Annotated in this window: 52 protein-coding genes and 1 pseudogene (2 of these 53 running past the window's edge); 30 read left to right on the top strand and 23 right to left on the bottom strand. The window is 47.7% G+C overall.

The features are described from left to right. The 9 genes from ACKKE8_RS27695 to ACKKE8_RS27655 form a co-directional block, all read left to right on the top strand. A protein-coding gene (locus ACKKE8_RS27695; protein WP_409175834.1) for a baseplate J/gp47 family protein crosses the window boundary here: on the top strand, window positions 1–794 show its 3' portion. It extends 22 nt beyond the left edge of the window; only the last 794 of its 816 coding nucleotides appear in the window; the start codon falls outside the window, past its left edge; the stop codon is at window positions 792–794. After that, window positions 791–1,363 (top strand): hypothetical protein, encoded by a 573-nt coding sequence (locus ACKKE8_RS27690; protein WP_409175833.1) that lies wholly within the window; start codon window positions 791–793, stop codon window positions 1,361–1,363. The genes ACKKE8_RS27695 and ACKKE8_RS27690 overlap by 4 nt, the downstream gene beginning before the upstream one ends. After that, window positions 1,360–1,677, top strand: coding sequence for a hypothetical protein (locus tag ACKKE8_RS27685; RefSeq protein WP_409175832.1), 318 nt, complete (start codon window positions 1,360–1,362; stop codon window positions 1,675–1,677). The genes ACKKE8_RS27690 and ACKKE8_RS27685 overlap by 4 nt, the downstream gene beginning before the upstream one ends. Beyond that, a complete protein-coding gene (locus ACKKE8_RS27680) occupies window positions 1,678–1,950 on the top strand; it encodes a hypothetical protein (protein WP_409175831.1) in 273 nt (90 codons plus the stop codon). Window positions 1,951–2,009: 59 nt separating this feature from the next. Then, complete coding sequence (locus ACKKE8_RS27675; RefSeq protein ID WP_409175830.1) at window positions 2,010–6,416, top strand: DNRLRE domain-containing protein; 4,407 nt, start codon at window positions 2,010–2,012, stop codon at window positions 6,414–6,416. After that, window positions 6,413–6,610 (top strand): XkdW family protein, encoded by a 198-nt coding sequence (locus ACKKE8_RS27670; protein ID WP_409175829.1) that lies wholly within the window; start codon window positions 6,413–6,415, stop codon window positions 6,608–6,610. The genes ACKKE8_RS27675 and ACKKE8_RS27670 overlap by 4 nt, the downstream gene beginning before the upstream one ends. Beyond that, entirely contained in the window at window positions 6,610–6,747 is a 138-nt protein-coding gene (locus tag ACKKE8_RS27665; RefSeq protein WP_409179214.1) for an XkdX family protein, read from the top strand. The genes ACKKE8_RS27670 and ACKKE8_RS27665 overlap by 1 nt, the downstream gene beginning before the upstream one ends. 93 nt (window positions 6,748–6,840) lie before the next feature. Further along, window positions 6,841–7,296 (top strand): holin family protein, encoded by a 456-nt coding sequence (locus tag ACKKE8_RS27660; RefSeq protein ID WP_409175828.1) that lies wholly within the window; start codon window positions 6,841–6,843, stop codon window positions 7,294–7,296. Window positions 7,297–7,302: 6 nt separating this feature from the next. Continuing rightward, window positions 7,303–8,139 (top strand): N-acetylmuramoyl-L-alanine amidase, encoded by an 837-nt coding sequence (locus ACKKE8_RS27655; RefSeq protein ID WP_409175827.1) that lies wholly within the window; start codon window positions 7,303–7,305, stop codon window positions 8,137–8,139. Between the two features lie 46 nt (window positions 8,140–8,185). Here ACKKE8_RS27655 and ACKKE8_RS27650 read toward each other — a convergent pair whose 3' ends face one another. From ACKKE8_RS27650 to ACKKE8_RS27640, 3 genes are all read right to left on the bottom strand, one after another. Further along, entirely contained in the window at window positions 8,186–8,689 is a 504-nt protein-coding gene (locus tag ACKKE8_RS27650; protein WP_409175826.1) for a S4 domain-containing protein, read from the bottom strand. 312 nt (window positions 8,690–9,001) lie between these two features. Further along, on the bottom strand, window positions 9,002–9,886 hold the full coding sequence (locus ACKKE8_RS27645) for a glycosyltransferase family 2 protein (protein ID WP_409175825.1): 885 nt from the start codon (window positions 9,884–9,886) through the stop codon (window positions 9,002–9,004). After that, window positions 9,883–10,986, bottom strand: coding sequence for a glycosyltransferase (locus tag ACKKE8_RS27640; RefSeq protein ID WP_409175824.1), 1,104 nt, complete (start codon window positions 10,984–10,986; stop codon window positions 9,883–9,885). The genes ACKKE8_RS27645 and ACKKE8_RS27640 overlap by 4 nt, the downstream gene beginning before the upstream one ends. Window positions 10,987–11,136: 150 nt before the next feature. On the opposite strand from ACKKE8_RS27640, the gene ACKKE8_RS27635 reads away from it, so the two are divergent. The 3 genes from ACKKE8_RS27635 (at window position 11,137) to ACKKE8_RS27625 (ending at window position 17,626) form a co-directional block, all read left to right on the top strand. Next, the gene (locus ACKKE8_RS27635) at window positions 11,137–12,225 is read left to right on the top strand and encodes a glycosyltransferase (RefSeq protein ID WP_409175823.1); all 1,089 of its coding nucleotides are present in this window, start codon (window positions 11,137–11,139) and stop codon (window positions 12,223–12,225) included. A 443-nt stretch (window positions 12,226–12,668) separates the two neighbouring features. Next, window positions 12,669–16,337 (top strand): BclA C-terminal domain-containing protein, encoded by a 3,669-nt coding sequence (locus tag ACKKE8_RS27630; RefSeq protein ID WP_409175822.1) that lies wholly within the window; start codon window positions 12,669–12,671, stop codon window positions 16,335–16,337. A 146-nt stretch (window positions 16,338–16,483) separates the two neighbouring features. Next, window positions 16,484–17,626: a histidine kinase N-terminal domain-containing protein gene (locus tag ACKKE8_RS27625; RefSeq protein WP_409175821.1), complete on the top strand. Its 1,143-nt coding sequence runs from the start codon at window positions 16,484–16,486 to the stop codon at window positions 17,624–17,626. A 92-nt stretch (window positions 17,627–17,718) separates the two neighbouring features. Here the strand turns inward: ACKKE8_RS27625 and ACKKE8_RS27620 are convergent, their stop codons facing one another. The 7 genes from ACKKE8_RS27620 to ACKKE8_RS27590 form a co-directional block, all read right to left on the bottom strand. Then, complete coding sequence (locus ACKKE8_RS27620; RefSeq protein ID WP_409175820.1) at window positions 17,719–18,759, bottom strand: acyltransferase family protein; 1,041 nt, start codon at window positions 18,757–18,759, stop codon at window positions 17,719–17,721. Between the two features lie 190 nt (window positions 18,760–18,949). After that, window positions 18,950–19,258: a hypothetical protein gene (locus tag ACKKE8_RS27615; protein ID WP_016741286.1), complete on the bottom strand. Its 309-nt coding sequence runs from the start codon at window positions 19,256–19,258 to the stop codon at window positions 18,950–18,952. An 84-nt stretch (window positions 19,259–19,342) separates the two neighbouring features. Continuing rightward, window positions 19,343–19,549 carry a cold-shock protein gene (locus ACKKE8_RS27610; RefSeq protein WP_016741285.1) on the bottom strand — a complete coding sequence of 69 codons (207 nt, stop codon included), beginning with the start codon at window positions 19,547–19,549 and terminating at the stop codon, window positions 19,343–19,345. Between the two features lie 151 nt (window positions 19,550–19,700). After that, entirely contained in the window at window positions 19,701–22,589 is a 2,889-nt protein-coding gene (locus tag ACKKE8_RS27605; RefSeq protein WP_409175819.1) for an ATP-binding protein, read from the bottom strand. Next, window positions 22,586–22,948: a response regulator transcription factor gene (locus ACKKE8_RS27600; RefSeq protein ID WP_409175818.1), complete on the bottom strand. Its 363-nt coding sequence runs from the start codon at window positions 22,946–22,948 to the stop codon at window positions 22,586–22,588. Before ACKKE8_RS27600 ends, ACKKE8_RS27605 begins: the two co-directional genes overlap by 4 nt. Before the next feature lie 12 nt (window positions 22,949–22,960). Further along, window positions 22,961–24,583: a response regulator gene (locus tag ACKKE8_RS27595; RefSeq protein WP_409175817.1), complete on the bottom strand. Its 1,623-nt coding sequence runs from the start codon at window positions 24,581–24,583 to the stop codon at window positions 22,961–22,963. A gap of 110 nt (window positions 24,584–24,693) precedes the next feature. Beyond that, window positions 24,694–25,179 (bottom strand): hypothetical protein, encoded by a 486-nt coding sequence (locus ACKKE8_RS27590; RefSeq protein ID WP_106834988.1) that lies wholly within the window; start codon window positions 25,177–25,179, stop codon window positions 24,694–24,696. A 78-nt stretch (window positions 25,180–25,257) separates the two neighbouring features. On the opposite strand from ACKKE8_RS27590, the gene ACKKE8_RS27585 reads away from it, so the two are divergent. Then, window positions 25,258–25,461 carry a YwbE family protein gene (locus ACKKE8_RS27585; RefSeq protein ID WP_409175816.1) on the top strand — a complete coding sequence of 68 codons (204 nt, stop codon included), beginning with the start codon at window positions 25,258–25,260 and terminating at the stop codon, window positions 25,459–25,461. A gap of 54 nt (window positions 25,462–25,515) precedes the next feature. On the opposite strand, the gene ACKKE8_RS27580 is transcribed toward ACKKE8_RS27585, so the two are convergent. From ACKKE8_RS27580 to ACKKE8_RS27555, 6 genes and pseudogenes are all read right to left on the bottom strand, one after another. Further along, window positions 25,516–25,935, bottom strand: a complete 420-nt coding sequence (locus ACKKE8_RS27580; RefSeq protein WP_409175815.1) for an NUDIX domain-containing protein — start codon at window positions 25,933–25,935, stop codon at window positions 25,516–25,518. Between the two features lie 128 nt (window positions 25,936–26,063). Next, window positions 26,064–26,183, bottom strand: a pseudogene (locus tag ACKKE8_RS27575) (IS3 family transposase); the annotation flags it as partial. Window positions 26,184–26,353: 170 nt separating this feature from the next. Next, complete coding sequence (locus ACKKE8_RS27570; RefSeq protein WP_409175814.1) at window positions 26,354–27,829, bottom strand: S8 family peptidase; 1,476 nt, start codon at window positions 27,827–27,829, stop codon at window positions 26,354–26,356. 68 nt (window positions 27,830–27,897) lie between these two features. After that, window positions 27,898–28,848 (bottom strand): hypothetical protein, encoded by a 951-nt coding sequence (locus tag ACKKE8_RS27565; protein ID WP_409175813.1) that lies wholly within the window; start codon window positions 28,846–28,848, stop codon window positions 27,898–27,900. A 346-nt stretch (window positions 28,849–29,194) separates the two neighbouring features. Beyond that, window positions 29,195–29,752 (bottom strand): cysteine hydrolase family protein, encoded by a 558-nt coding sequence (locus tag ACKKE8_RS27560; RefSeq protein ID WP_409175812.1) that lies wholly within the window; start codon window positions 29,750–29,752, stop codon window positions 29,195–29,197. A gap of 216 nt (window positions 29,753–29,968) precedes the next feature. Next, the gene (locus ACKKE8_RS27555; RefSeq protein WP_409175811.1) at window positions 29,969–30,517 is read right to left on the bottom strand and encodes a GbsR/MarR family transcriptional regulator; all 549 of its coding nucleotides are present in this window, start codon (window positions 30,515–30,517) and stop codon (window positions 29,969–29,971) included. Window positions 30,518–30,777: 260 nt separating this feature from the next. Between ACKKE8_RS27555 and ACKKE8_RS27550 the strand changes: the two genes are divergently transcribed. Genes ACKKE8_RS27550 through ACKKE8_RS27540 form a run of 3 tightly spaced genes read left to right on the top strand, consistent with a single transcriptional unit; the run spans window position 30,778 to window position 33,790 of the window. Next, the gene (locus tag ACKKE8_RS27550; RefSeq protein ID WP_409175810.1) at window positions 30,778–32,004 is read left to right on the top strand and encodes a glycine betaine/L-proline ABC transporter ATP-binding protein; all 1,227 of its coding nucleotides are present in this window, start codon (window positions 30,778–30,780) and stop codon (window positions 32,002–32,004) included. Beyond that, complete coding sequence (locus ACKKE8_RS27545) at window positions 32,001–32,846, top strand: proline/glycine betaine ABC transporter permease (RefSeq protein WP_106657352.1); 846 nt, start codon at window positions 32,001–32,003, stop codon at window positions 32,844–32,846. Before ACKKE8_RS27550 ends, ACKKE8_RS27545 begins: the two co-directional genes overlap by 4 nt. Before the next feature lie 17 nt (window positions 32,847–32,863). Then, a complete protein-coding gene (locus tag ACKKE8_RS27540; RefSeq protein WP_409179213.1) occupies window positions 32,864–33,790 on the top strand; it encodes a glycine betaine ABC transporter substrate-binding protein in 927 nt (308 codons plus the stop codon). A 54-nt stretch (window positions 33,791–33,844) separates the two neighbouring features. Here ACKKE8_RS27540 and ACKKE8_RS27535 read toward each other — a convergent pair whose 3' ends face one another. The 3 genes from ACKKE8_RS27535 to ACKKE8_RS27525 all read right to left on the bottom strand — a co-directional run bounded on the left by ACKKE8_RS27535 (window position 33,845) and on the right by ACKKE8_RS27525 (window position 37,774). After that, window positions 33,845–35,266 (bottom strand): DUF1254 domain-containing protein, encoded by a 1,422-nt coding sequence (locus ACKKE8_RS27535; RefSeq protein WP_409175809.1) that lies wholly within the window; start codon window positions 35,264–35,266, stop codon window positions 33,845–33,847. Between the two features lie 94 nt (window positions 35,267–35,360). After that, on the bottom strand, window positions 35,361–36,845 hold the full coding sequence (locus tag ACKKE8_RS27530) for an amidase (protein WP_409175808.1): 1,485 nt from the start codon (window positions 36,843–36,845) through the stop codon (window positions 35,361–35,363). A gap of 80 nt (window positions 36,846–36,925) precedes the next feature. Beyond that, on the bottom strand, window positions 36,926–37,774 hold the full coding sequence (locus ACKKE8_RS27525; protein ID WP_409175807.1) for a helix-turn-helix domain-containing protein: 849 nt from the start codon (window positions 37,772–37,774) through the stop codon (window positions 36,926–36,928). A 132-nt stretch (window positions 37,775–37,906) separates the two neighbouring features. Here ACKKE8_RS27525 and ACKKE8_RS27520 point away from each other — a divergent pair, with 132 nt between their 5' ends. Beyond that, window positions 37,907–38,518, top strand: a complete 612-nt coding sequence (locus ACKKE8_RS27520; protein WP_409175806.1) for a DedA family protein — start codon at window positions 37,907–37,909, stop codon at window positions 38,516–38,518. 9 nt (window positions 38,519–38,527) lie between these two features. Here the strand turns inward: ACKKE8_RS27520 and ACKKE8_RS27515 are convergent, their stop codons facing one another. Together ACKKE8_RS27515 and ACKKE8_RS27510 are read right to left on the bottom strand one after the other, a co-directional pair. Further along, window positions 38,528–40,075 (bottom strand): vWA domain-containing protein, encoded by a 1,548-nt coding sequence (locus ACKKE8_RS27515; RefSeq protein WP_409175805.1) that lies wholly within the window; start codon window positions 40,073–40,075, stop codon window positions 38,528–38,530. Between the two features lie 160 nt (window positions 40,076–40,235). Next, complete coding sequence (locus ACKKE8_RS27510; RefSeq protein WP_409175804.1) at window positions 40,236–41,198, bottom strand: hypothetical protein; 963 nt, start codon at window positions 41,196–41,198, stop codon at window positions 40,236–40,238. 247 nt (window positions 41,199–41,445) lie between these two features. Between ACKKE8_RS27510 and ACKKE8_RS27505 the strand changes: the two genes are divergently transcribed. From ACKKE8_RS27505 to ACKKE8_RS27480, 6 genes are all read left to right on the top strand, one after another. Beyond that, a complete protein-coding gene (locus ACKKE8_RS27505) occupies window positions 41,446–42,510 on the top strand; it encodes an AAA family ATPase (RefSeq protein WP_409175803.1) in 1,065 nt (354 codons plus the stop codon). A 3-nt stretch (window positions 42,511–42,513) separates the two neighbouring features. Beyond that, complete coding sequence (locus ACKKE8_RS27500) at window positions 42,514–44,313, top strand: DUF2201 family putative metallopeptidase (RefSeq protein WP_409175802.1); 1,800 nt, start codon at window positions 42,514–42,516, stop codon at window positions 44,311–44,313. A 121-nt stretch (window positions 44,314–44,434) separates the two neighbouring features. Then, window positions 44,435–45,640 (top strand): chromate transporter, encoded by a 1,206-nt coding sequence (locus ACKKE8_RS27495; protein ID WP_409175801.1) that lies wholly within the window; start codon window positions 44,435–44,437, stop codon window positions 45,638–45,640. A 196-nt stretch (window positions 45,641–45,836) separates the two neighbouring features. After that, window positions 45,837–46,436: a TetR/AcrR family transcriptional regulator gene (locus tag ACKKE8_RS27490; protein ID WP_409175800.1), complete on the top strand. Its 600-nt coding sequence runs from the start codon at window positions 45,837–45,839 to the stop codon at window positions 46,434–46,436. A gap of 65 nt (window positions 46,437–46,501) precedes the next feature. Continuing rightward, window positions 46,502–47,731: an MFS transporter gene (locus ACKKE8_RS27485; RefSeq protein ID WP_409175799.1), complete on the top strand. Its 1,230-nt coding sequence runs from the start codon at window positions 46,502–46,504 to the stop codon at window positions 47,729–47,731. Between the two features lie 192 nt (window positions 47,732–47,923). Then, entirely contained in the window at window positions 47,924–48,997 is a 1,074-nt protein-coding gene (locus tag ACKKE8_RS27480) for a glycerophosphodiester phosphodiesterase (RefSeq protein ID WP_409175798.1), read from the top strand. Window positions 48,998–49,036: 39 nt separating this feature from the next. Here the strand turns inward: ACKKE8_RS27480 and ACKKE8_RS27475 are convergent, their stop codons facing one another. Next, window positions 49,037–50,215, bottom strand: a complete 1,179-nt coding sequence (locus ACKKE8_RS27475; RefSeq protein ID WP_409175797.1) for an oxalate decarboxylase family bicupin — start codon at window positions 50,213–50,215, stop codon at window positions 49,037–49,039. Window positions 50,216–50,396: 181 nt separating this feature from the next. Between ACKKE8_RS27475 and ACKKE8_RS27470 the strand changes: the two genes are divergently transcribed. Next, window positions 50,397–51,158: a DUF4241 domain-containing protein gene (locus ACKKE8_RS27470; RefSeq protein WP_409175796.1), complete on the top strand. Its 762-nt coding sequence runs from the start codon at window positions 50,397–50,399 to the stop codon at window positions 51,156–51,158. Between the two features lie 51 nt (window positions 51,159–51,209). On the opposite strand, the gene ACKKE8_RS27465 is transcribed toward ACKKE8_RS27470, so the two are convergent. Then, window positions 51,210–51,773 (bottom strand): hypothetical protein, encoded by a 564-nt coding sequence (locus tag ACKKE8_RS27465; RefSeq protein WP_409175795.1) that lies wholly within the window; start codon window positions 51,771–51,773, stop codon window positions 51,210–51,212. Between the two features lie 155 nt (window positions 51,774–51,928). Between ACKKE8_RS27465 and ACKKE8_RS27460 the strand changes: the two genes are divergently transcribed. The 6 genes from ACKKE8_RS27460 to ACKKE8_RS27435 form a co-directional block, all read left to right on the top strand. Beyond that, entirely contained in the window at window positions 51,929–52,516 is a 588-nt protein-coding gene (locus tag ACKKE8_RS27460; RefSeq protein WP_409175794.1) for a TetR/AcrR family transcriptional regulator, read from the top strand. Between the two features lie 121 nt (window positions 52,517–52,637). Continuing rightward, window positions 52,638–52,781, top strand: coding sequence for an NAD(P)-dependent oxidoreductase (locus ACKKE8_RS27455; RefSeq protein ID WP_409175793.1), 144 nt, complete (start codon window positions 52,638–52,640; stop codon window positions 52,779–52,781). A 526-nt stretch (window positions 52,782–53,307) separates the two neighbouring features. Beyond that, complete coding sequence (locus ACKKE8_RS27450) at window positions 53,308–55,590, top strand: DEAD/DEAH box helicase (RefSeq protein ID WP_409175792.1); 2,283 nt, start codon at window positions 53,308–53,310, stop codon at window positions 55,588–55,590. After that, on the top strand, window positions 55,580–56,965 hold the full coding sequence (locus ACKKE8_RS27445; protein ID WP_409175791.1) for a ribonuclease H-like domain-containing protein: 1,386 nt from the start codon (window positions 55,580–55,582) through the stop codon (window positions 56,963–56,965). Before ACKKE8_RS27450 ends, ACKKE8_RS27445 begins: the two co-directional genes overlap by 11 nt. Window positions 56,966–57,119: 154 nt before the next feature. Continuing rightward, a complete protein-coding gene (locus ACKKE8_RS27440) occupies window positions 57,120–57,473 on the top strand; it encodes a hypothetical protein (RefSeq protein ID WP_409175790.1) in 354 nt (117 codons plus the stop codon). Between the two features lie 19 nt (window positions 57,474–57,492). Then, on the top strand, window positions 57,493–57,671 hold the start of the coding sequence (locus tag ACKKE8_RS27435; RefSeq protein ID WP_409175789.1) for a hypothetical protein. It continues 211 nt past the right edge of the window; the window shows 179 of its 390 coding nt (coding positions 1–179); it begins with the start codon at window positions 57,493–57,495; its stop codon lies off the right edge, out of view.

Genomic DNA, 57,671 nt, shown 5'->3' with positions numbered 1-57,671 from the left:
AAATGCCGATTCTCAGGGAAACCCCGGATCAGATTTATCAGCGGATGGCGAATCGGATGGCATTGATAGCACAAAAGCGTGGAGAGACGCCACCAGCGACGGAAGAGGGAGAAATCTTTTATGACCTCGGTTATCCGATCGCAGAGGAAATCAGTGATCAGCAGCAGTTATTTGAGTACGGTTTTCTCCAGCGGTTTCTACCCTGGGCAGACGGGGAATTTCTGGATGCCACAGGCCTATTCTTCGGTTTATCTCGCAATGAGGCGGAGACAGACGACGCATATCGGCAGCGCTTAATTGATCGAGCTCGGACAGAAGAGGGAGACGGCAGACGCCAAGACTACGAGCGGTGGGCACGAAATGTAGGTGGGGTAGGCGGAGCAGTTGCTATCGAGAAGGCGCGACATGACCTATCTATCGACGTGTATATCACTGACCTGTCAGGAAACCCAGCGGGGCAGGAATTAGCTACGGTTGTACGAACGAAGCTGGAAGACAAACGAAGGGCCTTGCACGATTTGCAGGTACTGCCAGCGAACGTTTATCCGGTGACTATCGCTGTAAAACTTGCTTTGCGACCAGATGCGGAATTCGAGAAGGTCAAAGACCAAATTACTACTCAAATCAAAACCTACCTAAAAGGGCGTTCTCAGATCGTGTACCAGCAGATCGGAGCGCTCTTTTTCGTGGATGGGGTATTAGATTTCACAGGCTACACCTTAAACGGCGCTGAATTGAATTTGTCGGTGCCTGCTGACTCTGTATCGACACTAACCATGGCGGTGACAACATGATTCCAGAACGCTATCGGCAGATGCTGCCGCCGCAATGGTACGAGAATGAAGTGGCGGAATATCACTTTGAAGGTGCAGGGACAGTTGTAGATGCTTTCGATTTGCAGCGTGAGGACATCCTACAGCAGTTTAGCCCATGGTCAGCTACCTGGGGGCTGGATGTCTGGGATTGGATTTATTTTGGGAGAAAGCAATTGCTGAGTGTTGAGGAACGGCGAAAGAATATCCAGCAAAAGCACTGGTCATATCTTGGATTTACCCCAAGCGTGCTGCGTGCAATTGGTTTGAGTTCCTCGTCATTCAAGCATGTTCAGATGGTCGAGGATTACGGCAAAAAGGTGATTCGGTACGTCTACCCGATTGAGGACCGATTCGATACAAAGAATGCTGTTCAAGCTGTTGAGAGAATCAGGCCAGTTCATTGTAATGGAGTGGCTTTTGAACCTGTTGTGTCGGAGAAGATCGTGCTGCGAGATGTCTTAGTGGTTGGGATTAAGGAGTACCACAAGGTCAGTGAATTTCGTGTAGGAATGACACCAATCAAGCGTTACGAGGAGGTCGTGAAATGATCCTGCCAAGTTATCTTCAAACCGTCCGGAATGACCTGCTGGCTAGGGTGTCGGGCGGCGACATTTTGATAAACGGCTCAGTTTCAGTGCCTGTACAGGCTGTGGAGATTGCTTCGCATCCGATTGCTGGCATACAAGACGGGATAGCACTACAGGTATCTGCTCAGCATGTAGCCAGCGTGCCAGTCATCACAAATGTGAAGTTACGGACCAGAACCGGAGCTGTAGTCGCTGAGAAGATAGGATTCATTGAAATGAACGGGGCGCAGTTTGTAAATTTGACCTTCGTTATCGAAGCGAGAGGAGGGGTGTAGGTGTCTTACAACGCCAAGACCGACTGGAAACACGATGATCCGGTTACCGAACACGATATAAACCGTTGGGAACATGGGATTGCTGATGCTCACGCAGAGCTCGCTGTGCTCAAAGTAGATGTCTCGAACTTGAAAGTGCGGGTGAATACGATCGAATCCACCTTGCCCGACGGATTTGTACACAACAATTTTAACGATGACCTTTCCACTATCAGCTCAATCAAGGTAATTCGCGGTTACTATAACGAGGCTCAAAGTCGGTTGGAGGTTTAGATGGTAGAAACAGGAATGAGTCGCAATAACGGCCATTTGCGGATGGAAGGGGGAGGAACATGGCGCAAACGATAATTTCCGGGTTTGATGATATATGGGTATCACCAAGCAACTACAATACAAACAAGTACTCTGCCAATGAATCTAGTTATCGTGTAGTCCAGTTCGTAATTAAGCGCGTATCTGATGGGAAGTTATTTTTCGGTTACAAAGTGGAGTCCCTAGAAGCAAATACTTTTAGTGTAGGGATATACGATAAAGCTGGTGGAGTTTACCCAAGCATTGAAGCGAAAAATAAAAGTGGAATTGTTATCGGTGACGCTACAGGTCACGATAGGACATTATCAAAGTGGAGCAATAATGATACAGGAAACAACGCGATATTGGTCTATGCACTAGACAACTACAATGGAATAGAAAAAGTGCGATACTACGGTAAAGATAGTGCATGGGGTAATGACCTAGAAGCCAATAACATCTTTGTTGACATTAGTTTTACAAATGGTGGAAATTTCGCTGGATCGTTTGAAATTACAGGTACAGTTATTTCTTCGTATTTGAATATTGCACCAACCTTGTCCCTCACCTCACCTGCCAATAACCAGACAATTAAACAAGGAACAGACATTAACTTCCAATGGTCTGGCAGCGATCCTGACGGTGACGCACTCACATATACTTTGCAAGTTGGGACATCGGCAGGAGCATCCAATATCTACAATGCCAGCGTAGGCAGTGCTACGTCAAAGAAGGAAATCAGTACATCTTGGGCTGTTGGTTTGTACTATTGGAGGGTCGTTGCAAATGACGGAAAAGGCGGGGTTACAACATCTGTTGAGGGCACGTTTGGGATAGCTCTAGGAAATCTTGTTACTTTGGATAAATCCAATACAGTTATAACAGATACTTTTGTTTCCCAATCTTCACCAGCAGCATCTTTCGGAACAATTCAAAGCATCCAGTGGGGAAACGGAAGTTCTGGGGCTAATGACCAGATCAGGGCGCTACTCAAGTTTGATCTCGGTCCAATTCCAAACAATGCAATCATCAATAGTGCAACACTAAAACTATATAACTACAGTAATTCCGTAACAAGGCAAACGAATGTTCATCTAGTCACTTCTGTATGGGACAATTTTGCAACTTGGAATACACAGCCAAGCTATGACCCGTCAATCAAGAGTAGCTTCTCTAATTACCCAACAGGTCAGTACGTTTCGATTGACATAAAAACACTCGTACAAGATTGGGTGAATGGAACTCAGAACTTAGGGTTGTTATTGAAGGATTTTGATGAATCTGGGGCAGGAACCGTTCGAATTGCTTATTCCTCGGAGGGAACTTATAAGCCACAACTCACTATCGACTACTCCATCCCTGCAACAAGTAAAAAACAAGTTGAGTATGTGGGGAGTAATGGGAGTCAAATGTCCAACTCTTCGTCACTTCCTACAGGTCTGCCAAGTGGCTGGAAACAGGGAGATTTATTGATCGCCCACGTCCTGTCAAGTGATTCAGGAACATTGAACACACCTGCGGGCTGGACTCTTTTGAACACAGACACGAACGCACTAAGGCAAAGTCTGTATTATAAATTTGCGGGTGCCTCTGAGACTGCTCCTACTTTTACTTGTTCCACTGCTGTTAACTGGGTTAGTTATATTTCTGCATTTAGGAACGTTAAAGCGATTGATGTTACGAATGTTGGTAAGTCAAGCTCAGCTACGAGTGTTAGTCCACCAAGCACGTCTACAACAAAAGCTAATACACTGTTTGTTTTATTCAATTCAATAATGGGTAACAACACACAAGATCAACCCTTGGGTTACAATGAAATGTACGACTATACGCCTGCCAGCGGTGCATTTAACATTGAAGCATCAATGCACTATATGCATCTAGATTTAGACCAAACTTCTGCGGAAATGCAAACGAGAACTACCACGACTTCTAGTGGTATATTTATTTCAAGAGTAGTTGCACTCGAACCAATCACCAACAATCCGCCTACACTGACGCTCACGTCTCCTGCCAACAATCAAACATTGGCGGAAGGCAGCACCTACAAGCTGGAGGGCACAGTATCCGATGTTGAGGCAGGGAGTGCACTAGTCGTTAAATACTCCATAGCTGGCGGAACAACGCAGAGTATACCTGTAGGCACGTCTGACGGTAAAAATCCGAAGTCATTTAGCAAGACACTGACGTACTCACAAGGTCGTTTTTGGGACGGTCAGACGGACGTTTCAGGACTTCTACTAGCAGAGGTGTCATCCATCCAAGTGTGGGCGTATGACGGCACAGATGGTTCTACCAAGCAGATGCGTAATTTCACTGTAGTGCAAGAGAGCGGCAAGCTCTACGTGCCTGTCAACGTGGTATCGTCTGCTTATCTTGTGTCCAAGATGGCTCCGCCTGTGAGGGTGAGCAATGGGTGGATTATTGGAGCAGTTATGACAGGCAGTAACACAAGTCTGTATGTATCAAAAGACAACGGAAAGTTTTGGTCATTATTAAGAACGACAAGCTACAACCTGTCATCCATTTCCTTAGCTGCTAAAGGAAACAACGTATTCATAATCGGGGCTTTTAACAATACCAACATCCATATGTATAGAGTGGACGTGACAACTTCAAACGGAGAGGCAATTCCTCCGTTCTCTGTTTCCTTAGACTCTGGTCAAACGGCGTTGGGCGGTGTTACGACCGCAATCACCCTCGACGGCACCAAACTCTGGTGGGCAGCCAGCACGAAAAACAGCGCGTATCCGAACAGCTTCAACATCCGCACTGGTTCCATTCCAATCAATGCAGATGGAACGTTGGGAACGCCGAGTGCGGGGGAACAGATAACAAATATCAATGACATTTTGTTTCCAAGTTTCGCTCAAAGCCCTTCTTTAGTTACAGATGGAAATGGCACACCTTGTATTATTTTTGAAAACGTAGGTGCATTCGTTTCCTCTAATAATCAAGTAGGTTACACACAAGGAAACGCAATTACTTTTATTAAAAAAGATAAGACTTTAAGTTCTAGTATTTGCCTTAAATCTGACTGGAGCTACAGACCTATAGAACTTAATTCTAGTTACGCTCAAACGTCTCCTATGGCAATCCGAACACCAAACGGCAAGCTGCACGTTGTATGGCATGCGAGGGATGCTGCAAACACGACAGACAACTACGTGCGCTATTCGTATTCTATGGATGGTGTAACGTGGTCAACTCCGAAGAAGATCGGGGCCGGACAAACCGCTTCAATCACTTCAAATAAAAACGGGAAGCTGTTCCTTACTTATGAAAATGGCGGGTATATCAACAGACTTGAATCTACAAATGATTTTGCTAACTGGTCAACTGATGGTATGTTTGCTGTCGGTACAGTTCCAACATCACTGTATGATCCAACGTTTGCAACGGATTTTAGCATTCCACCGACGTTCTATCAGACTACAGATAAGGTCAAGTACCGTGGCGTTATAAACCTCAATAAACGCCCTAGCGTCACACTGGACACGCCTGACAATCAGACGCTTACCGAAAACACAACTCTAAGGGTATCTGGTCAGACTGTAGACGAGGACGCGGGAAATGTCATCACTGTATGGCACCAAATCAATAACGGACCTGCACAGGCGGCTGCATCCAGCATATCGGATGGTAGCACTCCTCTTTTATTTGACAAGATGCTTACTTACAAAAACAAACGGATTTACCTCGGATCTACGGACATCACAGGCATTGATCTTGCGGAGAAAACTGACCATATCCTGACTGTTTGGGCAGAGGACAACAAGCAGGGGAAGAGCCTGGAGGTCGCGCGTAAGTTTAGAGTCCTTCATAACCGAGCACCGGTAATCGATGGTGAAGACAAAGACCTCGGCGTCTTCAAGCAACCTCCAATAGTGTACTATTCCGCCACCGATCTAGAGGGCAACAATTTCACTTTTAGTGAGTATCTGGACGGGAAACAAATCAGATCATTCCAAGGAGTTGCAGGGCAGCAATACACGCTAGAAATTAGTCATGACGCTTGGCTTCGGCTTGATTTGGACGTGCAGCATCAAATCAAGATTGTTGCGACAGATAATGCAGGTATCTCGTCCGAGAGGATTTATACATTCACCAGAACAGAGACACATATCGAATTCCTGCTTAACTTCGATAGCCCGGATGTGCAGGGCCATTTCATCCTTGATGGTATGCCGAAAAGGGTACTTATCACGCTAGAGAGGTACATCCCAGAAGGTGCGTCCATTGAAAGTGTAAAGGTCTGCAACAATGCGCTGGATGCTGTGCCGACGTGGGAAGATTGCACGGGTGTTGTAAAGGGGAACCGTGGCTATCTATTCACCAACAAAACGAAGACTGCTGCAAATTGGGCGATCAATCTGTGGGTTGTCCTTGCCAAAGGAACAGCAACTGAGCATGTCAGATTAAACGGCTACGGAGGTGCATTTGATTGATTAAGACTCAGAACGTAGCTCCGATATCGAAAATTAGGCAAGAGCAAGAACAGGACCCCGTTATTACAATGGGACAGGAGCTCTCCTCACTCAAAATAAGCAACATCCAAAAGGATACGTTAATCCAAACAATGGGCGAACAGCTAGCCCAAGTTAAGCTTGAGCTCATCCAATTAAAAGGAGGTGCTAAGTGATGGTATTTTGGGAGTTGGCATTTAGCATGAAGTGGGTCACAGCAGATAAGCTGCGACTTGCTGTAAAGACTACATCCAATCCTTTTGGAGAAATCACTCCAAAGGAATTCAAGCAAATTACCAACCAAGATTTTTAAGCTATTACTATTTCATACACAGAGAATTTGAGTCAGCCCCGTAACTAACGGGGCTATTTTTGTTCCCCCAAGGGGGCGAGGAGGTACGAACTTATGAAATCCCTACACAGCCTAGAAAGCATCGCAACCCCAGCAAACGCCTGGGCGACAACAGCAGGTGCCATCGTGTCGCCCGCCTTTCACTATCTATACGGCACGAACCGCCAAGACATCCTGATCGTCCTCTTCTTCATGATCGTCCTCGACTGGATCACAGGCATCTCCGCCGCCAAAAAAGACCAATCCTACTCCTCCGACTACGGCCTGTCCCGAATCCCACGCACCTTATTCCTCATGTCTCTACCAGCCGTAGCCAACCTCCTAGACCGCGTCATGGGCACCCCAGGCTTCTTATTCTACGGCGTTACCTTCGGCCTCATCTACCACACCTGGACAAGCCTGACCGCCAATGCCCACCGCGCAGGCTGGCCGATGCCCAAATCCATTGAGAGATTAGTCAGCGCCGAAATCAAGGCAAAGGCAGAGCGAGCCAAACGAAAGGAGTCCTAGTAAACAATGAAAATCACCGAGATGCTTCTGTCCAACGTAAATTCCCGCCCCAAAAAGAAAATCGTTCCAAAAGGAGTCGTCATCCACTGGACGGCCAACGAGCGCAGCGGTGCAAATGCCGCCGCAAACCGAAACTACTTCAACAGACCAACGACAGTAGCGAGCGCCCACTACATCGTGGACGACAAAGAAATCATTCGCTGCCTGCCCGAGGACGAGATGGGCTACCACGTCGGGGCGAAAACTTATTCACAGGCCGCCCTGACCAAATTGAGCAACTACCCGAACAACTGCACGATTGGGATTGAAATGTGCGTCAATGCAGATGGAAGCTTTGAGAAAATGTACGAGCAAACAGTGGCACTGACCGCGGATATCTTGAAACGACATGGCTTGGGAGTCGAGCACCTGTGGCGTCATTACGACATTACGGGGAAAAACTGCCCGGCCTTTTTTGTCGTCAATACGGCCGCTCAAACATATACGAGAATGACAGCGAAAGACGCATGGGCAAAGTTTCAACAGGATGTCCACAGGTTTCTCACAGCTTATCCACAAAAACCACAGGCTGATGTGGATAAGTGTGCAGTTGAACTGACACTTACTTCCACAGGAAAACTAATCGATAATGTATCCTATGTACCTATCCGGATGATTGCGGAGGCAGTGGGTGGAGCAGTGGAATGGGAGCCTTCCACGCAAAAAGTGACCGTGAACGGACAGGAAGTCTCCTATGTAAACGACCAGGGAACTACTTTTGCGAAAACAAGAGAGCTGGCTGCCTTGCTTGGACTGCAAGTGGAGTGGGACGAGCCGAGAAAAGCGGTCGTATTGAAGAAATAAAAGAAAAAGCCGCAGATTCCGTCTGCGACTTTTCCTATACATACTGTTACCTAATCAAAATCTGAATGATATCCGCTGCGCTCAAGACAGCGCTTGGCTTCGTCTCCTGCTCATTCAGTCGAATATGCCCGTCCTTGATCTTGCGGACAATCTGGCTGCGGCTCCAGCCTTCTATCTGCTCTGACAGCAGCTTGTCGAGGCGGAAGCGAGCCTCTGCGCGCTCAATCCGAATCGTCACTTCCCGAACGCCGTTTTCCTGATATTCATGTAAGGGGAGAGTTGGGAGTGGCGCGATTTCTACACTGAACTCCGTGTCTGGCACCTCCCGATGATCTGTAAAGGCTTTGTAGATGGCCAGCTTTTCGTTCCACGTATGATTTTTCTCGCATTTATAGATAGCGAAGCGATAGATGTTTTTGCCGTTAGCGTTGTGGCGGCGGACGTTTGTATCGAAAAAGAGAACGATTCGCCCGCAATTGCTGCAATATCGCCGCACTGGCTGATTTTCATGATTTTCACGTAATACCCACGTATGCTCGATGGTATGCATGGTCCTTCACCTCGTGTAAAAAGTGAAAGGAACGCACCTGCTATTTGGATGTCCTGTAGGGCAGGCCTGTTTTTGGACACAAAAAAACGGAGATTCCCCATAGCGAACCTCCGTTAGGATCTACACCTACAGATTTCGTTACGTTCCTTTGTAATGGGAAAAAAGGGCAGACTGCACCTGTGCGAAAAACAATTTGTTTTCCGAAGGGCAAGCTATCCAGTTTTTTAGGCCATTACAAAGTAGTTGTTGGCATACGTAGTTACCGTACCTTTCCATCCAAATAGTCGTTGCACCAATATACCATATAATGGGTTAGTTTCCAAGGGGGATTGTATTGTTGCCCACAGGAGGACGCGTGGTTTTGACGCGTAATGGAGCGGAGCCGTAGATTTGCTTCATCCAGGTTCGCGCTTCGGCAAAGTCACTCTCCCGATAGAGATGAAAAGCGGGATGGTGTGTGTCCACAAAAAGGGACAAACCTAAAGCCTGAGCCCGAATGCAGAAATGACGGTCCTCGCCCCAGAAGCTCAGATTTGGAATTTGTTTAAAGCTGACGCCAGCCTGCAGCGCTTTTCTGCGGATGAGGGTGCAAGCCCCTAAACCACCTATCTCATATACGCCGGGGACACGGAGTTGTCCGTAGAAAGCGTACTTCCGCAAGTATTGTTCTTCTAAGGAAATTTGTTCGTGGCGTGCGCATTCGAATTGGGTATATTCATCTTTGAGCCACACCTGTGGGACGGGGACGGTATCTGGTGTCCAGCTCGTCCAGAAGATTTCAGATATGATCTGTTTGTCAGAGGCGAGCAAAACTTCCAAAGTAGCTGGCTGGGGAAGCAAATCCGAATCGATGAGAAAGAGGGCATCGTAATCGTGGTGTTTGGCGCGGGCGATCATTTCGTCCTTGAAGCCAGCGACCTTCCAAACGAGTGCGTCGCTCCAGTAGTGGGTCGTTTCATCGCATGTGAAAGGATGGAGGCCGCCAGCAGCGGGGATAATGTCGACCTGTCCCGTATGTTTGTCTGCAAAGCTTTGAAGGATTTTGCTCGAAAGCGGATCGGTATTGTCATCTACAAACAAATAGTGCAACGTCAAGTTTGAGGTCGACAGCCTTTCTAATGAAAACAAAAACATCCGGAGAACATCTGGTTTCTGACAAACTGGACTTCCGATTAGCACGCTTGTTTTCACGCTCATAGCACCACCTCTCGCTTTTGTGCGAAGTACGAAGCATGTATAGAGCTCGCTGTGCAATCGTAGACAAGGGATTCATGTGCCTTGCCCATGCGCTCCATGCACCGTCCCAAAAAGTGAAAAGCGTAAAAGCTCCCCATTCCTTGCTCACTAAAATGCTCCCACAGATTGTCCCCGATCTCCAAGCAATACTCGAAAGCTTTTATCGCCTCGGCATACAGACCATGCTCCATCAGGAAGACGCCTTTGTAAAAATGGAGGTCTACGTAATTAGGGTAGATTTGAATAGCTCGTGCAATACCTGGCCATGCTCCGCGCATACTGCCATGCTGGAAAAGAATATCGAATTTCAGCTTGTAGCAAATAGACGGGGGAGGTTGTTTGGTGGTCAAAAAGCCTTTCATTGCTTGATTCACCAGTGTAAAGGCATGCTCTAATTGTTTAGCGCGAAAAAATTCGTTTGCGAGATGGTAATCGCACCAAGGGTCTTGCTTGGATTGCTTTCTTTCGTGACGCATGAGTCTCAAGTTGCGCAAAGCTTTTTGTTTTCGTTGAACGGCATCTTCCAAATATCCGAAATGGTGAATATATACAGGAAGCAAAGGAACGGCGAGATCCCTAGAAACGGAGACCGGCCATTGAAGCACTTCGTGTATGTCTCGCACAAATCGGAACCCTTTTTTGTTGCGAAATAAGCGGATATGCCCGGATCGGTAGGCGGAGTGGCGCGAAGCTTGCTCCTTTTGCGAACCAGTGTAATGGATCATTTTCATAAAAAAGGCGTCACCTTTGCTCGTACTCACAGCCTGACGAAGTATTCCCGGTTTTTCTTCCTGGACGATTTCATCCGCATCCAGCCATAAAATCCACTCTCCCTTGGCAACCTGCAATCCGGCGTTTCTCGCTTTCGCAAAGCTGTTTTCCCAAGGAATCTCCAGAACTTTCGCTCCGTATTTCCGACAAATATCCTGTGTACCATCGGTTGATCCTGTATCGACAACAATGATCTCGTCTACAACCATACGCACGCTGGACAGACATGCTTCGATCTGGTCTGCTTCGTCTTTGACGATCATGCATAGGGAAAGGAGAGGCGGGCTCATTCGGATGATCACCTTCTTTTCGGTGTTGTCAGAACATATTGTTACACCATATTCGTTCGAGGAGATGGTTATGAAAGTACGGATACATAAAGGGGGATGGAAGGAAATAGGATGTTGAGAAAATGATTTTTGGGGGAGGGGGCGATCTGCATGTTCACGGTCAGCTTGTGCATGATCGTTCGGGATGAGGAAGAATCACTCGGTCGATGCTTGTCGACGGTCTACGATTTGGTGGATGAAATCATCATTGTCGATACAGGGTCGACCGATCGGACCAAAGAAATTGCATTGACCTATGGTGCACATTTGTTTGATTTTACCTGGGTGGACGATTTTTCAGCAGCTCGTAACTTTGCTTTTGCACAAGCCAAGATGACGTACATTTTTTGGCTGGATGCGGATGATGTGCTTTTGGAAGTGGATCGGGAACGATTTGCAGCACTGAAGGCCTTAGATACTTTTGATTACGACAGTGTCTCGATGCCGTACCACTTAATGGTAGATGAGCGAGGGAAGCCCGTTCACTATTTGAGAAGAAATCGCCTCGTCAGACGGAAGTGCAACTTTGTTTGGCATGGGGCGGTCCATGAGTATTTGGCTGTCGCGGGGGAAATTCTGCACAGTGAAATCGCCATTACTCACCAAAAAAATAAGCCGTATACAGACCGGAATTTGCAAATTTACGTAAAGCGCAAGGAAAAAGGCGAAGCTTTTGATCCGCGTGACCAATTTTATTTTGCAAATGAACTGTTCGATCATGCGAGGTACGAAGAGGCGGCTGAGCAGTATCAGTTGTTTTTAGACGAAGGCTTGGGTTGGATCGAGGATCAAATATGGGCGTGCCAGAAGCAGTCAGAGTGTTACGCTCACTTGAAGCAACCTGAAAAACAGATTCAATCTTTGACCAGGACATTTGCGATTGACCTTCCGCGTGCGGAGAATTGTTGCAGGATGGGGGCTTTTTTTGCGGAGAAGCAGGATTTCCCGAAGGCCATTTATTGGTACCGGCAAGCGACATTATTGGAGCGACCACAAGACTCCATGGGGAAGGTAGATGAATCGGCATGGACGTGGCTGCCTCATATACAGCTATGCTACTGCTACGATCGGCTCGGGGATCAACGAAAGGCTAAAATTCACCACGACATGGCAAAAATGTATTACCCGACGCATCCAAGTGTAGCGTACAACGAAGCTTATTTTGCAAGGCTGGGGCAACTGGATTCGGTAGAACAGTAGGTGGCTATACTCCTTCTTGGGTTGTAGGTGTTGTATTTGGGAAATTGTTATTTGCACGGATCTTCTCTACAAAATAGAATCGATCCTCGTTGATTAAAGAAGGAGATTCTCCATCCGTTACTGGTAAGAGCTGCATGACAGTTTGTTGGAATCCCTTTTTAGATTAAGGGGGATGGCTTCTTTTTTGGAGGAAGAGGATGGATGAAAACCAAGACCCCGTTTACGGTTTTGTAAAGCACATCGATAACGATTACTCCTCGCAATGATTCCTCTAATGAATGAGCAACGCTCTCCTTTCTCCTTCTAGTTTCTCGTAGTTGTCTGTAAGTGCCATTCTTTTTGTCCAATACTTTTTCAGGTGATTGGGAAATCAGTATGCCACGGCTTCTTGTGTAACAACTCATGAGGGAGGGGAAACATCCTTTTCAAAGAGGAGGAGAATCATGTCATTTCCAAATATACCGAATATCACCCCGACCATTCATATAGGGCGTGACGAAGCGCTCAATTTAATGTTGTCTTCTTTAGCTATGGAAGAGTTGGGGCTTAGTCATATTTTAAATGCGGAAGCTGAAAAAATTCAGTATGCACTCGGGACAATTCCGGGGCTATCTGGACCAGGAGCCACCATTTCGGATTTGCTCGCGTTAAACAAGAGTGCGCGGGACATGCTCGAAGCAACGACAAAGCAAGACATGCTTTTGCAAAAGAAATTGGAAGCGGTGCTGGATGCTTCTAAATATCCGGTAAGGAGGATTACGGGGCCAACAGGGCCGACGGGAGCGACTGGGGCGAGAGGAGCAACGGGAGCGACTGGGGCGAGAGGAACAACGGGAGCGACCGGGGCGAGAGGAGCAACGGGAGCGACTGGAGTAATAGGAGGAACCGGAGCAACTGGAGTAATAGGAGGAACCGGAGCAACTGGAACAACTGGAGCAACTGGAACAACTGGAACAACTGGAACAACAGGAGAGACTGGGGCAACTGGAGTAACCGGAGTAACCGGAGTAACCGGAGTAACGGGAGCGACTGGAGCAACGGGAACAACCGGAACAACGGGAGAGACTGGAGTAACCGGGGCCACCGGAGCAACGGGATCAACTGGAACAACGGGAGAGACCGGAGCAATCGGAGAGACGGGAATAACGGGAACGACTGGAGCAACAGGAGAGACCGGACCAACCGGAGAGACTGGGGTGACCGGGGCCACCGGGGCAACGGGAGAGACCGGAGCAATCGGAGAGACCGGAGCAACAGGGGGGACCGGATTAACAGGTGAGGCTGGATCAACCGGAGAGGCTGGGGCAACCGGAGCAACTGGAGTAACCGGAGCAACAGGAGAGACCGGAACAACCGGAGCGACTGGGGTAACCGGAGCAACGGGATCAACTGGAACAACTGGAACAACGGGAGAGACCGGAGCAATCGGAGAGACGGGAATAACGGGAACGACTGGAGCAACAGGAGAGACCGGACCAACCGGAACGACTGGAGCAACCGGAGCAACCGGAGCAACTGGAGCAACTGGAGCAACAGGAGAGACCGGACCAACCGGAGCGACTGGGGTAACCGGATCAACCGGAGCGACTGGACCAACAGGAGAGACCGGGGCAACTGGAGTAACCGGATCAACGGGATCAACCGGAGCGATTGGACCAACAGGAGAGACTGGAGCAACAGGGGAGACCGGAGCGACTGGAACAACCGGAGAGACCGGGTCAACTGGAGTAACCGGAGTAACGGGAGAGACCGGAGTATCGGGTGCGACTGGAACAACTGGAACAACAGGAGAGACCGGGTCAACTGGAGTAACCGGAGCAACGGGAGAGACCGGAGCAACCGGAGAGACCGGAATAACGGGAACGACTGGAGCAACAGGAGAGACCGGGTTAACTGGAGAAACCGGATCGACCGGACCTACTGGAACGACCGGAGCAACTGGTGAGACTGGATCAACGGGAGAGACCGGAGTAACTGGAGAAACGGGAGAGACCGGAGCAACTGGAGCAACGGGAGAGACCGGAGCAACTGGAGCAACGGGAGAGACCGGAGCAACTGGAGCAACGGGAGAGACTGGAACAACCGGAGAGACCGGGGCAACTGGAGTAACGGGAGAGACCGGATCAACTGGAGCAACAGGAGAGACCGGGGCAACTGGAGTAACCGGAACAACAGGATCAACTGGATCAACGGGAGCGACTGGAGAGACCGGAGCGACTGGAGAGGCCGGATCAACAGGAGAGACCGGATCAACTGGAGCAACTGGAGCAACGGGTGCGACTGGAACAACCGGAACAACCGGAACAACCGGAGAGACCGGACCAACGGGACCAACCGGAGCGACAGGAGAGACCGGAGCAACCGGAGAGACGGGAATAACGGGAACGACTGGAGCAACAGGAGCGACCGGGTCAACTGGAGAAACCGGATCGACCGGACCAACTGGAACGACCGGAGCAACTGGATCAACGGGATCAACGGGAGCAACTGGATCAACGGGAGCGACTGGAGCGACTGGAACGACTGGACCAACAGGAGCGACCGGGGCAACTGGAGAAACCGGAGAGCCCGGAGCAACCGGAGAGACGGGAATAACGGGAACGACTGGAGCAACCGGATCGACCGGGGCAACTGGAGAAACCGGATCGACCGGGGCAACTGGAGAAACCGGATCGACCGGACCAACCGGACCAACCGGACCAACGGGAACGACCGGAGCACCTGGTGAGACTGGAGCAACTGGATCAACGGGAGAGACTGGAACAACCGGAGAGACCGGAGCAACCGGAGAAACTGGTGCAACGGGAGAGACCGGAGCAACTGGAGAGACGGGAATAACGGGAACGACTGGATCAACCGGAGCGACTGGAGCAACCGGAGAGACCGGGACAACTGGAGTAACAGGAGAGACCGGGGCAACGGGAGCGACTGGAGCAACCGGAGAGACCGGGTCAACTGGAGAAACCGGATCGACCGGACCAACTGGAACGACCGGAGCAACTGGTGAGACTGGATCAACGGGAGAGACCGGAGCAACGGGAGAGACCGGAGCGATTGGACCAACAGGGGAGACCGGAGAAACGGGATCAGCCGGAGCGATTGGAACAACAGGGGAGACCGGAGAAACTGGAGTAACCGGAGCAACGGGAGAGACCGGAGCAATCGGAGAGACGGGAGCAACCGGAACGACTGGAACAACAGGAGAGACCGGATCAACTGGAGTAACCGGAGCAACTGGAGAGACCGGAGCAACCGGAGAGACCGGAGCAACTGGAGAGACCGGAGCAACTGGAGAGACCGGAGCAACCGGAGAAACTGGAGAAATCGGAGAGACGGGAGAGACCGGAGTAACTGGAGCAACGGGAGAGACCGGAGCAACTGGAGAGACCGGATCAACCGGAGCCACCGGAGCGATTGGTGCAACCGGATCGACTGGAGCAACCGGAGAGACTGGAGAGACCGGGGTAACTGGATCAACCGGATCAACCGGACCAACAGGAGCCACGGGAACAACTGGAACAACAGGAGTGACGGCAGCCACAGGAACCACGGGATCAACCGGAGCGACTGGATCGACAGGGTCAACAGGAGCAACGGGAACCACTGGAGCGACTGGTGCAACGGGAGAGACCGGATCGACAGGAGCAACGGGAGCGACAGGAGTAACCGGAGCCACTGGCCCCACCGGAGCCACCGGTACAGTCTTCACCAACATCAACGCCTTCGGGGCCAATACCTCAGGAGCTCTCATAGCAGTAATCCTAGGAGGAACGAATATCCCTCTACCGAACAACCAGGTGTTAGCAGGTGGCATTACGGTGAATGGCGCCAATACCGTATTTACGGTTCCGTCTGCAGGCAACTATTTAATTTCATACTCCATTAACACAACAGCGGCATTACTGGTTAGCTCAAGAATCTTGATAAATGGGACGCCATTCACACCAACGATCATCTCACCAGCTTTATCACTTTCATCGTTCAATAATACCGTCATCGCTCCTCTCACCGCTGGAGCCACAATTACGCTGCAACTGTTTGGATTATTGGGAACAGCTCCCCTTCTGACAGGGGCTGGAGCGACCTTGACGATTATTAAAATAAGCACGTAGTAGGCAAAAGGAGCTACGATGACAAGTAGCTCCTTTCCCCTTGCTATTTCTTTTTCGCTAAAGTAGTAAAAATATTTAGTTAATTAACAGCGATGATAGTATAATAGGTTGGAAGGGGATTTGCCTATTAATCGGAGTGGGGATAGATGCCGATGGATGACTTGGCAGTATATTTGGACGAGCACGAGGCAACGATCGTGAAAGAATTCAAGCGACGAATTGCCGTTTCGGACAGTGATCAATACAAGGGATTGATCCATCTGAATGGGCAAGCACTGTATCGTATGGTTATTGAATATTTTCGTTCGGAAATCACTCTTGAGGATATTAAAGAATTGGCTTACAAGGTCGCATTTGAACGAAACCGGGCAGAGACCAACATTGGCGATTTTGTTTCCAACGTGTGCATGGGCAGGGAAATGGTTATCGATCTTCTCCAAAAAGGTCCGTTTACGCCTTCCGCTTTAATGCCTGCCTTATTGAAAATAAACGAATGCTTTGATGTCTTTTTGGTACACGCTGTTTTCAAATACACCGACCTCAAGGACAACGATTTGGAAGAGAAGAAGCTATTTATCGAGCGTTCTCACAAAGACAGGCTCACGATCCTAGGGCAAATGGCGTCCAGCTTCGTCCATGAATTCCGAAATCCGCTTACTTCCATTATGGGATTCTCTCGTTTGTTAAAAGAAGATTATCCGAATCTCCCTTACGTAGAGATTATTGAAAATGAGCTGCGGCAATTGAACTACCGAGTTTCGCAGTTTTTGCTGGTCTCGAAAAAGGGAGCGGTCTATAAGCAAATGGAGGTTTTTAGCGTTTGGGAGTTGTTCGATGAGATTCTTTCCTTCCTCTATCCGAATATCGTTGACGTGAATGTGGATATTAAATGCAGTATCGATCCTACCTTTCAACTAAAAGGCTACAAGGATGAGATGAAGCAGGTGTTTATCAACATCATTTCCAATGCGCTGGATGCGTTACATAAAAAAACAGGCGAAAAGGAGATTGTCATTGAGGTGTCCCAAACGCCTGACAGGTCCTTAATTACCGTTTCCAACAATGGATCGCCAATTCCGCCTGACCTGCTCTCGGTTATTTTTGAACCGTTTTTCACGACGAAGGAGCTCGGTACCGGAATTGGCTTATACGTCTGCAAAGAAATCATTGAGCGGCATGGAGGAACGATTACGTGTGAGTCTACTGATCAGCAGACGAACTTTTCCATGCAGTTCAAGCCCTGCGACACATGTACAAGTGGTTCGATGTCGATGAGCCAGCATATCTAACGCCACAAAAAACGACCTATCCATGAAGGCACGATCGAAAACAGACGTGCACCATGAATAGGTTATTTTTTTGTAAAAAACGACGTGGTTGTTTATTTGCTAGCGTGAAGCTGCCTGCGTGTTTGTCGCATGGTTTTGGAGACACGCTCCAGTTTGTTTACCAGCCAAACCAGCATGAGCGCCAACAGACAACTGCACCCGATAATCAGGAGCAAGTACAGCAGCGAGTACCACGTGTTTTCAAACAGCCAAGCGACCTCGCCGTATTTCTCAAACAGATAATCTTTGAACATGATCAAAAAAGCAGAGTGGAACAAGAAAATAAAATACGTCAGCCCTTTTCGAAACTTGATGTGCAAACGATCGACGCGTTCCAGAAAGAAGACCATGAGCACGAGAAACGACAGAAGCGTGGCGAAGACAAAAGTCAAATGCACAGCCACATACAGCTTGTTTGAGACAACAAAAAACATCGCAGCCGCAGTGGAAACACCCGTCATCAGCGTCAAGATGGAGCGGTTGTTTCGCAAAAAGGAAAGGATTGATTCACGGTACCAATACAACACGTGCCCCATGTACAGGGTAAAAATCCAGCTCGGGAGCATATGACGCGTGGTGAGCCCGAACCAGCCCTGATGAATAAAATTGATGTACACATACTGAATACCGAGCAGAATCCAGATGACATAAAAAATGTTGCGCTTGGTGATCACACGGCGAAACAGATAGGCAAAAACGTAATACTGGCAAATCATAAACACAAAGTACAGATGGTCACCCGTTTTGCCTAAAACAATGTTCGTAAAGTCCTGGGCAGTATGAGGCATCCCTTTTTTCAACAAGTAATGGTACAGGATACCAGATACTAAATAGGGGACAAAAATATACAGAAGCTTCCCTGAAAAAAACTCGCGAGCAGAAGGGCTCTTGGCTTCAAAAGAATAAGCAGTTAAATAACCGGTGGCGATCGTCAACAGAACAGTGCCGTAGCGACTGATCTGATTGAGGGCCACGATCCAAAACGGATCTGTAAAAGAAAGTGCAGAAGCCGTGAAATGACCGACTACAACGAGAAAACTTGAGAAGAGCTGGATGTAAAACAGAGATTTCAAGATTTTTGAATCTGTATACATTTCGATATTCTCCATTTCATCGTTTGTCGGCTGACGTTGTCGCTCAAACAATAAACTGTGAATGGTTCTTATGATAATAAAGTTTTCTTTGATTCGTATTTGGACAGGGGAGGAGAGTTCTGGAAAGGGGAAAAAAGAAAGAAAGCCACACCCGAGCGCGTAGCTTTCGCACGAGTATGGCTTTCATGCATTATTTCGGATTCTTTTTCATTTCATCGATGGTCTCACTGACCACAAATGCCAAATCGTCATTGCCAAACAGCGACAATACACCAAGGAGAGTCGCATCAGGAATGTCCTCTGCTTCTTCTTTGGGTACGGTATTGTCCAGCATCTGAGCGAGTAACGTATTTTCCCCTTGAGCGGGATAAGCGCGGCGGTATAATTCGCGTGCATCTAGACCGTGATTCACACACCATTGGGCAAAAACGAGAATCATCATGCCCTCGTCGCGCTGGTAGGCTTGAATCACTTGATCTTCCATCTCTTTTCGGTTCATGGGCATACTCCTCTAACATTCGTACGTCATGAGCTTATTGTAGAGAAGAGGAAGAATCCCCGCAAGAAAAAAGAAAAGAAGGGCTCAAGAGTTCCGCTTGCTACTGTGATTGGTTAGGACTGGCAGCATGCGCGTGTCTTTTACCATACGGGCATGGCAAAAGGGGCAGCTCGGGCTCTTATCAAAGGAAAAGTTATCTCTCATCCAGCACGTACAGCCTTCGTTACTGCACGTCCATACATCTGTTTCCTCTTCTTCGATTGGAACGACTGCTTTTTTTGAGAAATACACATGAACTCCTCCTTTGCAGGGCAAAAGTGCACAAAGTAACCTCTATTAATGTGTGATGGAAAGCTCAAGAATATACCAAGATTTTCTTTGGTAGAAGGTAAAAAAGAGGCCGCGCTTTCATAGCCGCAGCCACTTTTGTCCATTGACATCTTTATTGTTCGTCGGGAATGAAGATCTGTCCCGTTGCTTCATGATTCGTGATGGCCAGTAAAATCGCTTTAGACAAGGTATCTGGATGATAAGGCTTGATCAGATAGCCGGTTGCCCCCAGATCAAATGCCTTTTTCTTTTCCTCAAAAGCACTGGAGATCACGATCGGAATGGTCCGTAAATCCGGGTTTTTCCGTATTTCCTCAATGACCTTCCAACCACTCTCGCCGTCCTTCAAGATAAGGTCAAGGACGACAGCATCCGGTCGGAGCTCCTCGATTGCGGCTACTGCCTCAGTCGCCGTAGAGAAGGAATTGACACGGAATCCAGAGCTTGTCAACTCATCACGCAACAGCTCGGTTAAGTTCAAATCGTCCTCGATGATCACAACGTTTCCATTGCATTGACCAGTTGGAGAGACCACCTCCTCACTTCCCGCTGGATAGCCAGGGGACAAAGCGTGCTCAGCCAGTGGAAGAGTAACCGTAAATGTACTACCCTTGCCTGATTCGGACGTAACGGCAACTTCTCCATTGTGCATATGGACGATCTCCTGAACAATGGCGAGACCCAATCCTGTACCGCCGATCTCGCGGCGATCCGAGTTATCTACACGATAAAATTTGGTAAACAGGTGAGGGATGGCTTCGGAAGGAATGCCTAGTCCTTCATCCTGGACATCCACGAGCAAGCAATTCCCATCTTGTCGACAGATTACCCGGACATGGCCGCCATGCGGGGAGTATTTGACGGCATTACTGATCAGATTCACAAATACTTGACGTAGCTTGGCTTGGTCTCCATAAACAACAGTTTGCTCCGTTTGCAAATCGAGTTCGAATCGATGGAGAGGGGACTGGACTCGATGAAGTCCGAAAATATCCCGAATCACTTGATCCATCGCCACATTTTCTAGCTCATACGTCTGTCTGCCGGATTCCATGCGTTGCAAATCCAAGAAATCGTTGATTAGCGCAGTCAGGCGGGTCGCTTCTTGATAAATGGTCGCTATGTACCGCTGTTGACGTTCGGGCTTGAGCTCTTTCGTTAACAACAGCTCCGCAAAGCCAAGCACACTGGCGAGAGGGGTACGCAGCTCATGGCTGACTGTACTGACGAATTCTGATTTCATTTGGTCTATCTCGTATTCCTTGGTGAAGTCACGGTAAACGAGCAAGGTACTCCATTTCTCTTGGTTCCGGTACAGTGGCTCTGCATAGAGCTGAATATAGCGTACTTGCGGTCCGGTCATCTGAAACACAATACTGCCTGAAGGAATGGCACCTTCGTCTAAAACGACAGCTCTGACATACTGAATCAACCGATCAGGCTCTGAGGTTCGACTCTGTAGATGGGAAAGGAACTGTTCCAATTCAAATCCTTGTGAAGCGAGATGATGGTCGTAACACAAGAGCTCACAAAAATTCCGGTTCACCTGCAGTGTTTCTCCACTCAGATCAATGAGCTGAATGCCTTCTTGAACAGAATCGAGCATATCCTGTGTCATTTTGCGCTGTCGCTCTGTCTCTTCAAACATTGCGAGCTTGTCGAGCGCCAAGGAGATCTGCTTGGCAAGCCCGATGATGACTTGTAGCTCCTGATTGGTGAATTTTCGTCCGATACGGGAGAGGATGATACACGCTATGATTGTCTGTTGGGCATCTAACACTGGGAGGTAAAGCTCAGATGCTTGTGACATTTCCTCCGTGTAGCCGCGCTCAGCGTCAGTACTTTCACGAATCAGGACATATGGCTGGCCCGTTTCCCTGATTCGCACGAACGGACCATCATCCAATCCTTTGCGCAATTGCTCCAGACCGTTCTGGGAAACGCCAAAGCTAGCTGCGTCCCTGTCCGTGTTCAACATGACGATGACACCTTTATCGGCATCCATGACTTCAGTTATATTTCGAATAATACTGGACAGCAGCTCTCCTTTATCCAACGTATTCGCCAAAGAGAGGATGAAACGGTTTTTCTTTTCCAAATACCGTTCGTTTTCCTCCATCTTGCCCAATGCTTCTTGCAGCTCTTCTTGCTGCATCATCAGTTCGTCCTGCTGGGCTTGTAGCTCTTCGTTTTGCGCCATGAGTACTTCTTCTTTGGCCTGGATCTGCCTGATCAAATAGTCGAGGGAGCGGGAGAGCCTACCGATTTCGTCAATTCTGTTCAAATCCTGCAAAAGAGGTGTACCGCCATTGGCAAACTGCTCAGCATTTTCGGATAGACGAACCAACGGCCTGCCGATATCACGTGTGGTTTGTATGGTGACTACCACCATGATGACAAGCACCATCAGCGCGTAGACGGCAAACCAGGTGCCTAGCTGTTCCAGCTCTTCGAACAGTAGTTGGTTTTTTGTATACAAAAGCTGATTGTGTTCTTCCTGATACCGCCCGGCGTATGTAAGCAGGTTGTTCACTTCCTGATTCACGCCACTGGCTGAAGCTTTTCGCAGAGATTCAAAGTCTCCGTTCTTTGCATAACTCGAAAAAGTAGGAAACACATTAGCGAAAAAGTTCGTGAAGAAAGACTCGATCGAAGCGACAAGCGCTTGCTCCTCATCATTGAGCGGGAGCTTCTTAAAATCATCCAACGCTTGTTCCAGCTTCTTTTTTTCAAGAAATAGCTCATTGTACTCAGATGGGCTCAAAAAAGCGTAATAGCCCCTTGCTCGAAAAAAGATCTGGTTCGTATGCTCAGCGATGTCTGCGACCAAATTTTGTTTTTCCTTGGTATTGTATATCGCCGTCTGATATTGGGTTAATGCGTCGCTATTCAAATATTGAACGATGCCGGCGCCCGCAATCAACAGTGACAGAAAGAGAAGCATCATCGCCATGAAGCGGCGCGTGATGCTTTTTCTGATAAACGCCCAGAACCCGGTCATGCGAGCATTTCCTCCACTTTTCGGACAAGATCCATCGGGCTAAAGGGCTTCGGCATGAAGTCATTGGCACCAGCTGCACGCATTTTCTCCTGTTCAGCATGTTGACTTTTTGCCGAGAGGATCAGGACCTTGACTGCCTTTTTGTCGTCCATCTGTTTGAGTTGCTGCAATACTTCAAAGCCTGTCAGCTTGGGCATCATATAATCTAAAATAATTAAGTCATACTCATTTTGACCGAATTTTTGCAGAGCTTCCTCTCCATCGCAAGCGATATCGAGCTCGTGTCCCTCATCTTCGAGCGTGTCGCCAATTAACATGCGCAACACGGCTTCGTCTTCGGCCAACAGAATTGTTCCCATCTCGCTACCTCCTTACAACATTCGCTTAACCAGTCGCTTGATTCGAGCCTCCAATTCGCGTGCACGGAAAGGCTTGGTCATATAGTCGTCAGCACCGAGCTGAAGGGCACGGACAATGTCTTGCTCTTCTGTACGACCTGTTAGCATAATCACCGTATATTTCTTGGCATTCGGCAAATTCCGGATTTTCTGGAGAACCTCGAGGCCATCCATCTGTGGCATCATTCCGTCTAAAATCACGAGATAAGGCTCTTGTCCCGTATGCCTGATGGAGTCAAAGAAAGCTGCTCCTTCTTCGTAAGTCTGGATGTCGACGTGCATCCAACCATCAAAACAGGTTTTAATGGAATCGGCAAGCATCTCGCGAATCATCGGATCGTCATCAATAATGGCGACCTTCAGCTTTACCTTAGGGGAGTCATGTGTCTCCGTGATTTGAGCGGTTTCAATCCGGCGCCGCCCTGCATTTTTGGCAGCGTACAAAGCCGTGTCAGCAGCTTCTACCCAATACGTATGCGGTTTATGAGGATCATCTATTTGTACGATTCCACCGGAAAAGCTCAAAGAAAACGTTCCTTCAGGCGCATCGAACGTAAGCGAACAAAAAGCAGAGAGCATCTGCTCCAGACGCATCTTTCCTGTTTGTACTGTCGTACGCGGCATCAGCAGGATAAATTCCTCTCCGCCGTACCGGAATAATACATCATGTTTTTCAGCGCTCTGCTTGATGAAAGCAGCAAAACGAGTCAGCACCTCGTCGCCAATCAGATGACCGTATGTATCATTGACCCCTTTGAAATAATCAATATCTAAAAATGCCAGTGAGAAAGGGGTGTTGGTTCGCTGGGCATCAGAAAGAAGCCGTTGGTACGTATCAACAAAACAATTGCGATTGTTGACACCTGTGAGCTCGTCCAAAAACAAGATGCTATTCATCCAGCGCTTCCGGCGAAGCTGGCGTTCGAGGCGTACAACCAACTCTTCCATATCAAGCGGTTTGCACATGACGTCATCTGCTCCCAAACGGTAGGCATTCAAACGCGTCTCCCGTTCGCAATCGATGCTGATGATGGTCGTAGGCACGTATTGCTTCTTTATTTTTTCGCTAATCGTCTGCATCACTTGGAAGCCGCCTGTTTCCGGGATGTTCAAATCCAGAATGAAGCAGTCAGGGTTTATGTCGTGAAAATAGTCGAGAGCCTTATGAGGGTAGACCGTAGCGATGACAGACCAATTGCGTTTTTCTAAATATTCCTTTAGATACATAAGCAGAGTGATGTCATCATCCAGAATGAGGACCAAAGGCTGTGGCTCACAAGGGGATTCCCGGTGAAGAGCGGGGTTCTCGATAAAAACTTCCTGTTCTGGTCGCTTTTCGCAACATAAGGTGATCAGCTCTTGCAAAAACGCTCGCCATTCACTCGTCGTCCAGTTCTTGGCAGGCATGTCGTCCATTTGTTCCAAGAGAAGCTGAGACAGATCAGACAGGTCGGTCAATCCAATCGTCCCCGCTGTCCCCTTCAACGAATGGAGAAAGCGATACAGATCATCATGAGAGACGGGAACCTCCTGGTCGTACCATGTCTCAATCTGTTTGTGGATATTCGTAAGAAGTGTATCTCTATACTTGATCATGTCGTACCGTCCCCCTGTGTTGGGATGGCGCAAGCAGTCGGTCGCTTGCGCCAGTTTGATCAAAACATCTACAATTTGGTATGGTACATGTAGCAGGGAGAAGGAAGGGCTTATTGTTGCAGGGAAAATCCTTCTTCAATCAGATACTGTTCTGCTTCCACGTACGATTCAAAGGAAGCTTCCAAGTTCATCCCGTGGTATACGTTCCACAGCGCGTCTTCCTGTTGCAGCAAGAGCGTGCGGTTTTGCTTGTCGATCCATGTTTGCTCGAGTTGCTCAGCTGCTGCGGTATTTTTAGGTGTTTCCTCACGTTTTTGGGAGAGAGAGTGGATTGACGCTTCTATAACCGTGCGCAGTTCTTCCGCCGAGAAATCACGGATGTTGATGAAGCCCTTATCGTCTTTTTGCTTTTGGTAGCTCTTCACAAAGCCGACGAACACAAACCCGTTGCCGTTCGGATGCAGATGATAGACCACGGTCTTTTTGTCATGAAGGCTTTCCTCATAATGAAAATTAACCCGTTTCAGGGAGACGTCATTCCGAGTCAGTTGTGGAAAAGATTCAATAATCGCTAGTTTTTCTTCAAAAGTAAGCATGGATTCCTCCGGTGAGATGGATTTGTTTGTCGATTATATCATAGGTGGGACACAGAACGAAAAAAGGAGAAGGGAAAAATGAACGGAAAAAATCGAAAAGACATCGCAGCGGGTCTTGAAGTCGAGATTGTATTGAAACAGGACCAACGTACTGGCAAGCGCACCCGTGGGATCGTCAAGGATATCCTGACGAACTCCAGTACACATCCACATGGAATCAAGGTTCGTTTGACGGATGGGCAAGTGGGGAGAGTGCAAGAGATTATCCAAAAAGGAGAGTAACTTCTTTACGAAAAAACGGACAGGCCGCATGGGCAACTGTCCGTTTTTTCATGATCAGTTCCGGTTCTGCAAATGCTCGATAGCTGGTACGGCAAAGCAAGCCAGATTCGACGGAAGTGCATCGAGTGAAAACCAGCGCATGTCTCCAATGGCCCCGTCTTCCTCTAAATTACGTGCTTCTCCACTGAGGATCGTTACTTCATAAATGATCGAAACCCAATGCTCGCCATTTTCCGGGCGGATAGTTTCTGCGGTGCACAAGAGGGCCTTTACCTCGACATCGAGATTGACTTCTTCTTTGATTTCACGGATGACACTCGTCTCTAGTTGTTCATAGGGATCAACTTTTCCCCCGGGAATGCTCCACGTATCTTTCTCTGGATCTCTGTTTCGTAAAACCAGCAAAATTTCATTCTTGTCGTTTAGGATGACAGCTCCTACTCCTAATTTGGGTACAGCTATAGTAGTCGACATGGTTTCCTCCTTCACGATCGGCAAATTCGTTTCGTCCATAATAGCATGAATGAATCGGTGGGTAAGACAAGGACAAACAAGAAACCGCCTCTATGAAGTGACCCCAAAAAGTTAGACATGTTATTCAATCAGGGTGCTTCTTGGGCATGAGTCCGGTTATTTACCGGGCTCATGCCTTTTAATTTTGCCTTAATCCGTCTGAGATTATAGTATTCAATATATTTGGCTAGCTCTGACTTTTGTGATGTTCCCTTATTTTCATTAAAACGCATTAATTGCTCATCGACGGTTTCGACAGTTCAAAAAAAACAGCGGCAGTCTAGGACTTTATTTTCTCGTCCAAGGCTACGGCTGTTTCGGTTTATGAGAGATAAGTCGAATCACAGGTGTCAGTCGAATTTCACTCACCCAAGCAGCATTACCATGAATATTTGTAAATCTCTCTTTTGTTTTTATCATAAGCAATCATGGAATTCACGGTTTTATTTCCGGTCCAATGTGCTGAAATAAAGGTGTCTTGTTCTTGACCAATCTTTATTAGCTCAATCGAATTATCATTATAAAATATCTTTATCGAACTAATATTATCATCATTTATATAACCGGAGATTACGGATATCTGTTCATTTAGATTACTATAACCGAGTCCTTGATTAGTAAAAGGATGGCTTGAAGTTACAAGTGAGTGTACACCATCAATATATTTGTATTGGTTAGAAGAAAAGGATGCGTAGATTAGTCCTTCACCAGTTTTATTTTCTACCTCATATGTATATTTTACAACTACTTCATTATCATTCCATTCCTGAGTTTGCACCTCAACATTACTAGGAACTATATAATCATCTTTAAGTTTACTTAAAATAAATTGCTCTAAACTAGTTATATCATTTGCATTAGCATTTCTTTCTATACTTATGTCATTTTTCTGGAAAAATAAAAAGGCAATACCTACTACAATCATTAAAAATACTAGAATGCTGTTAACTACTATACCCTTCTTCTCCTCAAGTACCTTCATGTCGTTAATCACTCCACTTATATTCAGAATATCCATTTGGATTTTTTTGTCATTATTAAAAACATTATAAGAAGAAGCCTTTATTATATGCAATATTTGATCAACGTTAGCATCGTAATTATATGATTTGATTACACCCACAAGGGCTGTTACTACTGGTGTAGCTGCAGATGTCCCACTAAATAAAATTGAACCAAAATCATCGGTTGAATTAAAGTTAACCGTCGGAATATTCTCAGCGATTGCAAATATATCAACATTATCATTAAAGTTAGAATATGGTAACATTGCTCCATTTTTACTTACTCCTGAAACAGTTATGACTCCCTTATATGATCCAGGATATGTATAACGCCGAGTTCCATCATTTCCAGCTGAACAAACAATTATCACTCCCTTGTTTATTGCTCGTTCGACCGCACTTTGTAACACCATATCATCTTTATAAGTTGATAAACTAATATTAATTATATCTACTTTCAAATCTACTGCAGTGTTTATTGCTTTCGCTAACGTTTGAGCATTTGTTTCCTTTGGTATTACAATCGAAACCAATTTTACATTTGTTAGATATTTGGCGATTACTCCAGCCACCATGGTTCCATGGCTATTATTGCTTTCCTCTGGAATTTCTTTGGTGAAAATAGTCTGTCTTTTTTTTATTCGATTCATAAATAAAGGATGATTATAATTAATTTCAGTATCAATTACAGCAATTTTAAGTAAAGACAAATATGGTCCGTAATAAATTTCTTCAACGCCTTCTTCAAGAGGCAAACTATTCAATGTGGACATTTTCTGATATGTAGGGTTAATGAAAAGTATTGCTAAAAAAATTATAAGGATAAGTACTTTAAATCTTATCTTCTTCAAAGTTTTCTCCTTAATGAGTTATGAGAGACACGTTATCAAAAAAATTAACGTGTCTCTTACTATTTAAATTATTGCAACGTAGCAGCCCACTTAGATCCAATTCCATCGCTTGTTAACTTTATGATTGCATATTGTGTCCAATATCCTCCACCGTTAACTGAGACTGATAGACCAAGATATTCAGCTGAAAAAGTACCGCTGACTTGCATTCCTACCTGATGCCATCCCTGTGCTTCATGCACCCCTGATTTATTCAAAGGTGCAGCATAGGTGATATCAGCTACGTTTGTAGGGTTTGTTGTGGTAATTACCCCAGCATAAGATTCGCCTCCGGTAATTCCAGTTAGAGACGCAGAATAGTCCCTTTTATTAGTACTATTATTGGTACTTACAAAACCGTTACCTGAAACACTAACTTTCCCAAGACCCAAAGCGGTTTTAAACTGCCATTCATATCGCATCGCATAATTTTTATTGTATTCAGGTACTGGGTAAGCCCCTTCCTTGACAGATTTATTCCAAGGTTGAGCATTTTGCACTACCTTTTCAGTTTGCTCTTCATCCAATGGAATGTATTCAAAATTTGAAGTTATTTCAGTTCCGTCTGGATATTTAATAGTATAGTTGGATGCATCTGGATTTTCTTTTACAAAATCATCAATTTCTTTTCTTCCCTCAATAACGTGTTTAAAAGAATTCATGCCTTTCTTTAGCGCTGCCTTATCTTTATTTTTTATCTTTGATTTAAACTTTTTAGGGTCTTTAACAACCTCCTTATCTGATATCTCTTGAATACTTTCATCATCCAGATCTATGACAATTCCCTCTTGCTCTAGTTGACTAACCATTTCTTCAATTTCCGCGTAATAATCTGCTTCTGCATTCGATATGTCAAACTCTGATTGGATTTTCTTTGACGCTTTAAGTTTATTAACCTCAGCAGCATACGCTCCATTATTTAAGGTAAAGAGTAATCCAAAGGTTAATAACAGTGAAAATATTTTTTTGGTTTTCGACATTATTTACCTAACCCCTTTTGTAAAATATTGTCTAAATGGCCATTTTTGACATGTGAATATTTGTCAATAATATTAAAAATATTTAAAATACAATAAAAATTCAATTACAATTTGGTAACATTAGAGTAACAATTTGGTAACATTTCTACCGCAAAAAGCCCTCCCTGTTAATCGGAAGGAGAGCTTAGCGAATTACCACCGAGGGCTACTGTCGCATTATTGCTTCGGTATACTTGCTGCATCATGTAATGCATCGGTTACGTAATGTTCCGCATCCCTGACTTTTGAGTCTGACAAAACAAGAAACCGCCTGAAATGACGGTTTCGAGAAGTTCAGCAAATCGTTTTACCGGTAAGAATCATGGGTAGGGGCGAAGACATCCTCCGTTGATTCCCGTACCAAAATAAATGGCTCAATATTGCTCAGTCCATGTAAGCATGTATTGTGATGGGCGATAATCTGTTCCGCAGACAGCACTTTACTGTCCGACGTAGAGTGCCCGTCTTTGACGAGCGTTACATCATAGCCGAGTGTCGTCGCTTTGCGGCAGGCGCTGTCGATACAATACTCGGTTTTGCACCCCATGATGACAAGGTGGTTAATCCCGAGTGCTTGTAGTTTTTCGTGCAGTTCTGTTCCGTGAAACGAGTCTGTTGCCAGTTTTCGAATCACCGTTTCTGATGGCAGAGGGGCGATCTCAGGGTGGATGGCATTGTCGTCTGAACCGACTTCTCCGACATCATCATCCTGAACGTACAGCACAGGAATATCCTTGCTGTAGGCGTCTTCCCGTACTTTTTTCAATGTTTGGACAAGTGTAGCCGGCTGATAAACAGGACCAAATTGTCCCTCAATAATTCCCACTTGCGCATCAATAATCAGTAGAGCTGTTTTACGAATCAATCCAATTCCTCCTAGGTGAAAGGGGATTAGTGTTGGTGTTCCCCTTTTTGGTTGTTTGGTACACGCACAGCTTTATAAGAACGTCGATTCATGTCCTTTTTCATAACTGACCACTCCTTTCATCATAGAAGAGCGTGAAACTGCTCTGGATAATTGTACCACAAAAAAGACTCATTCCTAATTGGAAGGAACGAGTCTTTTTCGATTGCGAACTTCTTATGATTCATTTTCCTTTTTCGGTACAAACTGAAAGATATCATGTGATTCGAAGGAGTCGATCAAACGGGACAGCCACAGATAATACTCCAACCCATTTTCAATGCGCTTGATACTAAGGTCAACACGATCCCTGACTTCTTCCGCAAGCTCTTCGGATTGCTGGAGAGCGCGAAGCTCAAGGAGAGACTTTTTCAAGGCGTGTACATTATGTTCACAGGCGTGTCGCCACTTCACGGAAAAGAGGTCGATGAAGTTCTGGTACCAATCCAGATTGACCTCGTAATGATCCTTCCGTGTCCCTTTTTTCCATATCTTTTCTACCATATTTAATTCCATCAATGTGCGGACGCCGGTGCTCATGCTGGTTTTACTCATGCCCAGTGCTTCGCCCATCTCATCGAGTGTCATTGACTTGTCCTGAAAGAGCAATGTGCCATACAGCAGTCCCGTTGACATGGTAATTCCATACAGATCCATGTTGCGAGCGAGCGTTTCAATCACGCGTTCCTGAGCTTTTTCGAGGATTTTTTCTTGATTGGTATCCATTTTGAAAAAAGCAGCTCCTCTAGTCATAGTAACCTGACTAGAATTGTACGTCTCCAAAAGAAAAAAGTAAATGGAGATATCGTACAGTATATACGTGATAAACTGAGAATACAGGAAGTAAAGTATGTAAAGTTTTTTCTGAACGCTGAAAATGCCCGATTATCCTGCCTCATCCAGTTTGAGGTAAAAAAATTGGATGGTTACAATTGTAAGGGTAAAGAACAGTCCGGATGTCGGGCGTAAAAGTTGGAGGTGACCATATGCCCAAGATCAAAGTAGAGAATTTGACCAAAATCTTTGGACGCCAACCCCAACGCGCATTGTCCCAGGTGAAGCAGGGGAAGACCAAGCAAGAAATATTGAAGGAAACGGGTCTTACCCTTGGGGTGAATCAAGCGAGTTTTGAGGTGCATGCAGGCGAGATATTCGTCATCATGGGGCTTTCGGGAAGTGGGAAGTCGACCTTGGTTCGATTGTTGAACCGGTTGATTGAGCCAACAGAAGGCAGAATCCTGATTGACGGTACGGATATCGTCAGTATGAACACGGAGCAGTTACAGGACGTAAGAAGAAAGAAGCTGGGCATGGTATTTCAAAAGTTTGCCTTGTTCCCTCACCGGACGGTACTTGAAAATGCGGAGTACGGTCTGGAGATTCAAGGGATGCCAAAGTCCGAGAGAGAGGCCAAAGCGAAAAAGTCACTGGAACTCGTCGGACTCGGCGGTTGGGAAGCAAGCTACCCGGATCAGTTGAGTGGCGGGATGCAACAGCGTGTAGGTTTGGCCCGTGCACTCGCGAATGAACCCGATGTGCTGTTGATGGATGAGGCATTCAGTGCGTTGGACCCGTTGATTCGCAAGGACATGCAGGATGAGCTGTTGGAACTGCAGAGCACCATGCAGAAGACGATTATTTTCATTACGCATGATCTGGACGAAGCATTGAAGATCGGGGATCGGATTGCTCTGATGAAAGACGGTGCGATCGTGCAGATTGGCTCGCCGGAAGAAATCATGACCAATCCGGCAAACGAATACGTAGAACGCTTCGTAGAGGATGTGGATCGTTCCAAGGTGTTGTCCGCTGAAAAAGTCATGAAGCGGGCAGAGACGATCACACTGGACAGAGGGCCTCGCGTCGCACTGCAAATGATGCGTGAGCGTGGAGTCTCCAGTTTGTACGTGGTGGATAAACGAAAAACATTGCTAGGTGTGCTGACGGCAGACGCAGTAAACGGAGCCAAGGAAGCAGGGCAGTCGCTGGAATCCGTACTGCGAACTGAGGTACCCACTGTCGGACCACAGACGTTTCTCAATGAGATGTTTGACCTTGTCGCGTTTTCAGATATTCCCGTGGCTGTTACAGGAGAACAAAATCGTCTGTTGGGCGTGATTGTAAAAGGAGCCGTCTTGGGTGGATTGGCAGGAAAAGTAAATCACCAAGTTCCAGAGCCAACGAATGAAGAGGGGCAGGTGAATCCATCATGAGTCAAAACCAACTTTTTCCGAAGCTGCCGCTCGACAGTTGGGTAGAAACGATTGTAGATGGACTGGAAGAGAATTTAGGCTTCTTGTTCGACTTCATATCAGCTGGTATCGGCGGAACCGTTGACTTGTTTTCGTGGATTCTAACAGGAATCCCGTTTTGGGTCCTGATCATTTTGTTTACGCTGCTGGCGTATCGCGCTGGCAAAGTAGCAATTGCTCTTTTTACCTTCATTGGACTTCTTCTGATTCAGAATCTGGGATATTGGGAGCATTCAATGGAAACACTTGCGCTGGTATTGACGGCAGGGTTGATCTCGGTGATTATCGGGATTCCCGTCGGTATCTGGTGCGCGAAGAATGATTCCGTGCAAAAGGTCGTCACACCGCTGCTTGATTTCATGCAGACGATGCCGGCATTTGTGTACTTGATTCCTGCCATCTTTTTCTTCGGGCTCGGTAAAGTACCGGGGGTTATCGCTTCTGTCATTTTTGCGATGCCACCGACGATTCGTTTGACCAACTTGGGAATTAGACAAGTTCCAGCCGATCTGATCGAGGCGTCTGAGGCGTTCGGTTCTACCTATTGGCAAAAGCTGACGAAGGTACAGCTGCCGATTGCCAAGACGACAATGATGGCCGGTATTAACCAGAGCATTATGCTCGCGTTGTCCATGGTCGTGATTGCCTCCATGATTGGGGCGAAAGGCTTGGGGGCGGACGTGTATCGTGCCGTAACACAGATCAAGATCGGTGAAGGTTTTGAGGCGGGTCTGGCCATCGTTATTTTGGCGATTCTGCTGGATCGACTCACGCAAAGTGTTGGAAAGAGAAAAAACGCGTAGGAGGGGTTTTCATGAAAATGAAAAAAGGCACCTTGAAAGGGCTGGCAGTCGCACTCGGACTCAGTATGGTGATGGCAGGATGTTCAAACGCGGGAACACCGCAGGGAAATCAGCCTGCCGAGGGTAACACGGGTACATCTGCACCGAATAGCGTTGGAGCACAAGTGGATCATAAAATTATCGGAATCGATCCTGGCGCTGGTCTGATGAAAGCGACCGAAAAAGCTATGAAAGACTACGATCTGAAGGATTGGGAACTGGTGGAGGGCTCCAGTGCAGCGATGACGGCAGCACTGACACAAGCCTACAAAGAGAAAAAGCCGATTATCGTGACTGGCTGGACACCTCACTGGATGTTCTCCAAGTTTGAGATGAAATACCTCGAAGACCCGAAAGGCACTTTCGGGAAGGATGAACAGATTCATACCATCGTGCGCAAAGGACTGAAGGAGGAGCACCCAAGCGCGTATGCGTTCCTCGACAAGTTCTCATGGACACCTGCTGACATGGAAAAAGTGATGCTCGATATCCAGAGTGGCAAAAAGCCGGAAGAGGCAGCAGCCGAATGGGTGAAAAACAATGAGGCCACTGTCAACAAGTGGGTAGAAGGCGTTCAGCCTGCGGAAGGCAAAAAATTGACGCTCGCCTACGTCGCGTGGGATTCTGAGATCGCCAGCACGAATGTGGTGAAGACGGTTCTGGAGCAAAAGCTGAAATACAAGGTGGAAATGAGCCAAGTAGAAGCTGGCCCAATGTGGGTAGGTGTATCGAACGGCGATGTGGATGGAATGGTAGCAGCATGGCTGCCAACGACACACGCAGACTACATGGAAAAGCTGGGTAAAGACGTAGAGGATCTCGGTCCGAACCTGCAAGGAACCAAGCTGGGCTTGGCTGTTCCAACCTATATGGAGATTAACTCCATTGAAGATTTGAAGAAGTAACAGACTCCATACAGAAGGCACCGCTTACGATGTGGCGGTGCCTTTTTCGTTGTGTTATGGTATTGGATTGCTTTCCATGACAGGGGGCCAAGCGTGCTGTTTGTCCAGCGTTGCAGGCTCCGGTGCAAATACCCGTAAAACGAGATTGAACTCGCCTTCTGGGAGCGGGAGCCAGTTGCCTTCCTTGCCTTTGGGCGGTTGTTGTTGCAAATACAGATCGAGGGAGCCATCCGGATTGTACGCAAGCGTTCCTGTATTGCTGCGAATCGATGCGCGATCGGCCACTGTTTTGGCTAAAAACAACTGGTTGTCATAGACGTTGATCGACCAGAATGCAGATGTCTTGGGAAGCTGTTCCTTTGTAAAATGCAGCCTATAGCTTTTAACTCCTGTAAGTGGTTTTCCTGATCCATCTGTCAATGCACGATAATAGGCTTCCTCGCTCGGCACATTGGCCCCAATACCGGAGTAGGCGATAAAGGAACGGGCGAGAAACTGGTTTCCATATGTGCCAATTGGGGAAAAGGAGCCCCATCCATTACGGAAGGTGGCGTAGCCGGGAAAGCCATTTTGCACGATGGACGGTGCATCCTGTAAGGCACGCTGTAGGCCCGCAAGTTTGGCTGGACCGAGCGCGGAAGGATCAAAGCCTTTTTGGACATCGATCCCGACTTGTGCGAATTGGTCGAGCAAGACGCGATCACATTCGGGTGGAGGATTGCTTTGAATCCATTTCGTCATGACTTGAAGAAAGGAAAGGGACGACAACACATCCGGGGGAAGCGTTTCGGGAACATGTGCCGTTTGCAATTTTGGGTGGACAGGGGCAATCGCGATTTGTTTTTCAAACGAGACAGCCTGCGGCAAATCAGCCTTACCCTTTACCTCGACACGGCCAATGAGCCAGACGTTATTCGTAGGGGCGTAGATCACAGGTATATGGGCAGGGGTAGGACCTTTCCATTGTGGGCTAGCAATGATATATTGCCCGGCCTGCTGTTTGGTGGAACGATTGGAGACATTGCGAAACGCATTCGTGTACGCATCCAGCATTTGCACGGTATAGTAGCGGTTTTGCGGATTGGCGGGGACAGTCAAGCGGACGGGCGTCTCTGACAAATCCAGCCATGCGCTCATATACAATGTATCGGAGTTCGGCGTCACGATATCCCGATAAGCAGGGGAAGCAAGTGTGTCCGCATAATAAAACTGGTTGATCGGCGCCCGATTTTTGACCATGGCTTCCATTGTTTTGGCGGACATCACTAATGGATAGCCGTAGATGTATGCTTGAATGCCGAGCGAGTAGGCAAGCCTCTCCTGCGCTTGAAGAAACGACTTCGTTTGGATGAGAGGTGACTGTTGGACAGATGGAGTGTTTGTGGTCTCTTTTGCAAATGACAGGCCAGACAGGTGAAGCGTCATGCAAAGCATAGAAACGATCAGTGTCAGGCGCTTTTTCAATAATGGAAGCATAAAGCCCCTCCTCATTACCAGAAATGGGGTTCGCACTGGTAGTTTTCTTCATAGGAAAGGGGCTTTATGCAAGCTGTGCTGGAATATTTTATTATCAATGCGGCTCCACAGAAATTTCAGGCGCCCGCCACCCCGGGCAGGTCGCATACAATTTGGACGCTCCCTGCAGCAATTCCCTATCACGCCAACGCTTGCCCACACACTGTATACCAATAGGAAGACCTTGCTCATCAAAACCGATCGGCATCGTCACGACCGGACTTCCGGTGACATTAAACAGACTCGTATAAAAAGTCGTAGCGGCCCAGTAGTTTTGCGGGTTATCGTCTACGTACAGTGGTTTGGTGTAAATCGGCTTGTAGCCCCACGTTCTCGATTTATCCAAATGTGGGAAAGCTGTCGTGCAGCTAACCGGACACAAGAACAAATCACAGTCGGCCATGAACTGCTCGAAGCTGCGAATGAGCTGCTCCCGAATGGTTAAGACACGCATGTAGTTTTTAAACGTCAGCGGAATGAGCATGGTAGCCGAGGGAATCTGGCGATAAATCGGCATCGTTAAGAGATGAGCCAAACCGCGAATGAGTGGAGGTGTCGTAGAGTTTAACTCCGCATCGATGATTTTTCCCCATGTTTCCCAAGTCTTGCGTACATCCAAAGGTGGTGCCGTCACTTGTTCTACGCGCATGCCTTGCTGCTCCAGCTCTTTGACAAAGCGACGCAACTGATCGCGAATGGCTCGACTTGTCGGGTAGCCGGGCAGCTCTTCCATCCAGCGAATGTGCAGGGGCTGCTCCTTGAGGGGAGGCGGCAAGACTTGTGGTCCATGAGGCAGGCTAGCGTTGCCGTTTCCGCCACTAATGATGGAAAACGCCACTTCCAGGTCTTCGATCGAACGGGCTACAGGCCCATAGCAGGCCAGGTGACGAGACGAAGTATAATCAGACATTCCTTCAAAGCCGGGCATGTGTCCTCTTGCTGGAACGGCTCCTTCTGTCGGCTTCAAGCTGAACACGCCGCAATAATGAGCAGGCACGCGCAATGATCCCCCGATGTCACTCCCGATATCCAAATAAGAAAGGCCGGCGGCAACTGCTGCTGCCGAGCCTCCGCTGCTACCTCCCGAAGTCCTTTCCTGATTCCACGGATTATTTGTCCGCCCGTATATATCGTTGTCTGTTTGGAGATCCATGAGCAGGGTAGAGACATTTGTTTTACCGATCACGATGGCCCCTGCCTGCTTCAGTCTGCTGACGATGGCAGCGTCGTGTTGCGGAATGTAGCCTTTTAGCGGGGGGAAGCCAGAAGTAGTGGGAAGTCCTGCTGTGGCAAAGGAATCCTTGATGGTAATCGGCACCCCGTGAAGAGGCCCTCGATAGTGGCCTTCTCTTATTTCTTTGTCCGCTTGCTTGGCTGATTCAAGAGCAGCTTGCTCGTCATAAGCGACGATGGCGTTCATTTTGCCATTAAGGGAGGCAATTCGCTTAAAAGTGTGCCGGGTGGCTTCTTCGGCACTTATTTTACGCTCGTGAATCCAAGTGCCGATCTCTGTCGCTGTCAAATAGGTCAGTTCATTCATTCGATTCACTCCTTTTCTCCAGTCAAGCGTACGACAGGAAAACGAGGAAAACTTGATCGAAAATGCGAACCGCCACCCAACTATTCTTTAGCGAGAACGGGTATATAAATGAAGCAAAGCGAATCAGGATGGTCATTTCCGAGAAAGCGGTGGTCGTAGTATTCAAAATCGTATCGGGCATAAAGCTGGTCGGATGCGGATGCGTGTGTCATCCAGCTCCCGTAAATGTATTGATACGTCAGCTTGATATTTTGCACCGATCCTTTGTGAGGGAACACAAGATAACTAGATGCAGGCAGTGTGAGTGGTTCCAGTCCTTCTGTGCCATCATGCTCCGGAGTTTGCGTGCCAGCAAAATAAGAAAAGCTCAGCTCCAGCCCAAAAGCATCGGGGTAGCGTAAGACACCATAACGCTTTTGATTTGGCTGCACGTCGATTTTTTGCCCCAATTGGTTCCAGCAATGGACGATATCATGTAACGAACAAGTAATCTGGGAGTAGCCTACGAGATGCAGTGCTTCGTGGGCAGGGACATAGATAGGCTCAATGGACTGTCGCTGAATATTTTCCAAGTATGGTAACTCCATGCGCTCCAACATCATGTATCGCGGCATTTTTCCAGAGCGGCGAAGAGAAGAAGGCGGCAGGCCAAAGCGTTTGGTAAAAGCGCGAGTAAAGGCTTCGTGAGAATCAAAGCCATATGTAAAGGCGACTTCTGTCACGCTCTTTTGTTCGAGCGACAACGCTTTGGCAGCCTCGGTCAAGCGTCTCTTTGAAATGTATTGGCCGACAGTTTCTCCTGTCACGTGAAAAAACAAGCGTTGAAAATGGTACTTGGAATATCCGGCGGCTGATGCCACTTCATCGAGAGTGACTTTTTCCGTTAACTGCTTTTCGATAAAAGAAAGGGCGTATGTTATTTGTTCCATATAGTTCATGGGGTCACCTGAAAAAGGAAATAAGATCTTTTTTAGGATACCATATGCCCTGACCTGATTTTTTGTAAAAAAGCCAGAATGTCAAAGAATAGGGAGAGAATACAATGAAGTAGGACAACATTATTGGAGGTAGCCGTGGAGCAGCATCTTGATCTTTTTTTGATGAAATATGGATATGTCGGCATCTTTTTTTCGCTCACACTTGGTGTTGTAGGGCTCCCCATACCCGATGAGGTACTGATGACGTACGCTGGCTATGCGGTTTCCCGCGGTGTTTTGCACATGCCGTTTACAGTACTGAGCGCCTTTTTGGGAGCGGCAGTAGGAATTACGATCAGCTATGCGATCGCGTGGAAGTGGGGACTGCCGTTGCTTATGAAGGTTGGACCGTACATGCATATTACGCCGAAAAAAATTGAGTCAACCCAAAAGCTGTTTGCCAAGTACGGTCCATACCTGTTGCTGATCGGCTATTTTTTGCCTGGCGTCCGCCATATTACCGCCTATTTGGCAGGAGTCTCTGCCATGGCGTTTCGACGATTCGTTATTTTTGCTTATGCCGGCGCATTTCTTTGGAGTGTCACTTTTTTACTGTTAGGACAGGCGCTTGAGAAAGAGTGGCTCAAGGTCGTTGTTTATATACGTCATTACGGCATCACATTTTTGCTAATCGGTTCGGCGATTGGAATGATGGTTTATATTTGGATGAGGTACAGACGCGACACCAGAGCCTAGGAACAAGCATTAGTTCCTGCTGATTGCCATGCTATCTTTGACCAAACGGACAAATTCGAGCTGTTCCTCTCCAGTGGCTGTGGCTTCCGCCAGTTTGAGTACATCGGCAAGGGAGCTTCTTTCGGCATACGGACTCTCCCGCAATATTTCCCCGTATTCTGCTACAGCAGCAAGGAACGTCGCATCAGGAGCCAAGGCGTTTTGCACCTTTACGGGCTCGGAGATTTCCTCTACTTTTTGGGAAGAGGCATGATGATAGCGCACGCGAACCGTCCCGAGATCTGCATATGCAGGGGAAGCGAGCTTCACTTCATAAAGAGCGGTCACACTATGGCCAGCGCCGACCTCGCCCGCATCTGTCTTGTCGTTGCGAAAATCCTTGTCGCGGACATCACGGTTCTCATAGCCGATCAAGCGATACGAGTCTACCTTCTTAGGGTCGAATTCCACCTGAATTTTTACGTCACGAGCGATGGTTTGGAGGGTGCCAGTCAAGGATTCCGTAAAAATACGGCGCGCCTCGGAAAACGTATCGATATAGGCGTAGTTGCCTTCTCCTTTATTCGCCAGCTGCTCCATCAGGACATCATTATAATTTCCCATGCCAAAGCCAAAGGTGCTCAAGTAAATGTCTTTTCGCGCATAGTCCTCGATTGAACGCAAAATGCCCTCGGCCCCTGTTTCTCCTACATTAGCTACCCCGTCGGAGCATAAAATCACCCTGTTAATAGCATTAGGCTTGAAGGAACGGGCCGCCATTTCATAACCGAGGATCAGCCCTTCTTCCGCATTAGTAGAGCCTTCGGGTTGCAGTTCATCTATGGCTGATAAAATCGCATGTTTGTCTTCGGTAGAGGTTGGGGGCAAAAGAACGCGTCCCTCTGATCCATAGACGACGATCCCTACTGAATCTGTAGGGTGGAGTTGATCGACAAGAACCTGTAAGCTTTTTTTCACCAGCTCTAATCGGTTTTCCCGATTCATCGAGCCAGATACGTCAATGACAAAGACAAGATTAGCGGGCTTCCGCTCTTCTGCGCGTAATTCCTTTCCTTTGATCCCGATTCGCACTACTTGAAGATTTTTTTGAAAGGGAGAGGGGCCACTATCGGCCTGAATCGCAAATGTCTGATTGGTAGGCGCGGGATACGGAGTGGGGAAGAAGTTGATGAATTCCTCCACCCGAATTGCTTCTGCTGGTGGGAGATTTCCGTCTTTTATAAAATTACGCATCATGGTGTAGGAGGCGGTGTCTACATCAGCGGCAAAAGTAGACAGGCGGTCCTTCGCCGTAGAGACAAATTGGTTGGTGCCGTAATCTTTGAAGTACATGTCATTGGGGAGGGGATCGACCGATTTTTTCAGCGCGTAATCAGCTAGTTGGCTGGGAGGACTTGGACTGGAGGCTACCTGATTGTTTTGACTTTGCGCAACAGATGCTGCTGGTTTGTTTCCGCTTTCGCTTCTTGATACGAACTGTTCGTTCGAGCTACATCCGATCAGGGATGCGACCAATATGGTGATGCCACTTACTTTGACGATTACGATTTTTCTCATCTTTCGTTATTCCCCCTTTGCCTATGTGACGTGGGAAAAAAAGGAATGTTACATATGGAGGAGAGGTAGGCTTGTCCGCAGTAAGAGAACTTCACTCGCAACGACAGCCAGGATCGAGTCGTAGCTGCTGCTCCGAGTGGGGGAATAATCTATGTTTGGATTAGTCGGCAATTTTCACTAAAGTGAGGAAGCCGGTCACCGTCGTCGTTCCGTCTGCGAAGCTTTGCAAAAACTGGTCTGCGTTACCTCCCGTACGGAATATGTCTACGATGTCACCTGCTACGAATCGGGTGAAAGAGGTAACCATGCCGAATGCATTTCCATCCACTGCACTATCTGCACTGCTTGAAGTTCCAGCAGAACCCGTAATATTTGCTCCATTCCTCCTGATAATGAAAGACACTTCACTCTCCTGTGCAGCAGTAACACGATAGCTGAGGAGATAGATGCCGCTTGCAGGTATGGTGACTTGCCCGCCAGCCAGCAAAAAGCCAGGTGAATTGTCTGCATTCGAAACATTCAGCGGGACGATCGTATTTGGCGAAATATCGATAGCGGAGGATAGCCAGAAGTTACCGAAAACACTGGAAACAGTACCTGTCGCGCCTGTTACACCCGTGGCTCCTGGAGCTCCAGTAACGCCTGTAACACCAGTAACGCCTGTTGCCCCGGTGATACCAGTACTTCCAGTGCCTCCAGCTCCGGTCGCCCCCGTAGTCCCCGTAGCCCCGGTCACGCCGACTCCAGTAGCGCCCGTCGCCCCTGTTGTTCCTGTTCCCCCTCCACCTGCTCCAGTGGCTCCCGTTGGTCCTGTGAGACTAGGAATAAACGCTGCTGATAATACGGTATTCAGCTTGTTGTTCAGCAGAATTTCTTTCTTTGTTATCTCTCTGAGTGTATTTACTACACTAGAATTCACGTTCAACAAATCACTTATGGTTGCAGGGGGACCTGTTAATCCTGGGAGTGTGCCAAGAACATATTGAAGCTTCTCCGCCTCTGCGTTAATGATATGGCTTAGACCAAGTTCTTCCAACGCGATGGATGCGAGTAGCAAGTTTGCGACTTGGCTTTGTGTGATGGTAAGTAGCGGCGTAATGTTGGGGATGTTTGCTTGTGACAAATGAAACGTCCTCCTTTCTTTATGTATTTTCATCCTATTCCAATGCCATGCATAAGGAGATTGGTCGGTTTTATTGTTTTTATTCAGGCAAGGCTTCCAATACGGTGCCTTTGTTTCTTGCTCCTAATTCAATCTTCTTGTAATATTAGGAAATATTTGTGGTGTGACGGTCGCTCTAGTCAATGGAAATCCATTACGAAAAGAGGTAGATTGCTGCAAAAATCAATCAAACAAGAGAGGTTATGAAATGAATCTAGGAATCCAAGTAACGCAAAATCAACTGATGGAAGTACTGCTAAACGTTGCGGTAGCTCGTCCCGTATTTATTTGGGGCGCACCGGGAATCGGCAAGTCGTCTCTCGTCGAGGCGTTTGCCGAGCAGGTGGGCCTGCCTTGCGTATCGTTATTGGGTAGTCAGCTGGCACCTGAGGATATTATCGGTGTCCCGCAGATCGTAGACGGGAAAAGCAAATTTTGCCCACCTGCGCAAATTGCGCGAGAAGAACCGTACTGCTTGTTTCTTGACGAATTGAATGCATGCTCGCAAGAAGTGCAAAAGGCGTTTTACAGTCTGATTCATGAGCGGAGAATCGGGGATTACCATCTGCCAGAAGGGTCCATTGTGATTGGAGCAGGAAACCGTGCGCAGGATAGCGCGATTGTCAAACCGATGTCGTCTGCTCTGATCAACCGGATGTTCCATGTCCAATTGCTAGTCTCGTATGAACAATGGATGAATTGGGCGTACAGCAACGGCATCCATTCCTACGTGCTGCAATTTTTGGAGGTGCGCCCGGACTATTTGTGGTCGCAGCCACCGAAGAGCGAGGAACCGTTTTCTACTCCGCGTTCCTGGCACATGCTCTCTGATGCCCTGAACGAATTCGGTGAGAACTTGACGACAGAGATGGTGGGGGTACTGGCCTACGGATGCTTGACGCCCCAGCATGCTGCTCAATTTCGGGCTTTTCACAAGAACATTCAGGGCAAATACCAGCTCAACCGTATTTTGGAGGGAGAGGCTTCTTTCCCGACGGCTCCAGAGGATCGGGACGTCCTGTATTTTCTGGCCGATTCTTTCCGTTCGCAGATCAAAAAAGAACTGCCATCGGATAAAGCCTCCGTGGGTGAGCAGAATAAACGGTTTGCCCACCGAGCGAAAGCTCTCTTGAAGGAGCTCGCTTCCATCTCACTGGAGATGGCACAGATGGTAGTGGCGCGGCACGAGGATGGCGACGGATTGCCAGACTGGTTCGTCGTGGAGGTCATTCGTGATTTACCGCGATTGGCTATGGACAGGAAGGGCAAATAGCCAATGGCTAGAGGAGTTAAAAACGATCCGTCGACGCAAAACTACGAGCAGGCCGTACATTTTTTGAGTCACCACCCGATGTTTGGTCCACTGTCCTCGCGAGCGCACTTTATTCGTTCCGAGCGAAGTATTTGTCCGGATAACGGTTGGGTAGTCGTGACCCGGGAAGGCAGCTTGTACGCGCATCCAAAGCGCAGAGGGGATGTCGGGGAATGGATTTATGTTCTCGCACATGCGCTGCTGCATTTGGGCTTCGGACATTTTGTGGAAAAAGAGCAGCCGATTTTGTGGAATATCGCATGCGATTGTTATATTACGCGTTTTTTGAGAGACATGAAGCTGGGGAAGCCTCCTGCTGAAATGGCCTTTGAGCTGGATAAATCGGGAAAGAGCGAAGAAGAACTGTATGACTGGTTCGTGGAGCATGGGGTGCCAGAGCATTTGAAGCTGTTTGGAACGGGCGGGGAAAAACAGGCAGATATGCTTTTATCGGATAAATACGTCCGGTACACCTACAATCGCGATGTGAAGTGGGAACGGCTCTTGGGGATCGGGCTGGCGCAGGCGGTGCAAAGTGCTGTCAGCGTAGCGGGCGGCTATTCCGATGCTCTCGGGAATGAAGAGAACCAGCTATCTGAGGCACAAAAGGCCAAGCGCTGGTTCATCAATCATTATCCATTGCTGGCTTCCTTAGCGAGTCATTTCACGATTATCGAGGATTCACAGATCTGCCAACGGCTGCAAATCTCGGTGGCAGCCATCGATGTAACATCCAACGAAATCTTCATCAATCCTGCGGCGGGCTTGGATGAAGAGGAATGCAAATTCGTGATGGCACACGAGCTACTGCACGCAGGGCTTCGCCACCATGAGCGCTGCCAAGGACGCGACCCGTATTACTGGAATGTCAGCTGCGATTACGTGATTAATCAATGGCTGATGGAGCTTGGTGTCGGACGTTTTCCGCAAATTGGCGGACTGTACGACCCAGACTTGAAGGGGCTTTCGGCAGAGGCGATTTACGATCGAGTCGTGACGGACATGCGTACGTATCGCAAGCTATACACCTTACGAGGAATTGGCATGGGCGATATTCTGGATGGCGACGATCCGCGTTTTTGGGAAAAGGGTCCGGGAACGACGCTAGATGACTTTTATCGCAATGCGATGTCGCAAGGATTGATCTACCATCAGGAGAAAGGGAGAGGGCTTTTGCCAGCGGGGTTGGTAGAAGAGATTCGCGCCTTGGGGCAACCGCCTATTCCATGGGATGTTCAGCTTGCCCGTTGGTTTGACGAGCATTTTCCGCCGTTGGAAAAGAGTCGCACGTATGCAAGGGCAAGCCGCAGACAGTCCTCTACACCTGATATTGCCCGTCCTGCCTGGAGCTTTCGGGAAACGGATAAGCTGGCACGCACGTTTGGCGTCGTGATTGATACATCCGGCTCGATGGATACCAAGCTGCTCGGCAAAGCATTGGGGGCGATCGCGAGCTACAGTGAAGCACGAGATGTTCCGTATGCGCGCGTGATTTTTTGTGATGCGCAGGCGTATGATGCGGGCTACCTTTCTCCCGAGGATATTGCAGGTTGCGTCAAAGTAAAAGGACGCGGGGGAACGATCCTGCAGCCGGGCATTGACATGCTGGAGAAAGCAACTGATTTTCCAAAGGACGGACCGATTTTGATCATTACCGATGGGGAATGTGATCGGATCAAAGTAACGCGTAGTCATGCCATCATGCTGCCGAAGGGGAGTAATCTGCCGTTCGTGGCAAGAGGGCCGGTATTTCGAATGGAATAGCAGGGTTTAGGCTCCGTATCGATGCGGAGCCTTTTTCACGATCTTTTTACAATGAAAGGGTGAGAAAAGCGATAAAATAGCTTGTATGATGAAACGAAAAGCCGGGGAGGTGTACAGCTAAGTGAAGAATAATCTCCTAGAAGAAACCGGGCACCAAATAAGTAGATGGAAAGCTGTGCTTGAAGTTTTGCTCGTTTCAACGAAACTGGGCTTGACTTCATTCGGTGGTCCCATCGCGCATCTTGGTTATTTTCACAACGAATACATTCGACGTAGAAAATGGATGGATGAGCAAAGCTACGCGGACTTGGTTGCACTCTGTCAGTTTCTACCCGGTCCCGCAAGCAGTCAGGTAGGGATCGGAATCGGAATCATGCGAGCCGGATTGTGGGGAGGGGTTGCTGCATGGATCGGCTTCACTCTGCCTTCGGTATTGGCGCTCCTGCTATTTGCGTTCACTTTACAAGGAGTGGACAGTGGCAGTGCTTCTTGGATTCACGGTCTCAAATTAGTAGCTGTCGCGATTGTTGCTCATGCCGTATGGGGGATGGGACAAAAGCTTGCCCCGGATCGAACACGGGTGACGATCGCGATCAGCGCTGCTACCATCACGTTGTTGTGGCATTCTGCATGGAGTCAGGTCACAGTCATGATTCTAGCAGGAATAGCAGGATTGCTTTTCTTCCGGCAACAAAAAGTTTCGGATCTCCCTGAATTTCGTGTACCGATCAGTCGTGCACTAGCAATGGCGTGTTGGATCGTTTTCTTCGGACTTTTGCTTGTGCTGCCCATCCTCCGAGAGAGCACAGGCTTTTCCTTGCTAGCGTTGTTTGAGAGCTTTTACCGTGCGGGCTCACTTGTTTTTGGTGGGGGGCATGTTGTATTGCCTTTGCTTGCGAGGGAGGTGATCCCGACAGGCTGGGTAACCCAAGAAGCTTTTCTGACAGGCTACGGGTCTACACAAGCAGTACCGGGGCCGTTATTTACGTTTGCCGCTTATCTGGGAGCAATGATTGCAGGAGGAATCGGTGCAGCAGTAGCTACGATTGCGATATTTCTACCGGCCTTTTTGCTCGTCATCGGTGCATTGCCGTTTTGGAATACCTTGAGGAGAAATTCTAAAATCCAAGGAATGCTGGTAGGTGTGAATGCAGCAGTCGTCGGTATTTTACTCGCAGCCCTGTACGATCCGATTTGGACGAGTACGATTCTTGCTCCATTGGATTTTATCGTAGCGGCTATTTTGTTTATCATGCTGGAGCACTGGAAGCTGCCGCCATGGCTGGTTGTGGTTACGGGGGCTTTGTGCGGTCTGTTGCTGTCTTAGACTGACGTCAGCTTTTAGAGACGGCCAGTGAATCCCCCCTGCTGGCGTGTCAGAGTCCTAGAGACCTGTGCTTTTTCTTCTCCTCCACTATGTTGACTCAAACCAAAATGCTCTTCAGGTTTGCCAAGTATGTTTGTAACGCTTATAATACTGAATGAAAGTTCAGTATTGTTGGATGGAAGTTGGTGAAGGAGCATTGAATAAAAAGAAGCAGCAAACGGAACAGACAAAGAAGAAAATAGCAGATGCGGCCAGAATTTTATTTATGCAAAAAGGCTACAAGGCCACATCAATAGAAGATATCGTGAAAGCTACTGGATATAGCGGCGGTAACATTTATTATCATTTCAAGAGCAAGGAAGGGCTGTTTTTACATCTCATTGAAGTTTGGAACAGCGAATGGGAAGAGAAATGGCTGGCCAAGGAACAGCTCTACACGACCTCGATCGATAAATTGTATGGAATGGCTGAACATTTTGCGACCGATTTTATGAACCATCCGCTGACCAAGGCTGCTGATGAATTTTTCGACATGTCGGAGAAGCCTTCGGATGTGGAGGAGCGTATCAACGAAATGATCCAAGGGTACATTGACTTTAATCAGCAGTTGCTCCAGAAGGGGATCGACAACGGCGAATTTGAAATGACCAATGTAACCGGAGTCGCCATTATCCTGGACAGCCTGATGTTTGGTTTAAATCAACACTCGCGACGAATGGAACGTGAGGAAGCGCTGGCGACTTTTCGGTTAGCGATGGATGTGTTTTTGTTTGGTATTGTGAAACCGTCCCGCTAGCTTTTTTTACGCAATTATCTAGAATAGATATTCAGTGTTTTAGTGATGGATTGGAGGAATAGAAAATGGCTTTATTATTAAAAAATCAGGGAGCCCTATTGATTCTGATGTTCAATATTTTCCTTGTCTTTACGGGGATCGGGCTTGTTATACCGATTATGCCAAAATACATGGAGAGTTTGGGAATTACCGGGGGGACTATCGGCCTGTTAGTTGCAGCCTTTTCGCTGACACAGCTTCTTTTTTCCCCAATTGCTGGGCGATGGGCCGATTCATTCGGAAGAAAAAGGATCATTGTGATCGGCTTGGTCGTGTTTGCTATCTCAGAAGCGATGTTCGGTATAGCGAATTCCCCAGTCCTGCTGTTTGTTTCTAGGTTGTTAGGTGGCATCAGCGCGGCACTGATTATGCCGGCCGTAATGGCTTACTCAGCAGATATTACAACGAATGAAGAAAGAGCGGCCGGGATGGGATATATTACGGCAGCCATTACTACTGGTTTTATTATCGGTCCAGGCATTGGAGGATACATTGCTGAATTCGGTATTCGCGTACCCTTCTATTCGGCAGCAATTGCGGGAATAATTGCTGCATGCATCACATTCTTCATTCTTAAGGAATCCAAGCCTACGGAAGAATCATTATCTGACTCTCTTTCTAGTGAAAAACAACGAAGCAGTCTTCTTTCCCAGTTAATGTACTCCTATCGAGAGCCTTATTTTTTCAGTTTGATCATTGTGTTTGTCATGTCTTTCGGACTGGCTAATTTTGAAACTGTCTTTTCATTGTTTGTCGACCATAAGTTTGGATTTGAGCCGAAAGATATCGCCTTTATCATTACATTCGGGTCAATAGCAGGCGCAGTGGTCCAGCTTACTGCCTTCAGCTGGATTATGAATCGCTTTGGCGAGAAAAGGGTCATTTCAGTCTGTCTGCTCTTTGCTGGTTTGTTTATTGTCCTGACGCTTTTTGTTCACGGATTTTGGATGATTTTTGCCGTTACCTTTATCGTATTTCTGGCGATAGATATTTTGCGACCGGCCATCAGTACCCAAATGTCGATGCTTGCAAAGGATCAACAGGGTTATGTTGCTGGCCTTAACTCAGCCTTTACCAGTCTTGGCAATATTGCAGGTCCTATCGTAGCTGGATTTTTATTCGATGTGGATATCAACTATCCGTATGCGCTAGCGTGTATGATTTTGCTTATCTGTTTCGTCTTATCGCTAGGGGTTAAAAATCGCAACCTGAAGGATGCCAATGCGGCTTCCAGTCAAGCGTCCATTCATGGATGATGAAGTGAACGGGATACGACAGCTGAATAAAACAGCGGCGAGTCTAAGACTTTATGTTTAGGTCTTGGTTCGCCGCTGTTCCATTATTCGGGTACATAAATCTTTCATGATTACTTAATAGAGATAGAAATAGAAATTAACATCCTTCATTTATAGTGAAACCAGTAAGCCATACTTTAAGGAGTGAAGCAAATGATGAGAAACAAAGTAATGATAGCAACTGCTGCCCTTATGGTGTGTGTAGCACCAATTGCTACTGCCGCTGGCAATCCGCACTGGTCAAAAACTTCTCCGAAAGAGTTCGATCTTCAAGCTCACCGTGGCGGCCTCGGACTCACAGTAGAATCCACATTGGCATCGTTCTCCCACGCCCTTGAATTAGGAGTAAGCACACTCGAGCTCGACGTGCAAATCACGGAGGACAAGCAGGCAGTGATTACGCATGACCGCAAGATTTCGGGTGCCAAGTGCCGGGACACAGGCCCACTTTTTGCTGGCGATCCTGAGTACCCGTATGTTGGCAAGTACATAAAGGACCTGACTCTCGACCAAGTACGCACGCTGGACTGTGGCACACAGACATTGCCGCAATACCCAGGGCAGCGTCCAAGCCCAGGTGCCGGGATGCCGCTATTGAGCGACGTATTTAATCTCGTCAAGGACTACAAGGCCAATCATGTGTGGATGAATATCGAGACGAAGGTAGAGGCGGGAGCGCCGGAACAAACCGCCCCGCGTGAAGATTTCGTGCAGATCGTCGCTCGCGAAGTACGCGATGCCGGGATGCTTGATCGGGTATCGATCCAGAGTTTTGACTGGGGGGCGCTCATGCGGATGAGAGAGGTCGAGCCGCGCTTGCCAATCGTGGCACTGACGAACGGCGATCAATTCCTGCAACCAGGTAGGCCAGGAGCTTCACCGTGGTTGGGCGGAATCGATATTGACGACTTTGGAGGAGACCTCGTGGCGGCGGCACACTCGTTCGGTGCAGACGCGATCTCCCCCGTGCATGGCTCTCCACAAAACGGCAAAGTCACCGACGAGAATTATGTGCCCTATGTCACGAAGAAAATGGTAGAGGACGCGCACAAGGTCGGGATGAAGGTGATTCCGTGGACGGTCAATGACGCACCTACGATGAACAAGCTGATCGACGATGGCGTAGACGGGATCATTACGGATTACCCGGACCGTCTGCGTGAGGTCATGGAGCAGCGTGGTCTGAAGCAACCGAAGAGCTACAAGACTCCCAAAAAAGAGAAGTAAAAAGAAGACCAGTCCATTCGGGCTGGTCTTTTCTTGCATTCACGGGACATAACCATATCCAGGATATTTGACAACGGGCCATTTATCCTTGCGCAAAGCATCTAGCAATTCAGGACCTACACACAGATTGGAAGCGACGAGCTCATGCGGGGTGAGCGCCATCCATTGATTCAGTGACACATCGACAAAGCGGTCGCTCTTGAACATTTCCAAAAACCATACCGTTTCCGTTCCTGTATTTTGGATATAATGCCCTGTCGCAAAAGGAACGTAACCGACATCACCCGCTTGGTAGTCAAACGTTCGGGCGTTTCCGTTTCCGGTAAAAACGGTCATCCGCGCTTGGCCTGAAATGTAATATTGCCACTCGTCGTTATTGGGATGCCAATGCAGCTCTCTCATGGCCCCGGGTCGTAGCTCTACGAGTGCTGCCGCGATTGTTTTGGAGATCGGAAAGTTGCGGGAATCGACGATGCGCACACTGCCTCCAGGTGTAATGAGGGGGCGTTGGGCGAGTAAACGATGGGAAAAAGGGAGGGGGACGGTTCCGTACGGAGATTCCACTTCATCTGCTTCGATAGAACCCGGAACCTCACTCTGATAAATGTACACTTGCTTGTCGGGAATGTCGGCAAAGGCTGATTCTGGTACACCGAAATTTGCGGAAAGCACATCTGTTGGCGTATGAGCAAACCAATCGGAGATCGATAGCGTATTCAGATCGGAAAAATGCCCATCGTCGAAAACGAGCAAAAACTCGCAGCCTTCCTCAAGTCCTTGTATCGAGTGGGGGATGCCGGGAGGGAAATACCATAGATCGCCTTTGCCGATATCTGCGATAAAATTCCGTCCACGTTGGTCAACGGACGTAATTCGTGCACGACCGAGCAGCATGTAAGCCCATTCCGCCTGCTGATGCCAGTGCAGCTCGCGAACTCCGCCTGGGGTCAGGCTCATGTTTACACCCGCAAGTGTAGTGGCGATTGGCAGCTCGCGTATGGTGACTTCCCGGGACCAACCTCCATGATTTAACGTCATGAAGGCATCGGAGAAGGAAAATTTCAGATTGGGCAGCAAGCCCGCATCTGTGACGGGAGGAACTAGCATATTCGGATTTTGCCGATCACGCATGACGTTCCGTGGGCCGAGATCGACCCATCCGGTCCCGTCACTTCTCATCGGCTGCGGAATTTGATTCCCTTTGTCTGACGGATTCATTCGGGGCAACCTCCTTCATCCTTGGACAGGCATAGGTTTTGTCGTACTTCATCCACTAACCATGCCTATGCATCGGCTTGCCCGTTATGCAAACATTCAAGCCGTGCTACCGTTTCTATGGGTGATTTTGTATAATTTTAGGAGTGATTGACAAATTGACAATAGTAGGATGGGTATAAAGATGAATAAGATTCCAAATGATCAATGGTTAGCACGATATGAACAAAAAAAACAGATGTTAGAGCCTCTTGTTGATTTACACACCTATTTCACATCAAAGGAGATCAGTGGGAAGCCAATCAACTTGCTTTCTTTGGGGGAAATCACGATTCCCACTGGAGACATCATCGTTCGTGATCCGCTTGTGTATTTAGAGAGAAATAGTGCCCCGTATTTTCGAAAAGTCCCTACAGGAACCTTCCCATTAACCGTTTGTGTGGTAACCGTTGAAGAAGACCATTACAGGTATGCAGCTGCTAAGGTGGAGTTCACAGATAAAACTCCCCAAAAATTTACGGAAGCCCTCATTGGAGACGAGGATTTCGAAAATCTTGGGGAAGGCGAATATTTTGGATTTAATGTGGATGCAGGCTTGGCTACTGTGGTAGATGTCAAAACGAGAGATGCTTATCTGGATTTTTATGATAGCTGGAAAAAAGAGAATCCAGACGGCAATATTTATGACGATTATTTCGCTGGTGCTTTTGCACAAAGTTACAAGGACAATCCAAAATACCAAAGAAGCGCTGGAGATTATATAAACTGGACGATACCAGGCACCGATTTATCCGTTCCGATGATTCAGACGGGATTTGGAGACGGAGCCTATCCTGTCTATTTTGGGTTGGATGAAAACGATCAAATATGCCAGCTGGTGATTCAATTTATTTATATCGAACTTGCATTTGGTGAGGATGACAGCGAAGACGAAAGCTATGCATAAATAAAAGGAGCCCATGAGTGATTCTTGTAATAGGAATCACTCATGGGCAAATCACCAATCATTTCTGGAAGCAGTGTCTCGATTATCTTTCTTTGGAAAGAGAAAATAGCTGGCTGTAATCAACAGATCAATCCCCAGAACAACGGTCCATAGCCGGAGAATATGCCATAAAGAAGCAGTTCTTTCCGCATCATCGATAAAGTAGATGGTCCCCGCTAAGAGAGCCGCCCCAATTACATAGGAGAAGAGATGTCTAAACCAGCTTTTGGCGTAATGCTTGGCGTACTCCATGCCGTATAACTTGGGCTTCGCCGTACCTTGCTTAGTGACGTATTGCTGAAACTTATCATCCGCCCATTGAATCATGCTTTTCCCAAACGCAAGCGATACCCCGATATAAACAGCAGCCAGCGCATGAGGAATCGTAGCGGTAGCTCCACGATACAAATCCACGCTCGTGACGACGAGCAAAACCACATCAACAACAGGTGTCAGGGCGAGAAGAAAAAGCCCGGCCTTTTTTTGTTTGAGCACGTACCTTGTGAAAAGGCCAAGTACAATGACCACCCAAAATGCAATTTCGCATGCGACAATCATCCATGCAACAAAATTCACTAGTATAGGTCCCCTTTTAGGAAGTTTCTTCTCCTGCATGAGAAGTTTTTATAATACATTTGTGCTAACAAAAAGAATTTTATCATCGAATTTAAAATAATACAATCGTATTATTAAAGTTGCTTGTCCTTTGCAAATCTTGTTAAAATACAACTATGCCAAAAATAATTGATCATGAGAAAAGAAGAGAACAAATAGCAGAAGCAACATGGCGTGTCATTGTCGAGCAAGGAATGGAGGGAGCGACGGTAAGGGGCATCGCAAAAGAAGCGGGACTTTCATTAGGTGCTCTGCGACATTACTTCGCAACACAGGATGAATTGCTGATGTATGCCATGCAGCTCGTAAAAGAGAGGGCGACTGCTCGAATTGCTGAAATCTCCGCCAATGAAAAATGGCCGCCAAAAGAGAGAATCACCAAAATCTTTCTGGAGCTTCTCCCTACGAATCAAGAAAAGATGGTCGAAATGGAAGTGTGGTTTGCTTTTACCGTGTACTTCCGACACAAGAAAGAAGGCTTTGATGCACAGCACGACGGGATCTATGCCGGTGTCCGCAAGCTGTTGGATTCTGCCGATCAACTGAATTTATTACGCAAAGAGCTGGACAAAGACCTGGAAGCAGAAAAGCTCTATGCCGTCATCGATGGTCTGGCGCTGCATGCCTATCTCGAACCGCAGCGTGTCGATGGGGAATGGATTACGAAAGTGTTGGAGCATCATCTTGCATCCTTGTTTCAATAATGGTCTTTACACTTCTTTTAAGAAACACATACAAATACTCTTATAAAGAAAAGCAATCGGATTAAGGAAAGGTTGATCTGATTGCTTTTTTTCGTGTGTGCGCTGGTTTACAAAGAACACAATGGGCTTTGATACACAGTTAATCGAAGTACTGAACATTGGCGGAGCTTGCCTCGATGTATTCACAGTAGAGCCTCTCAACGTCGACAGTGAACTGCGCGCCTTGCAAAATGTAGTTTTGACGCCGCATAATCATTTAAATTAGCTTTCCTAAACAAAAAAAAGCCGGGATAAGTCATCATAGACTGGTTCCGGTTCGTTTTAATGCTCTCGAATCTTTGACAGATTTCCCCCATTACCTCCAGCTTTACTTCCGCGCGTGAAATCGTATCCGGACGTAAGGGGAGCTCAGCATTTTTTGTTCACTTTGCCATGCCTTGGGACTTTGTCGATAAAGTTGGTGCAATACATAGCGATTTTAGAAATAGCTTTTAACGCTTTTTCAATTCTTCTAGGAGTTTAATTATTTTATCATTTTGCACTGTAATTCTTTTTACACTGAATGCGATGGGTAATAGCAAAGCAAATATCAAAGGGAGAATTACTAATTCTAACATCAAGGGTAATCACCTCCAATTAATATTATAGATATTAAAAAGCTAATCTGCCTTAAAAGAAAGGATTATCCCTCGACTTTAGCTCGTCCACAACATGAGTTCAAAGTGTGGATCATTATTCATGTTTACATGCCGAACGTCCATTCGTAAAATGGTAACAAGAAGGTGACGAAAATGAATGTGAAAAAAGATATCGCAGCCATATTGGATCACATAAAAACAGACGAACGATTTCGCGATAACATTGCGCATTGGAGGGTCATTCCTGCTCGTGAAGCAAAGTCTGTTCCATTTCCAGATGAACTGGACGGACGAATTCGAGATGCCCTGAAGAATAGAGGCATTCCCTCCTTATACACGCATCAAGAAACGTCTTTTCGCCATGTTCGCGAAGGTAAACACATCGTAGCGGTTACGCCCACGGCTTCTGGAAAAAGCATGTGCTATCATTTGCCGATCCTCCAGACGCTATCGGAAGACACACAGGCTCGGGCTCTTTACTTGTTCCCAACCAAGGCTTTGGCACAGGATCAAAAGTCGGAGCTGCACGAGCTAATTACGGAAATGGGCCTTTCAATCAAATCCGAAACATATGATGGTGATACACCTGCAAATATCCGGCAGATGGTACGGAAGGCAGGAAATATCGTCATCACCAACCCAGACATGCTGCACTCCGCCATTTTGCCCCATCACACCAAGTGGGTGTCCTTTTTCGAACATCTCAAATATATCGTGATTGACGAGCTGCATACATATCGCGGTGTTTTTGGCAGTCATGTCGTCAATGTTATTCGGCGGTTGAAGCGCATTTGTGCCTTTTATGGGAGCCACCCGCAATTTATTTGTACATCGGCTACTATCGCCAACCCGAAGCAATTGGCAGAAGCTTTGACAGAAGAAGAGGTAGAGCTGGTCAACAACAATGGTGCTCCGTCTGGCATCAAGCATTTCCTTTTCTACAACCCGCCTGTGGTCAATAAGCAGCTCAATATTAGACGCAGTGCCACATTGGAGGCGCGAGACATTACCGAGCAATTTTTGATCAATGGCATACAGACGATTTTGTTTGCAAGAAGCCGTGTACGTGTAGAGATTTTGCTGACGTATTTGCAGGAGTTGATTCGCCGCAAGCTCGGGCCAAAAACGATCCAAGGGTATCGCGGCGGCTATTTGCCGAGCCAGCGCAGAGAGATCGAACGCGGCTTGCGCAATGGAGACATTATGGGCGTGGTCAGCACCAATGCGCTGGAGCTTGGGGTAGATATCGGGCAGCTTCAGGCATGTGTCATTACTGGCTATCCGGGCTCGGTCGCAAGCACATGGCAGCAGGCAGGACGGGCAGGAAGACGGCAGGGGGAATCCGTAGTCGTTATGGTCGGCAGCTCCACGCCGTTGGATCAGTATGTAATCGCCAATCCAGAGTACTTTTTCGACCGCAGTCCTGAGACAGCACGGATCAATCCCGATAACCTGATCATTTTGGTGGATCATCTCAAATGTGCGGCCTACGAGCTGCCGTTTCGTGAGGGTGATACCTTCGGACGCGCGGAAATCGTGGAAATTCTGGAGTTCTTGACCGAGGAGCAGGTCTTGCATTACTCGCGGGGCAAGTGGTTCTGGATGAACGATTCATTCCCGGCCCACAACATCAGTCTGCGGTCAGCCTCGCAGGAAAATGTCGTGATCATCGACATCAGTGAACGGGGAAATGAGCGTGTCATCGGGGAAATGGACCGTTTCAGCTCCATGACGCTCTTGCATGACGAGGCCATCTATCTGCATCAAGGGACGCAATTTCAGGTGGAAAAGCTGGACTATGAGGAAAAGAAGGCGTACGTCCGGGAAGTGCAGGTCGATTATTACACAGATGCAAACTTGGCCGTCTCGCTGAAGGTATTGGAGCAGGATCAGTCCCGTCTCCATGCGCAGAGCACGTTGGTTTATGGAGAAGTAGCTGTAAATGCGATGGCGACGATCTTTAAGAAAATCAAGTTCGAAACGCATGAAAACATCGGCTCGGGACCGATTCATTTGCCGGAAGAGGAACTGCATACAAATGCAGCGTGGATCGGCTTTTCCGAAGCGCTGCTCGGCGAGATCGGGACAGAGGATGTAGAACGCGGCTTGGTTGGTTTGGCGCATGTGTTGCAGCACGTAGCTCCGCTGTTTGTCATGTGCGACCCGATGGACCTGCACGTGATACCGCAACGAAAGGCCGTTCATTCGCAGCAGCCGACGATTTTTCTGTACGATCGTTATCCGGGAGGCATCGGCTTGAGCGAGCAGGTGTATAAGGAAATGGAGACGATTTTGACCCAGGCAGAGCGGATGATTGTCTCTTGCCCGTGTGAGTCAGGCTGTCCATCTTGTGTGGGAGCGACAGATGACGGCAGCAAGGGGCTAGCCATGACCTTGCTGCGAATCGCTCAAGGGGGAAGCACTTATGTCTCTTAAATCCAAGTTGCAACGGATGAAGGGACATCTCTCGCTGGAAACGGACAAAGCGGTAGCGCCAGCAGTCGAAACAGTCGAATCGGAAACACTCATTCTCCAGAAAGAGAAGGGGGAAGAGCCGAGGGCGGTTGTACCCGCAGATAGCAACGCCGAGCTACAGATACCTTTTGCCGACAAGTGGAAGGAAATGCAGGCATCGCCCTACATCTGGGATGACGAGTACGTCATGATTCGCGAGGTTCGCTATCCGATCGATCAAGAGCATGGCGCTTACGCCTTTTCCGAGCTGCATGAGGCGATCCGTATGTGGGAGGCGGCTGGTCGAGAGCATCCGCTGTCCGCTGCGGGCAGGAAGCCAGAAGACTTGCTGTTTTTTGATACGGAGACGACAGGGCTGTCAGGCGGGGCAGGCAATGCGATTTTTCTTTTGGGGTACAGTCGTTTCGAGGGGGAGCACGTCGTGGTGCGCCAGCATTTTCTCCCGGGCCCGCATGCAGAGGTGACCTTGTACCAATCGTTTTTAGAGCAAGCACAGAAGTCCTCGCATCTGGTGACCTTTAACGGAAAGTCCTTTGACTGGCCGCAGGTGCGAACGAGGCATACACTGGTGCGCGATCAAGTGCCTGCTTTGCCTACCTTTGGTCATTTTGACCTTTTGCACGGGGCGAGGAGACTGTGGAAGGCGGAGCTGGAATCGTGCCGATTGGGTATCATCGAGCAGGAAAAGCTGGATGTTTTTCGCGAGGATGATTTGCCCGGCTATTTGGCACCGGTGCGGTATTTCGACTTTTTGCATGCCCAAGACCCTGATGTCATCGAAGGCGTGCTGCGACATAATGAGACGGACGTCCTGTCTCTGATCACGATGTACATTCACATGACGCGGCTATTGGTAGGGCAAGGGAGTGTAACGGCATCTCTCGAAGAAAGCTACGAAATTGCCAGATGGTACGACGTGCTTGGGGATCAGGAAGCGGCTATGTCAGGCTATCGTCTCGTCGCAGACAGTGAGCATGCGTGGAGTAACCGGGCCAAGCTCGCCATTGGTCATTTGTACAAAAAGCAAAAGGATTGGCACCAAGCCCTAACCGTTTGGGAGTCGTGCATTCAGTCCACCGGGTATGTCCCGGAAGAGGTGTATATTGAGGCTGCCAAACTGTACGAGCACCAGTTGAAGGATTGGGAAAAGGCTTTGCACTATACGAAGCAAGCGTATGAGCAGTGGAAGAAGCGCGGGAGTCTGTTGCGAAACAGGTCTAAGGCAGATGCAGAGGCATATCACAAGCGAATCGATCGGTTGGAAGGGAAGCTTCGGGGAAATGAAGCGGAAGAAGAGAGCCTGTTGTCCGGATTTTTGGATTGGGCGGATGAGTAAGAGTAATGGGGACCGTAGTCTGAAGACGTAACCATCTGAAGGGGATTGGGATGAGGCACATTGTCTTGTTTCTGATGGTGTTTCTACTTCTTGGCGGTTGCTCTGCGAATGATGATTGGGTGCATACGTTTACGGGGGAGAGCGATAATGGATCGTGGTCATGGAGATCAGGCCGATTGAGAGTGAACACACAACAGTTGCCTACCCATTTTATTTGACAAAGAAAATGGAGAATCAAGTAACGAAGCTGTATGCCGAAGCCGATTTAGTCAACGGGAGTAGGGCTAGCAACCTCAATCAAATTGATCTGGAAAAGATCAACCAAAAGCAGCAGCTACTGCTTTTTCAGAAGTACCCGAACCTCCTCTCACCCGATTTTCCTGGAAAAGATACACCGAAAGAACAACTCGAATATTACTTCTCAGATTTGAAAATGAATATAAAATGGACAGATGATCGGGGAGAGCATCACGAACAAATCATGCTGAAACTGCAAACTGCTCCTTGACGTAACAAGGGAGGATGGAATGATTTTTAAAGATCTACAACATGCTTGGAACCCAAGTCCAGAAGAAATAAAAACATGGGCATACAGTAATGAAAAGATCCCAGAGCAAGATTGGGAGCTTGCTGTAAACGGATTTGAAAACATACCGATGATTTGTACGTTTATTGACGATGTAAAATGCAAGCACACTTCTTTTTT

The sequence above is a fragment of the Brevibacillus fortis genome (assembly GCF_046196545.1).
Lineage (GTDB): Bacteria > Bacillota > Bacilli > Brevibacillales > Brevibacillaceae > Brevibacillus > Brevibacillus fortis_A.
The sequence above is the reverse complement of the archived record's forward strand: the minus strand, read 5'-3'. Positions and strand labels throughout refer to the sequence as shown.

Bases quoted from the DNA above. Each gene is read 5' to 3' on its own strand.
- ACKKE8_RS27690 (WP_409175833.1), top strand. From the start codon at position 791: ATGATTCCAGAACGCTATCGGCAGATGCTGCCGCCGCAATGGTACGAG.
- ACKKE8_RS27685 (WP_409175832.1), top strand. From the start codon at position 1,360: ATGATCCTGCCAAGTTATCTTCAAACCGTCCGGAATGACCTGCTGGCT.
- ACKKE8_RS27675 (WP_409175830.1), top strand. From the start codon at position 2,010: ATGGCGCAAACGATAATTTCCGGGTTTGATGATATATGGGTATCACCA.
- ACKKE8_RS27665 (WP_409179214.1), top strand. From the start codon at position 6,610: ATGGTATTTTGGGAGTTGGCATTTAGCATGAAGTGGGTCACAGCAGAT.
- ACKKE8_RS27660 (WP_409175828.1), top strand. From the start codon at position 6,841: ATGAAATCCCTACACAGCCTAGAAAGCATCGCAACCCCAGCAAACGCC.
- ACKKE8_RS27655 (WP_409175827.1), top strand. From the start codon at position 7,303: ATGAAAATCACCGAGATGCTTCTGTCCAACGTAAATTCCCGCCCCAAA.
- ACKKE8_RS27650 (WP_409175826.1), bottom strand. From the start codon at position 8,689: ATGCATACCATCGAGCATACGTGGGTATTACGTGAAAATCATGAAAAT.
- ACKKE8_RS27645 (WP_409175825.1), bottom strand. From the start codon at position 9,886: ATGAGCGTGAAAACAAGCGTGCTAATCGGAAGTCCAGTTTGTCAGAAA.
- ACKKE8_RS27640 (WP_409175824.1), bottom strand. From the start codon at position 10,986: ATGAGCCCGCCTCTCCTTTCCCTATGCATGATCGTCAAAGACGAAGCA.
- ACKKE8_RS27635 (WP_409175823.1), top strand. From the start codon at position 11,137: ATGTTCACGGTCAGCTTGTGCATGATCGTTCGGGATGAGGAAGAATCA.
- ACKKE8_RS27630 (WP_409175822.1), top strand. From the start codon at position 12,669: ATGTCATTTCCAAATATACCGAATATCACCCCGACCATTCATATAGGG.
- ACKKE8_RS27625 (WP_409175821.1), top strand. From the start codon at position 16,484: ATGCCGATGGATGACTTGGCAGTATATTTGGACGAGCACGAGGCAACG.
- ACKKE8_RS27620 (WP_409175820.1), bottom strand. From the start codon at position 18,759: ATGTATACAGATTCAAAAATCTTGAAATCTCTGTTTTACATCCAGCTC.
- ACKKE8_RS27615 (WP_016741286.1), bottom strand. From the start codon at position 19,258: ATGAACCGAAAAGAGATGGAAGATCAAGTGATTCAAGCCTACCAGCGC.
- ACKKE8_RS27605 (WP_409175819.1), bottom strand. From the start codon at position 22,589: ATGACCGGGTTCTGGGCGTTTATCAGAAAAAGCATCACGCGCCGCTTC.
- ACKKE8_RS27600 (WP_409175818.1), bottom strand. From the start codon at position 22,948: ATGGGAACAATTCTGTTGGCCGAAGACGAAGCCGTGTTGCGCATGTTA.
- ACKKE8_RS27595 (WP_409175817.1), bottom strand. From the start codon at position 24,583: ATGATCAAGTATAGAGATACACTTCTTACGAATATCCACAAACAGATT.
- ACKKE8_RS27590 (WP_106834988.1), bottom strand. From the start codon at position 25,179: ATGCTTACTTTTGAAGAAAAACTAGCGATTATTGAATCTTTTCCACAA.
- ACKKE8_RS27585 (WP_409175816.1), top strand. From the start codon at position 25,258: ATGAACGGAAAAAATCGAAAAGACATCGCAGCGGGTCTTGAAGTCGAG.
- ACKKE8_RS27580 (WP_409175815.1), bottom strand. From the start codon at position 25,935: ATGTCGACTACTATAGCTGTACCCAAATTAGGAGTAGGAGCTGTCATC.
- ACKKE8_RS27565 (WP_409175813.1), bottom strand. From the start codon at position 28,848: ATGTCGAAAACCAAAAAAATATTTTCACTGTTATTAACCTTTGGATTA.
- ACKKE8_RS27555 (WP_409175811.1), bottom strand. From the start codon at position 30,517: ATGGATACCAATCAAGAAAAAATCCTCGAAAAAGCTCAGGAACGCGTG.
- ACKKE8_RS27550 (WP_409175810.1), top strand. From the start codon at position 30,778: ATGCCCAAGATCAAAGTAGAGAATTTGACCAAAATCTTTGGACGCCAA.
- ACKKE8_RS27545 (WP_106657352.1), top strand. From the start codon at position 32,001: ATGAGTCAAAACCAACTTTTTCCGAAGCTGCCGCTCGACAGTTGGGTA.
- ACKKE8_RS27540 (WP_409179213.1), top strand. From the start codon at position 32,864: ATGAAAAAAGGCACCTTGAAAGGGCTGGCAGTCGCACTCGGACTCAGT.
- ACKKE8_RS27535 (WP_409175809.1), bottom strand. From the start codon at position 35,266: ATGCTTCCATTATTGAAAAAGCGCCTGACACTGATCGTTTCTATGCTT.
- ACKKE8_RS27530 (WP_409175808.1), bottom strand. From the start codon at position 36,845: ATGAATGAACTGACCTATTTGACAGCGACAGAGATCGGCACTTGGATT.
- ACKKE8_RS27525 (WP_409175807.1), bottom strand. From the start codon at position 37,774: ATGGAACAAATAACATACGCCCTTTCTTTTATCGAAAAGCAGTTAACG.
- ACKKE8_RS27515 (WP_409175805.1), bottom strand. From the start codon at position 40,075: ATGAGAAAAATCGTAATCGTCAAAGTAAGTGGCATCACCATATTGGTC.
- ACKKE8_RS27505 (WP_409175803.1), top strand. From the start codon at position 41,446: ATGAATCTAGGAATCCAAGTAACGCAAAATCAACTGATGGAAGTACTG.
- ACKKE8_RS27500 (WP_409175802.1), top strand. From the start codon at position 42,514: ATGGCTAGAGGAGTTAAAAACGATCCGTCGACGCAAAACTACGAGCAG.
- ACKKE8_RS27485 (WP_409175799.1), top strand. From the start codon at position 46,502: ATGGCTTTATTATTAAAAAATCAGGGAGCCCTATTGATTCTGATGTTC.
- ACKKE8_RS27480 (WP_409175798.1), top strand. From the start codon at position 47,924: ATGATGAGAAACAAAGTAATGATAGCAACTGCTGCCCTTATGGTGTGT.
- ACKKE8_RS27475 (WP_409175797.1), bottom strand. From the start codon at position 50,215: ATGAATCCGTCAGACAAAGGGAATCAAATTCCGCAGCCGATGAGAAGT.
- ACKKE8_RS27470 (WP_409175796.1), top strand. From the start codon at position 50,397: ATGAATAAGATTCCAAATGATCAATGGTTAGCACGATATGAACAAAAA.
- ACKKE8_RS27460 (WP_409175794.1), top strand. From the start codon at position 51,929: ATGCCAAAAATAATTGATCATGAGAAAAGAAGAGAACAAATAGCAGAA.
- ACKKE8_RS27455 (WP_409175793.1), top strand. From the start codon at position 52,638: ATGGGCTTTGATACACAGTTAATCGAAGTACTGAACATTGGCGGAGCT.
- ACKKE8_RS27450 (WP_409175792.1), top strand. From the start codon at position 53,308: ATGAATGTGAAAAAAGATATCGCAGCCATATTGGATCACATAAAAACA.
- ACKKE8_RS27445 (WP_409175791.1), top strand. From the start codon at position 55,580: ATGTCTCTTAAATCCAAGTTGCAACGGATGAAGGGACATCTCTCGCTG.